We start from the raw sequence: 57,671 nt of genomic DNA on the forward strand, positions 1-57,671 counted from the left end.
GCATTAGCGTCATTTATTACAAAAATTTGTTTTTTAAATAAATCTTCTGCTTCTTCTTTTATATTATAATTTGTCAACTCAAGATTTGCTGAATATCTAATTATCCCAAGCATATGATCAACATAACCTGGAATTGCAATACCTACTTTATCAATATCATCATCATAACTAATACCAATGGTTTCTAAACCATCAATAATCTTTTCATATAAATTGGGAATAATTCTATCTTTTTCATGATCAACTGAGAATTGTGCTTGTAAATCACCATATTGATTAACTAAACCTACTTTTGATGCTGAAATTCCAACTTCAATAACTAAAATTAATTTCATTATTTTTGTGGCCTCCCCAAACTTATTTAATATAAATATATCATTTTTTTACCTGATTAAAAGCATATTTTACAAAAATGTTATTTTTTATTATTTCAACTAAATGAGAAATATGCTCCAGTTAATAAAACTAATGTATACATCATTCCAGTAAAACTAACTAAAGTTAAATTATAATTAAAACTAACTATTTTTCTATCACTATTTTCAATTATTCAGCTTAAATTTTTAGCAGATGAACTTATTAATCCAATTCACACTGAGTGTTTTTGAGGAAATAAATAACTAAAAATAACGACTCCCTTATTTATAGCCATTAAATCAATTGGTAATAAATTATCTGAAAAAACAATGCACAAAATAATAATAATTATTGTTAAACTTTGTGATAATGCAACACTTTTAATTAGACCACTTATTATTGTTCCAATCGCAATTGAAATTAAAATATTTAAACTAATTGCAAATAAAATACCTAATCACTCACTGAAACTAATTAAGCCAAAAGAAGAGGCAATACTTTCATCTACTGGCTTAACATATAAAAGTCCTAATATTTCAATAGTAAAAAAACCAACTATAAATGCTACAATTCCTGCTAAAAAATTAAAAGCTCAAATACTTAATAAAAACTCCATTTTAGATATTCCAGCACTATGTACTCGCTTCAAAAATACTGAGTTTTTTCACTCGGAAATAGAAATATTTACTAAAAATACGATTGAATATGTTGGAATCATCATAAATAAGAATAATTTTGTTGGTTTATAATTAGCATTCATACCTCCTGTAAATCATGTAAAGACACATAAAAAGAATATTGGTATGAAAAATAAATAAACATAAGTTCTGAAATTTTTTAAAATTGAGCTTGATACTAAAAGAAAATTGTTAAAAAAGTTTTTATTAAATTTTATAAATTTAATATTCATTTATTTCAAACTCTTTTTTATAATATTCAATTAACATTTTTCTTATACTTCCATATTTTTTTACAATATTTTTGGTTCTATCATCTAAATAAACTTCACCATTTTTCAAAATTATTACTCGATCGCATAGTTCTTCAACTTCTTCTGGATTATGAGAAATTAATACAATTGTTTTTCCTTCGCTTTTTAAATTTCTAAAAAAATCCATTAGCTTTAATTGCATTTTCAAATCCAAACCAGAAATCATTTCATCTAAAAAAATAAATTGTGGATTATTTATAACAGCTAAAAATGCATTAACTCTTTGTTTTTGTCCCCCACTCAAATTATTTAAATCTTTTTTTAATAGTTTTTCTATTTCAAATATTTTAATTAATTCCTTTGTTTTTTCATCTATTTCTTTAAACCAATTTTGTTTAAAGAACTTAACCAATATTTTAGAATTAACTCCCATAGGTCACATTCCCTCTTGAAATTGAATTCCAACTTTTTTATAAATATTTTTTTCTCCATCAATTAGTATTTCTCCACTACTTGGTTTTATTTGACCAACAATTAATTCCATTAATGTTGTTTTTCCTGCTCCATTGGAACCTAAAATTCCCAGGCACTCTCCATTTTTAATTTCAAGATTTATATCTTTAATAACTTTATATTTTCCAAAGCTCTTTGATAAATTTTTTATTTCTAGCATTATTACCCCTCCAATTTAAATTTAATTCATTTAACTTCTTTAGTTGCATTATTTTGTATTTTTATATAAAGCTCATTAGTATCACTTGGAATATCTCTTACAAAATAATCATTTGAGTTAGTTTCTCCAACTCTAACTAGTTTATTTTTTTCTTTAAAATAAACTTCATAATAAGAATAGATATCGTTATCTTTTAATAAATTCTCAAAATTAAGTCTAATATTTTGATAATTATTTCCTCTATCAATTAGTAATTCTGATTGAGCTTTTAATTGTGAAATATCTTCTAAATTCTGATTAATTTTTTCTGAATTAACAGCTAATTGTCCTATATTAATTTTATTTTTTTTATTTGAAGATTTAAATTGTAAGCCAATTTTGCCTATTATTCCCATTGATGGTGTTATAGTAGTTGTCACTTCTTTTCAACCTTCATCTAAATTCCTAATATTTATATTTGAACTTGACCTTATATTTGAATTATTTGATTTTATTTCTTCATATACTATGCTTTCATCTGAAAGTTCATAATTTGATTTATATACAATCGAAACTGTTAATGGTTTACTATCTGTATAATTACTTCCCATAATCATTCAATTATAACTTTTATTTGGGTCAAATGTGGCTTCTTCAATTTCTCCATTAATTTTAATTGAATTTGGTTTTTTAGAGCCAAGAGCAATTGAATTACCTTTCAAATATGGATTTAGATAATCATAATAACCAGTAATATCTGTTTCCTTATCAATTTGTTGTGTTTTGCCAATACCATTATTTTGCAAAATCATTCATTTATATGTAGGTTGAACATCAGCAATATTGGTATTACTTCATGGGTAATTTTCTTCAATAATTCTTTCTTTTTTCTCATTTAATAAAGCAAATTTTGACCCATTACCAGTTGAAAAATTTGTAAAAAATGATTTATTAAAATCGTTTAAAACTGTTCTTTCATTTACTAAATTTCCTACACCATAACTTAAATAATCATTAAAAGTTGATTCATCATAAGAAACAGAACCCTTATCTTCAATTGAAAGCTGTCTATTTTTTCCAGTATAAATCATGTCATCATAATAGTTTTGTAATGTCATTCCATAAATATCACTTTCTTGATTAGGAATTGCATTATTAATTTTATCCATCTCTTGTTGTGCTAAATCACTTGCTGTATGTGCAGCAAAAATTGCTAAAGAATTATAAGAATTAGCTTGCTGTGCACCATTTTTAATATAGGTTCATTTATTATTATTTTTATCTTCTCTTTCCTTTGAGACATCACTTGCTTTATATTCATTTCCATTTTCATCAAAATGTTTATAAACAAGATCTCTAAGATCTCTTTGCCCTATTTTATTTTTATCATAAAATATTTTTCCATTAATTCAACCACCCAAATTATACATATTAAAAATTTTGTGTGAACTCTTTTCAATTTTATTTTTTTTAATATAATCAAGAGATTTATTTGTAGTAATTCCAAAGTCACTTAAAAAATAATCTGTGTTTTTGTGCAGTGCTTCAGACTCCTGACTTGCTGTTTTACCAGTTGAATCTAATTCTAAATTTCCATTATTTTTATATGAAAATAATACTAATTTATTAATCCTCTCGTCTTTTGAAGATTTAACCTTTTCATTCCACTGTTTCATAATTTCAATAACAGTTTTATAATTTAAAATATAACCATCTTCAAAATAACCATTAGGTTCATTATTTCAAAATCAACCATCAAAAGCCAAATTAACTGCCATATTAATTAAAATATCAACTATTAGATAATTTCCCTGAGCATCCCTCTTTAAAAATTTTTCTAATGTTTCTTTCTTAAGACCATGATAACCATCTAAGAAAATATTTCCCAGTATTTTGGTTCCATTTAAATGAGCTTTTTCAACTTCATTTTTACCTGGGGGAATAATTATTCCCTCATCAGCTGAACCTGCTCAACTAACCATAATATCATTGTATTGATAATTATTAAAACTTCTTGAATAAGTTCTTTTATTTCCGATAATCGTATTTTCATTAGAAGTGCTATTAATAATTGTTGTCATATTCATTTGTTGAATTTTTTCGTCTTGAGTCTCAACTCATTTAGAAGCGACATTAGTTCTTTTTTGAAGTTCAATTCTTGATTTATTATATTTAGCATCCAAATCTGATTTGTAGTTTCATTCTAATATACTATTTACCTTATCAAAAATCTCATTTCTTTTGATTTCCATTATATCTTTTTTCCTATTACCATTTGGTAAAAACTTTGAATTTAATGGAACACCAGTTGGAACTTGCTTTAAAACTTCTAAGACTGTTTTAAAGCCTGTATTTAAGTATTTATAATTTAAATATCTATTTCTTTCTTCAATTTTTAATTTTATTCCTTCATCTGACACTGATGAAGGAATATCATGTAATAACCTTTTATTTTTATCATAGTATGGTTCTTCTTTTTTTCAGTTGTAATCTGAAATTTTTGAAAGATCCGTACCATAATTAAATTTATTGTTTCCACAAGAAACTGTATATACTAAAAAAGGTATTACTATTGTTACTGATAACAATGTAAATACTATTTTTTTCATTCATTTTATTCCCCTCAAAATAAATTTAACAAAAAAAAAAAAAAAGTAAATAACTTTTTTTAATTTTTTTCTAACTTATATCATTGCTTCTAACTGAGTTACTTTTATTCCATATTCTGTTTTAGGTACAGTTATTTCTAATTTCATACCCTTATAAGTCTTAAAGTTTATTCAACCCAACCCTGAAATATGTAAGTCTATTTTTTTCTCGTCATTATATACAAAACTGTGAATTTCAAAATCACTGTCACTTGAAAGTAATCTTGGAGATAAATTGTAACGATTCTTTTTAAAGTATTGTTGTGCATTTACTTTTTTTGTTCTATGTAATGGCATTTGTTTATTTATATAAAAGTGAAAGTTAGTTTTAGTTGGTTTATGATTTTTTTCATTAATTGCTTGACCTTCGACAAAACTAAATCAAGCAAGTCCTCCATAAAAAATTGATTGACCAGCATTTAACTGATAAGTCACTTGTTTAATTTCTTTTTTAAAAAAGAAAAAATCTCAGTAATTTGGTGCAGTTGCAATAGCTATATGATTGTGTTTTACAAGACCAGGTGTATCATACACAAAGTTGTTTTCTGTAAAATTAATTTTAATTTTATCTAAAGTTGTATTAACATATTTTGAAGTAACAATTGAAGGAATTTGATTATTATATGTTAAACAAGCATTTATTAAACTTGATTTACCAGCATTTGAAATTCCAACAATATATTGATCATACTCTACTGATTTCAATTCATTTACTAATGGAAAAATATAGTCACCTTTAAGAGATGAAGTAAAGATAATTTTTGAACCAGCAATTGGTGAATCTTCAAAGAACTTCTTAACATAATTTAAAATTTTCATTTTTTTTACTGCTTTTGGAAATAAATCAATTTTATTAACTAAAATAACCACTTCCTTTTTTGATATTAATTTTTCTAATCAAGTTAATCTACTTCCAGGTAAATCAAACATATCAACTACATAGTAATATCTAATTTTATTTTTAGTTTGATTTATTTCATCAATAATATCAATAAAATCTTTATCATTAATTTCTTGTTCTACTAATTTATTGTAGTATTTTATTTTAAAACATCTTAAACATAAATCTTGCTGTTCAATATTTAAACTGAACCCTGGTAATCTTTTATCAACAGTTTGCAACTGTTTCCCACAACCAATACATTTTTTAGGTGCCTTTGATTGATAATTTGTAGTATTACCAATACCAGGTTTAGCTTCTGTTAGACTAACTTTACTTCTTTGTTTAATTTTAATTGTTTCTGGTTCTTCACTATTAGCATTAATTTGTAAGGCTTTATCTTCCAAATCTTCTAATTGTTTTTCAATTTCATTTAATTTTTCATTATTAGAGAATTTCATAGTTACCTCCAATTTCTCCTTCATTATAGAATCCCTCATGTAAGATATTCTTTTGTGACAATTTTTTCAAAATGTGTTTTTCTAAAAACTGTATTGTTTTACTTTCTTCTTTATTTCTGCTTAAAGGTGACACTAAAATACTTTTAATATGTGCTCTATTTGCAACAAGTACATCTGTAACAAGTTGATCACCTATTATAATCATTTCTTCTTCTTTATATTTAAATAGTTTTTTAACTAATTTCATCTTACCTAAAAGTGGTTTTTTGCAATCTCAAAAGTAATTTTTAATCCCTGCTTTTTTTGCAAAATTTTCGACCCTACTTCTAATATTATTAGAAAATAAGACAAATTCCATATTGTGCGAATAGACATTTTTAATAAAATTTAATACATTTGGTGAAGGAATTCTTTCGTTTCACCCAATTAATGTATTGTCCATATCACACATTATTAGTTTTATTCCACTATTTTTTAGTGAATCTAAATTTATCTTTTCATAACTTTCAAGATAGATAGAGGGTTTAAAATAATTTAACAATAATAAATTTCTAGATTTTTTATTTGCCATTAAAAAACACCTCACATTATTAACTTAATTATACCAATTTTATTCTTTTATCAATCTTAATATTTTTTAATATAAGTATTTTTAGCATAAGGAACTTGTGTAAATTCATATACAAAAGATAAAAATTCCAAAACTTTTAAGACATCATTATAACAATGGTCAATTACTCTTTTTATGTTCTTATTCATTGCTTTAAACTCTTCATATTCCATTTTTCTATTAACTGATCTTGAAAAAAATGAATATGCACTACAGCACATAGTATAAATGTCATCTTTTTCATCTTTAAAGATATTTTGATTAATTTCTTCAAATCAATCAAAGAATTTTTTAGTTCCTGTTAAAGCAATCATTTCATCACTTTGTTTTCCTGCTGGTAGATTTTCACGTTTTCAAAATTCTTCACCCAATTTATTAGTATTTGAAAATGAAAAAGTATTCTCTAAAATATCATAAATATCAAAATAATTAGCATTTAATTCTTTACTATCTTTATTATAGAAAGCCATTTTTAATGTCTTTCTTGCAAATAATCTTTTATTATCATTAATTCATTTATTAATGATTTTTACATCATTGCTAGCTCCAGCACAAACAATTGTTCTGATTTCCTTATTTCGGCACATATTCAAAAATGAAATAATCATTTTTGAATATTGATCAAAAAAATCATATGATTTATCATTAAAATTTCTTTTAATTGTAATTGATTTAATTGCTTTTTTATTATCTCTATTTGAAATCTCTTTTAAAGATTTGGCAAAAGAGTACTGTATGACATAAACTAAATCTTTATTATTGTCATCGTATAGTTTTTTCTCATTTTCACCATTATCATGTGAATGATTAAAAAACTCAGTATCTAAAACAATTATTGGAAACTGAATGTTTTCAAGAATCTTTTTAGAACCTTCCCTGTCAAATCTAAAGTTTTGGTTTTCATTAAGTAAAAAGAAGCCCTCATCAATTATTTTTATTGAATTCCTTTTCATATTAATACCTACTTTAAAAAGATAATATCATATTTTTAGGTATATAATTTTGATAAATATAAGTTATTATATTTATAAAGGTGAAAATAAATGCAAAATTCAAATAATTTTAAAAAATATTTAGATGAAATTTCAGTAAAATGATTCAAAAATTTTATAATAGAAAAAATTGAAAGTTTTAGAAATGGTTTTATAGAAGATAACGACCCAGGTTTTGGAGACTTTACTCCTGATTTGAATGTCACATCTTATATTTTAAATAACGTAAAAGCTGATATTGAAACTATTAGTAAATACAGCGATATCAAAGAGTTTATTGAAAAATATAGCTTAAATATCAAAAATAGTGAAGATCTTAAAAGTATTGGTAATGCTGCGCAATCAGAATTATTAGAAACAATAGAAAAAAATCCTAATAATATTCAAGAAAAAATAACTGAATTGATAATGAAAATGCAAATAAACAATATAACTAAAAATCTAGATAAATCTTTAAAAATTATTGAAACTTTACTTAATAAATTAGGTGAAGATACTTCAATTAATGAAATTGAATATGAAGATTTGGAGTATATTCTTCAAAAAAATTTAGAAAAAACATTAAAAAAATTAAAACAATGAAATCTTGAAAATCCAAAACAAAGTGATTTTTATAAAGAAGAAATGGCTATAGTTGAAAATGACCCTGACTTTCAAAAAAGAAAAGAAGCAAGTGAAATTATTGAGCATTACTTTGGTAATATAATTGGTCAAGAAATTGAAGAGAACGAAATTGAAGGGCTTTCAGTTGAAAATATTAATGAAAACTCTAAAATTATTATATTTAATAAAGGAATCATGATTAGTGAAGAACTACGTGGAAAAGTTGACTTAATTAGCTGTATTTTTAATAATAGTAAAGAGTTTAAAAAAAACAATGTCTAAGGACATTGTTTTTTAAATAAATTTATACCTAAATTCATCAATAATCATAAATTCTTCTTGAGTACTACTAATTTTTTCAAAAGTTATTTTACCTGTTAAATCTAACGATAATTTTGTTTTTGCTGATCAGGTTAGTTTAGAAATAAATGCTTTCTTTTGATCTTCATTTAATGTACCATCAATTTCATAGTCTCAATTGCCTTTTTCATTCTGTTTCTCTAATACTTTTAATCTGAAATTAATTCCATCAATTATTTTATTTATAAAATTAAATGTTTCACTTTTATTTAATGGATTTGAGTTAGTTAAGGATGCTAATACTTTTCCCTGGTCTTTTCATCCTTTTTTTATAGTTAAAGCTAAATCTGATTCAACTTTTGTACTATAAGCTCCATCAACATTTTTAACAACTATTGAGTTTAAAAAAATATTTTCTACAATAATTGTCATTCCTGTAAAATCATAAGAATTTTCTATTATATTTGGATTATAAATTTCTGCTAATATCTTTAAAAATTCAGCTTCAGTTGGATTATCTAAATCTAACTCAACTTTATTATTTGCTATTTTATTTGATGATAAGCTTGATTCAAAACCATTGTGTTCTCATGAATCATTTATAAATTCTAAATAATCAAGATTATATAATTTAATAGTTTCATTATCTTTAAAAAATATATTTATGTCATTTGTAAAACCCGTAAAACTTTTCGATGCAATAGAAATTAATGGATCACATGAAACACTCATAATTGCAGAGGTTGGTATGATAAATAAACTAGATAGTATATAAATTATTTTCTTCATTTTCTTCCCCTTTTATATTAATTTCTATAGAAATTTTATCAATTTTTATATTATCTATATTAAAACTTTTCAAGTTAATTGATTCATACTCTTCTTGATTATTTTCTAATTCCTTTGCTTCTATTTCATTATTATTTAATTTAAAGTCTAAATCTTGTTGATAATAATAAAATAAGTTTTTTACAATATTTATTTTCTCCATTTTTTTTGTCTTATCAACATCTTCAAAAGATATTTTCAAAATATTATTTATCTCCTTTTCTTCTGAATCATTTTCAACGATTTCTTCAGATTCAATGTTAACTGATTCAGCTAAAAGTAAATTCTTAATAATTTCTTCATTTAAAATAAATTCTTTATCAAAAAAATTCAATTCCGTATTAATTTTTTTATCTTTCTTTTTATCAATTATTTCTAAACTATTTTGTTTAGATAAAAGAATTAAATTATCTTCTTTTCTATACTTTCCAAAAAAATATATATTTTTTGAATAATCCAAACTTAACTCTAGATTTGAATAATCATAGAAAGTATTTTTCTTTTCATTAGGTTCTATATTAAATCACTGAGCCAAATCATCCAAGGCATATTGTGTCATTATTCTATCTTTTATATTATTATCATTTCCAACATTACCATATTCGTCTGAACTAAGTTCATTACCAAAAAAAGTATTATCTCTATCACATATAAATTCATCACAATTTAATTTTAATTCATTTCCATTTAAATTAAGTAGTTGCGCTTGTTTTTCAATTTTAGTTTCTGGCTCTGGAATCTCAACTTTTTTTTCTAAATCAGGAAGCATGGAAAATTCCTTTATTTTAGTGTTTTTTTGGTTCTTAAAAACTGTTTGAAATGCTTTATTATAGTTAGTTTCATAAAATCTATTACTATTTTCAGTGTTCCCACAAGCCACAACTGCAGCTGTTGTCGAAGTTAACAAAGATACAACACTAAAAAAATTAATTATTTTTTTCAAATTTATCACCTTTTAAAATTATAACAAAATAAAAAGAAAATCATATTCAGATAATTTTAATGGTTGTATAAAAAAAGTGGAATATTATTATTAACAACTGCTGCAAATGAGATAGAATAGACAACCTTAAAGAGACTTGCACTTGATTTTAAATCAATTGTAAATGTTCTCTTTTTTTATTATAAATATAGTCTTGAAGATTATTTCTTTTTAAAATGAATTCTTTGAACTTAATTTTAAAACTCTCCAATGAGTCAAAACTATTTCTATAATCTTTGAAGAAAATATCTTTATATCATCCATTTAAAGATTCAGTAGGAGAATTGCGTTTAAATCCAACATCAGACATTTACATCTTATTCAAGTTGAAGACAAACACTTACATGGAAGTATTAAAACAGCACTATCTAATAAGGAATTTGAAACTACTAAAATACCCAAAATTGACTCTCCTTGGAAAGCTAACTAACTGATATTTTTTGATAGAAAAAGAGAAAATACAAGATCTATTTATTGGATAAATCTTGTATTTTGAGACATAAGCTCTTATTATCTACATAAAAATAATTAAGATAAAATTGTTTTATATAAGTGAAAATTTGCTGCTCCCCATAAAATACCTTTACATATTTTCTTTAATTTCTATAGGTATAATTCACAAATAAAATATTTTTAAATTATAATATATGTCAAAAAAATAAAAAGAGAATTATTATGAAACTAACAATTCTCTTATGAATTATATATTACTAGGTAATATATAATAATTTTTTTAGTAATTAAATTATATTATTTAAATTTCTCTGGAATAAAATCCTCTTGTAAACCAGAATTATTTGCAAAGTCAACTCATAATATTACACAATCCACATTTCATTTTGAAATATTTTGATTAAAATTATGAGCATTAGTAAACATATAACTCATATCAAATACTTTTGATGTATCTCATCTACTAATATCTTGATTAAAGTTTAAAGCTTCAAAAAACATATATTGCATGAAGTTTGCATTTGATGTATCTCAATTACCAATATCTTGATTAAATTTATCTGCTTTATAGAAAACATGACTCATATAAGTTACACCCGATGTATCTCATCTACCAATATCTTGATTAAAACTATAAGCATTATAAAACATAAAACCTAAAGTTCATACACTTGATGTATTTCAACTACCAATATCTTGATTAAAATTAGTAGCAAATTGAAACATTCCTGTCATTTCTCTTACATTTAATGTATCTCATCCACCAATATCTTGATTAAAACTAGAAGCATTATAAAACATATTACTCATATTTATCACACTTGATGTATTTCAGCTACCAATATCTTGATTAAAACTTTTAGCACTTCAAAACATACTACTCATATCTACTACGTTTGATGTATTTCATCTACCAATATCTTGATTAAAATCATAAGCTTCCATAAACATACTTTTCATATCGGTTACATTCAATGTATCTCAATTACCAATATCTTGATTAAACTCAGAAGCAGAATTAAACATACCCTGCATATTTGTTACATTCGATGTATCTCAATTACCAATATCTTGATTAAACTTATAAGCACTTCAAAACATAAAAGTCATATCTGCTACGCTTGATGTATTTCAACTACCAATATCTTGATTAAAATTAAATGCTAAATTAAACATTCTACTCATATTTGTTACATTTGATGTATTTCAATTACTAATATCTTGATTAAAATTATTAGCTGCATAAAACATTCAACTCATATTTGTTATATTAGATGTATCTCATTCTTCAATTCCATAAATTTTTTCATTCTTATTATATCTAAATAAATTTTCCAATGATGTAATTTCTTTTGGTAATACACTTGGCATTTCCCTTACACGACAATTTATTATTGTTGTTCCATCACTTCAAACACCCATTTTTATAATTTTTTGAACATCAACACCTAAAAAATTTTTTTCTTCTGTTTGATGCACAATACCATTACTATCAACATATATAGTTACTTGATCTACTTTTGGTAAAACATTTTCATCATTTGTTATCACAGGATAATCATATATTAATTCATCAGAGTTTTTTGAAACCTCATTAACTACTGGAGAAATATTAGTCATTCCAAATGTACTATATGCTAATAAACATAACAATTTAAACATATTTACATTACCTTTCTTTCAACTGCCCACCCTACCAACCTTTTACATCTTTTCCTTAATTTTTATTATTATAATTTCAAAATAAACTAAAATGTTTTTAAAAATAAATGCAAAAAATTTTAACTAAATATAATTAAATACTTTTTTTACAAACACTTTCTTATTTAAATTTAAATTATTATCAAATATATTTTTAATGTACTGATTTTCAAAAAGATATTTACTGGATTTTTCTATATCTAGATTAATAAATTTATTATTTTCTATACTATGGCCTGCTTTTTTATTATCATGATTTTGATAGTCATTTTAATATCATTACTTATACTTTTCATATTTTTTTCTTATTTTAAATAATTTTTAACTGGTTTGAACTATATTAAATTTGTTATTTAGTTCTAAAATTTCAACAACTTCATAATAATTAATATATTTATTGCTAATTAATTGTTGAGAATTAATATCATGCTTTCCAACTCAAAAGAAGCATTAAATAGGTATTCTAATATTATAAAAATTATTTTTTAAATCAATTTGTATATAACCCCGCATTAATTTAAAAAGAGAGTTATTCACCTTTAGTTGCTTTTTTCCTTGGAAAAAGTAATTTCTATTATAACTTATTGCTTAATATCAAAACATCTTATCAAAATGCTAATTTTAGCATAATTTTTATTAATAAGATTATTCTCAAAAAATTACTAATTTTTTTGAATAATCCTATTGATTGAATATTTTTACTTTGCTCATATTTTACTCCCTATAAATAAATACTTTGCTTTTTAAAACGCTTAACAGTATTTTTATCTTCTCAATAACCCATTAAAAATAATTTTTGTTTTTTATAAATGAGTTTAATAAAATTTCTTATAACCATATTTTTGGAATCATTTCTTTTTTTACAAATTTCTTCTAATCATCTATAAATGTTTTTTTCTACTTTCCAAATTATTTTTATATCCTAATCATATAATTCTAATTTCTTTTGAAATTTTATTAAAATTAGTGTCTTTAAATATATGTGTGTTAATACTGCAAATTGGTTTTACTCCACTTTTTGTGTATCTTTAGAATCTTTATAAAGATCTTAAAGTTTTTTATCTTTTTGTTTTAAAATATTAAACGACTTAAATAAAAGTAATCTTCATCTTTTCTTGTAATATTTATTTTTCTTTTTTTATTGCAGAAGGTTAAAAAATTACTTTTTAGTTTATTTTGAGATATGTAATATATAAATATTTAAAAAGAAAGAATTATTGATAACAAAAAAAAATACTTTTGTAAGTACTTTTCATATTTTATTTAGTAATTTTTTATCCCTACATTTTTTATAGAATAATTTTAATTGCAAAGTACTTAAAAAAATTAAAAGGAAAGATTTTTAATTTACAACAAATAAAAAATCTAATCTTAATATATATTTTTAAAATTTATATAAAATATTTTCAATTTTTTTAAATTAATTTTAATTCCTATAATATTAATTAATTAAAAGTCAACTAATAAATATAAAATAATATGATTTTATTAATCATGATAACTTTATAGATTTTTTCAGTCAATTAGTTTAATTGTATTTTATATAAAAATCTTATTTATAGCTTTTTTATATTTATAAAAGTAATTTAGTACTTCCCCTATTATTTCACAATTCCATCTTCTCAAAAATTAATTGCCAAAATATTTTTTATATATCTTATTGATATTTCTAAATCATTTATTGGAATTTTTAAATGTCCATTTGTATTTCCAGTTGCAATATGAACCAAAATTAATAGAGGAATTTCAGGTTCAGAATTAAGAAAATCAATTGGATCCATTTTTTTTATTTCTTCAAAACCAGAGTTTTCGTACATTTCTCTTTTAAAAGATATAATTCCAGTTTCCATTCAGTTTTGAATTAATCAATCTTTAATTTTATTATTTAATTCAGTTATATCATTTATATTTGAGGAAATAATTTCTAATGATCATTTAGGGAAAGTTCTTATTAATTCTTCTAAAGATTTAATAATTAAAATTTCTCTAAAAGTTTCACCACCATCACTTTTACCTTGAATCATACAAAATGATGTGCCCTCTTGAAATGTCACTTTACCTAGGCTCGATTTTTTTAAATTATAAACTTTCTTTTCCATAGTAGCCCCTTTAAAATACGATTAACAATATTATACACTAACTTTTTATTAAAATTAAATATAAAAAATTGCTAAATCAACGAGTTTAATAAAATTATTTTATTCTTTAATTATTTTTTTATCTTCATAATTATCAAGATAAGTTTTTGCAAATAAAATTCCAAATAATGAACCTATTAATAAAAGTGAATTACTTAATCCCATCAGTAAAAAAAATATTAAAGACAAAAGTATTGAAAGCTCATCACCATTTTTAAAAACTCCAAAAATAATGGCAGGCAAAATTGAAATTAATAAACCAACACCACCAGCACATAAACCAAAGATGTAACCAAATCTTTGAGGTATTGATTTTCTTGAATTAATAAAAATTAAAATAAAAATTAAAATAATAAATGATATAAAAGTTGCTAATAAAATTGTAATACCAATACCTTTTATTAAACTTAAACTTGCATTTAAATTTGTCTGTAATCATTTCCCTAAATCTAAAAAATATTTATAACTACCTTCCATAAGAGGTTTTATCGATATTAATAAAATAGAAAAAACCATTACATTTATTAATAAAGTAAGGATAAGATATATAGAAATATTTGATAAAGTTCGTGAAAGTCTTAGCATGATAACTCCTTTTAATATGAATTTAATTTTAGCATTTTAAATATCTTATTTATATTTTTTTTAAATATTAAAAATAAATACTTAAACTAAAATTTCTTTTTCTAATCATTCAATTGCTTTATCAGTTATTTTTTTTCCTTTAAAAGTTTTCTCAACTAAAAAGTTTCTAATTAAGATTGGTTCAATTAATTTTATAATTATTTGTTGCTGTAATCCCATTACTTGTTGAATAGTTTCAATACCTAATACTGAATGTTTATATAAAAGTTTTAAATAAGAAATTTCTTGATTGGTTAATCCAAATTTATAAATTTCTAATTTTAAAAAAATACTTTTAATAATTTTTATATCAATATTTTTAAGATCTAAAGTAATAATATAATCATAAATTCTTTTTAAAAGATTAATTGCAACTCTTGGAGTATTTTGACAAAACTTTGAAATATAATTAATTACTTCCTTATTTAAATCTATTTCTAACTTCTTACAATTTAATTGAATTATATCTGCAATTTCATTTTCACTATAATGTTGAAAATGAAATAATATGGGAAATCTATTTTTAAATGGTTCGGCTAATTTATTTATTTCCGTTGTTGCACCAACTAAAGTAAAGTTTGCAACTTTTATATTCACAACTTTTGAGTTATATTCTTTACCCACTATTATGTTTAATTTATTATCTTCTAGCACTGGATATAGAATTTCAAAAACTTCTTTTGAAACAGAATGAATCTCATCAATAAATAAAATTTCATTTTCTTTTAAAGATGTTAGTGGGAAAATAATATCACTAGGTTTTTGTAAACTTTGACCATTTAAAATATATATTTTTTTATTTATTATTTTAGAAACTAAATAAGCTAAACTTGTTTTACCTAAACCAGATGAACCATGAATAAGAATATGATCTAAGTTTTTATTTCTTTTTTGAGCAGACTTTACAAATATATTTAAATTATTTATTATATTTGTTTGTCCAATAAATTCCTTTAAACTATTTGGTCTAAAAACATTATTTTCCATAATTATTTAAACTTAAAATTGTTTTAGATAAAAGAATTTCTTCACTTAAATTTAAATCCATATTTTGAATAGCCTTATAAATGTCGGATATTTTATACCCTAGTTTGTTTAAAGAATTTATTACATTCATTTGTTTTAAACTATATTTCTCATTAAATAATTTTAATCTTATTTCACTGATGACTTTTTTAGAAATACTTTCAGATAAATTGCAAACTCTATTTAGAGAATTTATATCCTGCTCTTTACAAATTTTAATAAAATCTAACTCATTTAAATTTCTAAATATTTTTTTAATAGTTGTTATTCCAATATTTTTAATATTTAAAATCAAATCTGCCAAATCTCTTATTGATTTACTATTAAAAAATAATAAATCATTAGAATAATCATTTTTATAATTTATAACATACAAAATAAGCATTTTATTTAGTTGCAAATTCTCATTAAAAATTTTGTAACCTTTATAACCAATATTATTAACTTTTAATAAAAGAAAATCCTCATCTTGTTCTGTTATAGCACCTTCTAAATAATACATTAAAGTATCACCCCTATTATATAATCGCTATAAAATAAAAAAACAAAACAAGTTTTGTTTTAAATATAATCTTTTATAATAATTTAAATTTTTTCAAGATAAGTATATTATTCTTCGTATACTATTTTTATTTTTCTTTTTTTATTTTGTTTTAATTTCTCAATATTTTCTTTAAAGAATGCAATTCTTTCTTCTTTGATTTGACTAGCTCTTTTTTTATCAATTGGTTTCTTTTCCATTGCTAATTTTATTTTTAAATCTTCAACAGTGTAGTTTCTTCCATTATTTAAAATATCATCAATTCTGGCTTTATTTTCAATTGCCTTTTTAATTTCTTCAGGTAAATCAGCTAATTTAGAAGAACCCGCACTATTTGACTTTCTTAATAATTCAATTTTTGAAATTTGATTATTTACTACTGCTTCTGGTTTACCAACAGTTCTACCACTTTCAAGTTTTTCTAATGATCCAAGTGAATATAAATTGTTAATTGAATACGCTTTTTTATCCTTCTTTTTCATTTCACAATTTCTCCTTTAAAGTTTTATTATTACATATAATTATATCTTATTTGCTTCTACTAAGGTAGAAATAATAAAATAATTATTTTTTTAACTAACAAAAAAATAATATAGGTTTATGAAATATTTTAGAAATAATGATGAAATTGCAAAATTAGTTTAATTCCTATTTCAAAGAAAATAAAAAAAAATTTGTTTTAACCAAATTTTTTGTTTTGTTTTTGTTTGTAAATACGTTTTTCTTTTTTACTTAAATGATATTCACGTCTTCTTGCTTCTGATTTATTTGAAGCAGCTACTTTTTGAAAACGTTTCAGTGCTTTTTCAATTGGTTCACCTTCGCGTACAACAACACTTGCCATTTTTTCAACTCCTAGTCAAAAATAATTATAGATTGTAAATTGCTTTGTGTCTATATTTTTTGCAAAAAAAGTGAAAAAAAAGATAAAAAAGTAGATAATATTTAAAGAAATGGGCAAAAAATCATGAAAAAACAAATAAATTTAATAGTTACAGGAGGAATTGCTGCTAGTAAAGCTTTAAAACTATATCAATTATTGACAAAAACTTATGAAGTTAAGTTAATAATAACTAAAAATGCTAAAAAGTTTGCAGATTTTGGTGATATTGACTATTTAGAGGACATATTTGATAGAAATTTCTATGACTCACACCATTATGGTGAGCATATAAAAATTGCCTTTCAAAGCACTCTAAATGTGGTTTATCCTGCTTCTTACAACTATATTGGTAAAATTGCCAATGGAATAGCTGATGATTTAGCTAGTTTAATATTCTCTGTTTCAAATTACAAAACAATTTTATTCCCAAGCATGAACTCAAATATGTATTTAAACCCTATTTTAGAGAAAAATAAGCATATTTTAGAGTCTAGTGGAAATGTTAAGTGAATTGAGCCAAAATATGGTAAATTAGCAAGTGGTCATGAAGGAATTGGTAGATCATTAGAACCTGAAGAAGTAATAAAATTTATTGATTTAGAACTAAATAGTTTTAAAAACTTATCAAATAAAACAGTTCTACTAAATTTTGGCAAAACTAGAAGTTATATTGATAAAGTTAGATATATTACAAATGCAAGTAGTGGCAAAATGGGATCTGAATTAAAAAAAATTCTAAAAAACAATTGTAAAGCGTTAAAAACTGTCTTTGGTGACACATTAGTGGCAAATATTTCAGATGATGATAATATTTACGTAAAAACAAACTCCGAAATGTTGGAACAAATGTTAAAAAACTTTAATAAATCAGATATTGTCATTTGTTCAGCTGCTTTATATGACTTTGAAGTTGAAAATTATATTGATAAAAAAATAGAAAAAAGATCTCTTTCAGATAAGGAATTAAATTTAACCCTAAATCCCGCAATTGATGTTTTAAAGGAACTAGGAAAAGTTAAAAAAAATCAATTCTTGGTTGGGTTTTCCTTAGCAAATAATTTTGATTTAGAAAAAGCTTGAAAAAAAGTAAAAGAAAAAAATCTTGATATGTTAGTAGTAAATCTAGCAAGTGCTATGGAATCAAATAGTAATGAAATTAAAATATTATTAACAAAAAACAAGAAAATTATTGAGTTTAATAAGGCAAAAAAAAGTGAAATTGCCTTTAATATTATAAAAACAATTAATGATAATATTTAAAAAAGAACTATTGAAGTTCTTTTTTAAACATTTTTTTCTTATTTTTATTTGAAATAATAAAATTTAATATCTCAATCTTTTCTTTATTGTTATCAATGATTGAAAAAATTATAGTGTCCTCTTTTTTTTCAATTTTTTCAAAATGGTCGAATAAGTTCATAGTATTATTAGTGTTTTTAAATTTAATAGTTAAATCTTTTTGAGTTAACTGATAACTAAGAATATTTTTTATTCCTCCAAAATCTTCAATTAATTTATAAATTGAATCTCTCAATAACTTAGCATTTATAATATCATTATTTTCTTCTCTATTAAATTTCTTAAATCAAAAGAAAGCCACAATAAATATAAAGATACTTGCAATAACTCCAATTATTGGAATTATTCATATTTTTGTATTTACTCCATTTGCAGTTGGAATAATACCACTTAATATAAAATCAAAAATACCAGTTGAAAATGATGTTCCTAGTTTTACTTTAAACAATGAGGTTAACATTGCTAAAATACCATTTAAAGGACAATAAATAGCAAAATAAAATAAAGGCATTGAATAACAAAATAGATATTCTACAGGCTCTGTTACTCCTACAAGCATAGCTGTTAAAGCAGCTGTAATGTAAATACCCATTTTTGATCTTTTCTCCCCTCTTGGTGTCATTAATAACAAAGTTAATGATAAAGTTGGCAGAATAAAAATTGAATTTATATAACCTCCTGAAATAAATCTACTTACTCTTAAACCAGCATTTCAACAATCATCAATGGTAATATATTTATTAGTTGAGACAATATTTCAAATAATTTGATCTCCACTTGGATTTGATTGAAAAATACTTTCAGTTTCTTTAAATCAAATATTTATTGGAGTCTCAATTAAATTAAAATCACTCTCTCCTAAATAGTTTTTAAAAATTGTAGTAATTTCTTCTTGTCCGAATCCCTTTTCCTTAATATTTAAAAGTTCCGTTACAATAGCTAGATTTTCACCATGTGATTCTCTTAAAAGATATTGAATCAATAAGTCTTGTTGATATGAATTTAAATCTCCACCTACTTGGGTGTATCACATTGGAGATTGTCAAAGTAAATTTGAGCCAAAAGGTATTAACATTCTTTGTATTGTTCTAAATATAAAAGCATCTAATCCAATTGGTGATTTGGCAACCACAGCTCCCATCATCGACAAAACATAGCCAAATATTGGTCATACTATTATAAAAAGAGAAGCAAAAACCATTGAAAAAATAATAGTTAAAATTATTACAAATCTTTCTTTAGCAAAAAATTCTAAACCCTTTGGTAAATTTATATCTTTAAACTTCTTATAAATAAATGTAACATAGGTTCCAACAAGAATGCCACCAATAACTCCAGAATTAAATGTTTCTAAGCCACCAAAAAATAATTTTGAAAGATAGAGGTTTTTTTGTAAGTCCTTTCAAAATCAAATATCAAATAAGTTTTTATTCACTGAATTATCTTTAATTGAAGCTCAAATAAAAACATTAAAGACTAAATAAGATAAAATTCCACAATAAACAGCAACTCCCTTATTTGAAGTAAAACCTATTATAATTGCTAGTGCAAATCAAATACCAATATTTGAAAATAAAATACTGCCGATATTAATTAGGAGATTTACTTTTGTAGCATTTCCAATTGATAAAATAATTCCAAAAATAGGCATTAAAATAATTACAAAACCAAAACTAGTTCCTAATTTTTTCAAGAAACTTTTTGCTTTATTTTTTGTATATCATGCTATATCAAATCCTCTAAATTGAGTTTGGTAATTTTCCATGACTTTTCCGCCTTTTATATGGTTATTTTAGCATAAAAAAAAGATATGTTAATCAACCTATCTTTTAACTAATTTATACTTACTTAAAACTATTTTAGATGAAGTATGATGATTTTTTTTCTTTTTAAGCTCTAATTCTTTTGCTTCTTCTTTTGTTATTATATTTAAATTTTTTCTGCTTTCTAAATATAAAATTCTTTTTTCATCACCCTCATATTGATTTTGATTTCTTAATTCAGTTGAAAAATTATTTTTATTCGCAAAAGATATTTTTTGATCAATAATTATTTCTTTGGAATTCTTTCTTTTTGAATTGACTCTCTTACTTTGATTTTTGTTTGTATTGGTTGTTGTTGTAACTGTAATCTCTTTTGTATTAGTTACCAAATTATTTGTGTTATTTTCAGCAATAATTTCTGAGTTATTATTAACAATTTGATTCTGACTTTGTATTTTATTTTCTGTTAAATTATTTACTCTACTATTATTTTCAATATTTATTTCTGAGTTATCATTAATAAATTGATTTTGACTTATCATTTTATTTTCTGTTAAATTATTCACTTCACTATTGTTTTCAACAATGTTCTGTGAATTATAATTAACAACATGAGTTTTATTACTTGTTTTTTTCTTATTTGTTCTATTGTTTTCAACAATGTTTTGTGAACTATTATTAGTCAATTGATTTTGACTAATTGATTTTTTAATATTTTCCTTTAAATTATTTTCTTTACTATTTTTTTCAATAATGTTTTGTGAATTATAATTAACAACTTTATTTTTATTAATTGAGTTTTTCTTATTTACTGTATTATTTTCTTTTGTATTATTTAGTTGCTCAATATTTTTATTTTCTATGATTACTTGTAAATTATTGTCTGGTTCTTGTAAAAGTTTTGATTTTTCTTTAATAGAATTTACTACTCTAAAAGCTTTTTGTTTTGAGTTTAAAGACCTGTTAATTGTTTCTGCTCTTCATTTTTTCTCAAGAATTTGATAAGTAGTTTCAATTTTTCTTCTTTCTTTTTTAATAGTATCTTCAAAATTTTCATTAAGCTTTCTCTTTTTGTTTTCAAGTTCTCTTAATTCATTAATTTTTCTTTCTTCTCTTAATTTAGTAAGTTCCTTATGAAGGAACTCATTTTCTCTAATTAACTTTTCAATTTGTCTATCTTTAGCTCTTGCTTTCTTTTTAATTTTTTTAATAATTTTTTCAGAATTAGTTTCAAATAATAAGATATTATTTTCTTCTCCATCCTCAGAAACATCAAGATTTTTTTGGAAGTTATTACCTGTAATAAGTTCTCTCGTATTCTTATTTTCAAATAAGTAGTTATTAATTTCTTTAATAATTACTTTTGGTTCTGTAAGATTATTACTTTCCTTAGAGTTTTTATTAAATTTACTTTCAGTATTTTTGTTTTCATTAACTATAAACTCTTGTGAGTCCTTATTATTTTTAATTTCTGTTTTAACTGTTGAGTTATTTTGTTCAAAATTGTTATAAATTACTTTATTATCAATATTTCTTTCAACTTTATTCTCAACTTGATTAGTTTTTTTATTATCTTTCAAACTAGTTTCTAAATCTTGTGCTTTTTTAAGTTCTTTTCTCTCTGATTTATTTCTTAATTCTTGTGTATATCTAGATCTACTCATATTAATCATTTCCTCTTGATAGTCATCAAATCCAGGAACATCAAAAAATGTCTCAAGATTAATTTCTATTGTTTTTAGGATTTCAGAGTTAAATTCACTTTCATCTAAATTACAAAGTTCATGAGTCATTTCTTTATAATCAAATTCACTTTCATCATTATAAAAATTTTCCTCTATAATTTCATCAGGAATTTTATCAATAGTTTTATAAGTAGTTATAGCATTCGATATTTTTTTTAATCTATTATTTGCAAATTTAGCTATATTTAATTTTAACTCTTGTGTTATTTCATCATCTTCAAACTTAGCTATTTCATATTGTTTTTGAGCTACTTTTATTTTTTCTTGTTCTTTTTGGATAGCTAACTCAATTTTTAATTTTTTGCTAGCAATATCTTGCATTTTATTTATATCTTTAATTTCACTGTTGTTCTTTTTCAAAGAACCATTAAAACTATGCAAATTTTCAGAAATATTATTAATTGGTTGATATCTCTTTATTTTTGATTGTCCATTAGTTTCTTTTTTTTGAAAAATTTGTTGAATTATTAATAGATTAGAATGACGTTTTTTTGAATTTAACTCTTGTTTTAAGTTCGTTCCACCACTTTTTTTACTATTTTGATAAATAATAAAATCTTCTATTTCTAAAAGTTTTGTTATGTATCTTCCAATATTTTCCTTTGTTTCTTCACTTGAAGAAGAAAATTCAGTTGTAATAAGGTTTATAGTTGAAGGATTTATATTTAATTCAACTAAATCATCAATTCTCTTTCTGATTGAACTTGGTAAATTATAATCATCCATTTCAAATCCGTACTTTTTCATTGATAACCCCCCTAAAAATACAAATATTACCTATATTATATCAAAAAAAATACCTTTTTATTAAAACCTTTGTTTATGCCTTTATATAAATTATGAATTTAAGTTAATTGATAGCTTAAATTGGCATTTTTGGCTAAATTAGACTAAATTAACCAAAAATTAGTCTTTTCTAGCTATTTATTTTAAGTTTTTATCTATTTTTACTATTATCTTAATAATTCTCTATTTAAGTTAATATGAGGTAAAATATCAGTTTTTTACCATTTATTTAGTTTATTAAGGCAGTTTTCTTTTAAATAACTAAATATGCTTATTTTTTAAATGTTTTTAATGAAAGATACAAAAAATAACTTAAAGTCCCTATTCAACCCAATATTACAAATCCAGCAATTAGTAATTTTGTTGTAGATAATTCTATTGATCCAACAACATGACTGTAAAACATATATAAACATCCAAAAGGAGTTAATACTTCTATATAATAGAAACTTTGATTTTCCGCCATTAAACTTTGAAATGGAATAATTAAACCTGATAAAAGCAAAAATAAATAAAATAATAGCATTGAAAAAGGAATTATAGAGTTAATTGAAGTAACTAAAGAACCCAAAATTATAGCTATCATAAAAGCTAATGAATAAGAAATAATTGGAAATATTAATAGCATTAAAATAGCTTTATAATCAATATTTACTTTGAAGGCCAATATTGTAATTAAAAAAATTATGAAAGAAACAAATGTAAATATAATTAAATTAACTAAGTATAAAGCAAGCGTATATCTTTTTATTGCTCCCTGAATGATTAAATAGTGTTTAATTCTCTTTTCAATTTTATCTGAACAAAAATAAATGCTTATTGGAATAATTGTTCCAGCTAAAGATATTAACAATATTATTCCCATTAGTCCATAGTGCAAATATTCTCTTCCAAGTAACAGCCCAAAAATTATTATTAATACTATGGGAAAAACTACAGAGAAAAGTCAATTGATTGGAGTTTTTATGACTCTTAAAAATTCAGCTTTAAACATCTTCTGCAACCATCTCTTCTAATATCCTTACTCTATGCTGGTAGTTTCCTTCTAATTTAAAATCTTTAATAATTTTTCCTTTTTCTAAAAAAAATAACTCTATTACAAATCTTTGCTACCTCCTCAGGATTATGTGACACTAATAGTAAATTAATCTCATTATTTTGATAGACATAATTATAAATAATATTAATTATTTTAATTTTTCATTTGTAATCAAGTGAAGTTGAAATTTCGTCCAAGACTAAAAAATTGGGTTTATTTAATAAAGCAATTAGAAATTTAAATTTTTGTTGTTGACCTGCTGAAATTTTTATAAACTTATTATTCATAATTTCTTTTAATTCAAAATTATTAAAATATATATTATGATCCAAACTTATTTTATATAATTTGCAATATAAATAAAAAATATCTTTCAGACTAATGTCTGCATTAAAATTTGAATCTTGAAAAACAGCATTATAAATATATTTTTTATCACAATAAAAATTTCCTTTATATGAATTTTTTAGATTTAAAATTAATTCTATAAGAGTTGTTTTACCTGCACCATTTAATCCCATAAATGCTATTCTATCACCATCATTAATAATAAAACTTTCAATATCAAGAACTTTATTTTTTTTATAAAAATATTTAAGTTTAGTTAACTTAATCATCTTCTCTCTCCTTTTATAATAATTTGATTGTTATTGAAAATGTTTTGAGCAATTAATAATAGTTGCAGTAATACATAATTCTAAAACATAAAAAAATTACAAGAAATTAAATAATTAAAACTTTATTAAAATAAAAAATAAAACTTTATGTAAAAAGTTTTATTTTAATTATTAATTTTAATACCCATTCTTGTGTTCTTCACCTTTAACAATTGCAACTCCACCACTTGTTCCTAAACGTGACGCACCATTTTCAATCATTTGCATAGCATCATCATAGGTTCTAACTCCACCAGCTGCTTTAACTTTTGCATTATCTTTTACAATTGATTTCATTAATGCAACATCTTTAAAAGTAGCACCCCCTGATGAAAATCCTGTTGAAGTTTTTACAAATTCTAAATTTGCTTTTAATGCTAATTCACAACATTTAATAATTTCCTCTTGTGTCAATAAACAATTTTCTAAAATTACTTTTACGCAATTATTTAGTGCTGCTTTTTTTACAGCAACCATATCATTTAAAACCAAATCTCAATTAGCATCTTTTACTGCTCCTACATTTATTACCATATCGATTTCACTTGCACCATTTTCAATTGCTTGTTTTGCTTCAAACGCCTTTACTTCACTTGTTGTTGCTCCTAATGGAAATCCCACAACAGTTGTTATGCCAACATTACTTCCTTTTAATAAAGATTTTGCATAAATTACATGACTTGGATTAATGCAAACTGTTGCAAAGTCATATTCTTTAGCTTCAATACATAATTTTTCTATTTCAACTTTTTTAGCATCCGCTTTTAATAAAGTATGATCAATATACTTGTTTAATTTCATCTTAAATTTCTCCTGGCTTTTCTTGATTTTTTTCAACAAGATTTAAAACTCTTACTGTTTCACAACTAATGTCTAATAAATAATCTCTTAAATTAAAATCATTTTCAGCTATCATTTTTAAGAAAACTGATATTTCGTATTCAAATAAATCTTTATCACTTTCCGTTTTATGAATTACTTCAGCTTCATTTGAATTAGTTTTATAAACATTGATTTCTTCTAATTCTATAACATTTTTAAACGTCATAGTTGCAATATCTGATAGTAACTCATTTTCAATTATTCCTCTACTTGCTTTACTACAAACTATATTTGTTAAAACATCACTATCATGTTTTAAAATAACACAATCATTCATTCCACTTCCGTTGCCAAGCCTTTGACCCATTGATTTAACTTCAATAACTGGCCCAAAAAGAGCAATGCTTAATTCAACTGGATAAATTAACATATCATAAGTTGAACCCTTACCTAGTTTTGAATCAAAAACTGAATCATATTGTCCCATTTTAACTTGAGCCATTCTTGAAGAATAGCGATTCAAATTTAAATTAGCAATAAATGGTTGGTAGCTTTTAACAAACTTAAATAAATGAGAAATTTGCGGACAGTGAAATGTTTTATAAGCTTCCATTAAAAAAACATTGTTTCTTTTTGCAATCTCTGATATCTCAAGTGCTTGTTCAAAAGACAGTGTTAATGGTTTTTCAAGTAAAACATGTTTTTGTTGTGTTAAAAAATATTTAGCTTGTTCATAATGTAAACCATTTGGTGAGGCAATATAAACTGCATCAACTTCATCTAACATTTGATCAAAATTATCAACAGCTTTAGCATATAACTTATGATCACGAATAAAATCTTTTGCTCTAGTTTTATCTCTTGAATAGCAACATACAACTTTACAATTTGGATTTTTTACAGCAGCATTTATAAACTGTTGTGTAATTTTTGAAGTACCAATTGTTCCAAACTTAATCATGTTCTTCCTCCTGCATAAATGGATTAAAATCCTCATCTTTTTTTTCTATTACTTTTGACTTTTCTTTACTAACTTTCATTTTAATTTCATCCTCTTGTTCAAATCATAATTTATTTGCAATTACTTGTTCTGATAATCTTGAAAAGCTTTCTAGTATCGAAATAACTACTCCCAAAATTAATTGGACTATAATAAATATTATAACCATTACATAAATATTTTTTGAAACAAAGAATATAATTAAAATATCAATAATTGAAAGAATAAAAATAGTTAAAATAAATATTGAGCATAAAAGTATTTGAATTTTTTCTCTTCTAATATAATTATAGTTTAATTTTTTATTAACATTTCTTCTAAGAAAAAAGAAAATCAATAAACTTGCAATAGCTGATATTAATAATAAAATTTGAATTGCAATATAGGTTTTGTTATCTATTAATAAATTTTGTCCATCACTTTTAAAAACATTAATAAATGATATTAATGAAATTGAATAATTAAAAATTAATCCTAAAGTCAATAAGAATTTTATCATAGTAAAACTTCTTGGATTAACTTTACTTTTCATAAACCTTTTCACCTTCTACAAATGTTTTTAAAACTTCTAAATTTTTATTCAGAACAACTAAATCAGCAAATTTGTTTTTTTCAATACTTCCTCGCTTATTAAAAATTTTTAATTGCTTTGCAATATTGATTGAAGTCATTTTAATTAATTCTGTCATTTTAATTTCAGGATTAGCTTCAAGCATTACTCTAACATTAAAATCATAAGTCGCACCTGCTCCTGCTAAAACACCACTATCTTTTAATGAAACTCTCATTCCCTTTTTAATTACTTCTAAATTTCCTAATTTATATTCACCATCATCTAATCCCTTTGCATTCATAGCATCTGTTATAATGCAAATACCATTTGCTCCTTTAATCTTATAAATTAATTTTAAAGTATCTTTTTCAATATGAATTCCATCAGTAATTACTTCACATAAAATATCATCTTTATATAAACTAAAAGTTGCAAGTCCAGGTTCATACTGACTAACTCCACTCATTCCATTAAATAAATGAGTTACATGTCTAAAACCAATTTCATAATCTTTTTCACATTGAGAAAAACTCATGTTTGTGTGACCAACACTTGGTAAAATATTATTTTCCAAGAGATACTTGGTAAAACTACCATCTTGTAAGTCAGCTGCATAAGTCATAATTCTTATATTATCATTTGATGCTTTAACTAACTCTTTTAAATATTCAATATTTGGATTTGTTAATAAAGAAACTTCATGCGCTCCTTTTTTTTCTTTTGATATGAAAGGACCTTCCATATGTAAGCCTAAACATTTTGATCCTAACTTTTGATTTTCCATAAATTTACTAAATTCTTTTAAATACTTAATATTATTTTCCTTAGAATTGGTAACACTAGCTTGAACATAACTTGTAATACCCTCTTTTGATACATTTTTTGAGAAATTTTCAAAAGCACTTATTGTTCCATTTTCAAAGTCGTAACCATAACCACCATGAACGTGACAGTCAATAAATCCAGGTAAAAGTCAATTGCCTTCAATATCAATACCTTCAAAATTAGTTTTACCCCTATTAATTGATTTAATAATTTTATTTTCTATTTCTAATCAACCATTTTCAATTACTTCATTTTCAATTACAATGTTAGCATTCTTTATAATCATATTTTAGCTCCTAACAACTATATTTTAAGTCAAAAAGTGAAAACTTTATTAAAGAAATTAAATAATTCAAGATTTTATTGCTCTTTTAATAACATAATTGCTTCTTTTAAAGTAGTTAATCTTGCTTTTGGGTTCCTATTACAAGCTTTTATAAAAAGTAACTGATCTGAAATTATAAACAAATTTTGTTTTGCTCTTGTAATAGCAGTATACAACATTTTCTTATTAAGTATAAAATTAGAGTTTCTATTATTTCCATCTAAAATAATAATTGTATTTTTATATTCACTTCCTTGAGTTTTATGAATTGAACAAGCATAACTCAATTTGATTTTTTGAAATGAACTTAATCCCATTTCTATTTCTCTTTCATTAAAAACTATTTTTGCAGTTTTTAATTTATCACCAATGAAATTTAATTCTTTAATATAACCTACATCTCCATTTGAAAGTTCATAGATTGGGTCATTTTCAATATACATAACTTTATCATTTACTCTAAACTCTAAATCATATCTTTTATAAACTTTTGATTTAGAAGGATTAACTAAATTTTGAATAATGTTATTTAAATTATCAATACCTAAATTTTCTTTATACATCGGAGCAATAATTTGCAAATCATTTAATTGATCTTCAATACTTGTTGGATTTAAATTACTATATGTATCTTTTAAAATATTGACAATATGTTCATAGTCCTTTGAAAAAGTGAATTTAACATTTGAAGTATTTTCAAAATTGAAATTATTAATAGTTTCATTTTTAATTGCATCTGAAAGTTCAATAATAGAATTAATCTCTCCTTCACTATTTAATTGTCGATTATTTTTAATAAGTCTTGTTGTTTTAAAATAATTACTAACAATTAAATCTTCATAAAGATTACCATAACTAACACTTGGTAGTTGTTCCACATCTCCTACTAATAGCATTTTTTTAATACCTTTTACTCCTCTTAAAAGAGAAGCAAATAAATGATTATCTATCATTGAACACTCATCAATAACAACTAAATTTTTAAATATTGGTTTATTTTCATTTGCTTCAAAAATATCATTACCAGAATATTGTAATAGCCTATGAATTGTTGAAGTTTTGTATCCTGAATCATCTTTTATTTTTCCAGCTGCTCTACCAGTTGGTGCAGTTAGTGCAAAATTATTATCGTTATAGACTAGTTCATACATTTTTACAATTCCAGTAATAACTGTTGTCTTACCAGTACCAGGTCCTCCTGTTATTATTGAAATATCATTTTCCATAAAGTTTTTAATTGCTTCCACTTGTTCGTTATTATATTTAAAATTTTTAATTCCACTTCTAGAAGAAATAAAATTTTCAACTTCTTCCAATTTTTCTTCAAAGTTAAATTCTCTTTTTAAATAGTTAGTTCTATTTAGCAAGTTAAATAATTCTTTTGCAATAAATTGTTCATCTTCATAACTCTCTTTAGTATAAATTTTTTGATTTTTAAAATAAATAATTTTTTGATTTTTTGCATAAAGAAGTTTATTTCTAATTTCCTCATCACTTAAATTAAAATGTGTTTTCATTTTTTTAAGCAGTTGATTTATATCAGTAAAAGTATTTCCCTCTTTAAAAAGAATTTCTTTTACAAACTCATTTGCAAATCAAGAAACTCTTCTTTCATCATTTTCTTCCATGCCAAAAGTAGTACAGACTCTGTCAACTTCATAAAATGGTTGCATTCCTTTTTCATTTGCATAACTATAAAAGTCTTCTCTTAAAATTTGTTCAATAAAATTAATATCCTCCTCTTCCTTCTGTAATAAATTTAAAAATTCTATTTTTAAATTATTTTCCACAAATATGTCTAAAATTTTTGTATCACCAAATTTTGAAATAACTACATCATAAATTATTTCTGCTTTTGCTTGTGTCATATCTTTTATATTAAATAACTCAGTCTTATTATTCATTATTTTTGCAAAAACATCATCTTTAAAATATTCAACAATATTTTTTGCTAAATTTTTTCCAACAGTTGGAAAGATTGGCGAACTTAAATACTTAATCAAACCATCCTGATCAAAAGTTTTGACCTGACTAAAACTTTTTATTGATAAACTTTTTTGATTTCTTTTTGTATCATCAACTTCTTCACCACTAACTTCATAAATAATACCAATTTTCATCATTCCAATTGGTCCTGTTATTACAATTGATTTTTTTTCATCGCTAAACAAAACAAAAATTGCTATCGCATAGCCATTATCTGATTTAAAAATAAATTTTGACACTTTACCTTTGTACTGTTTCATGTTTCTTACTTTCTAAAATTATATTAATTTAATCATAATTAAAATAAAAAAACACATAATGTGTTTCTAAATTAAGTCTTCTAAATCTAATTTAAGTTCACTAGTTTCTTCATCACTAATACTTACTTTTTTACTTTCATTAGATTCTCTTGATTCCTTGATCATTTCTTCTTGAAACTCTTCAGATATTATTTCATCTTCAACTTCATCAAGAATTATTTCTTCTTCAACTTCATCAAGAACTATTTCTTCTTTAATTTCACTATTTATATTTTCAGATTTTTCAATTTTATCAACCGCTATTTTTTTAGCGGCTAACTGCTTTTTTACATTCACAACTTTCTTTGGCTCTTCATCATCTCCACCTTTTGGAGTTGGTGGTACATCATTATTATTAACAATGAATGATTTTTCTAAAGTTGTTGTAATTATTTCAGCCATATCTAAATCTTCTGGTACATCTTCTAAGTCAGCAAATTTAAAGTTTTTAACATTTAATTGTATTAAATTATCTTCTTCATCAAGAATATTTAAAATATCATTTGTTTGAATATTATATAAGAATGTTGCAAACTCATCACGTTTTTTATTTCAAGGATATAATCTAACTCCTCTTTTTGGTCTTGCCATAATTGGAACATGATCTTGTTTAATTTTTTTAACATTTCCTTTATTTGTAATGATTAAAACATCACCATTACCAAATGCTTTACCAGCAACAATATCTTCATCTTTAACTACAGTTGACTTAACTCCTTTTGCATTAGGACCTGCTGAAGGTATTTCAGCAATATCATATCTAACAGCAAAACCTGTTCTTGTTAACATTGTTGCAGATTTTGTTTTTGAAGTTACAAGTGAAGCTGATACAAGTTCATCTTCATTTTGTAATTTAATAATTCTAAAAGGTTTTGAAAACATTTTAGTTTCTAAATCTTCAACTGGTGTACGTTTTATCATTCCCTTTTTAGTTGCTAAAAGTATTTCTTGTTTTGCATTTTTAAATTGTTTAACAACAAATGCAGCAAGAATTCTTTCATTTCCAGAAATTGTTGCAACTTTATTTATATGCATTCCAATTTCTTTTCATTTACTTGGAATAATTTTATAAACAGGAATTGAATAATATGTTCCTGCACTTGATACAAGTAAAATAAAATCTAAACTTGAAGCTGGAACTTGTGAAATTCAAATATCATTTGGTTTACGTTTGAAATCCTCCATTGAGTTTTTTCCCAATTGAGAGTCTTCAATTGCTTTTAAATAACCATCTTGAGAAATTCAAATTGTGTAATCTTTTTGTACAATAGTTTTTTTTATTTCAACTTCAATATTTTCAATTTCACTAACAACTTGACTTCTTCTTGGAACACCAAATTCTTTTTTTGTTGCTATCAACTGTTCAATTACTTTTTGATCAAGAACTTTAACATCACCTAAAATCGCTTTATAGCCTTCAATTAAAGACGATAATTCTTTTTTCTCTTCTTCTAATTTAACAATATCAGTTGAAGTTAATCTATATAGTCTTAAATCAACAATAGCTATTGCTTGAGTCTCACTAAATTGATATTTTTCAATTAAGTTTGCAATGGCATCGCTTCTATTTGAAGAATGTCTAATTATTTTAATAACTTCATCAAGAATTGAAATAGCTTTAATTAGCCCTTCAATGATTTCTAATCTTTTTTCAGCTTTTTCTAAATCAAATTTAGTTTTTCTTGAAAAAATTTCTTTGTAATGCTTAATATAAGCAGTAATAATATCAATTATTCCCAATTGTTTTGGTTGTTTTTCAACAATCACAACATTATTATAGTTATATGAAATTTGTAAAGGTGTATTTTTTAATAAAAATTTTCTTGTAATTTCATAGTCAGCTTTAGGAGAAAGTTCAATTACAATTCTTAAACCAGTTCTATCAGTTTCATCACGAACTTCTTTTACTTCTAAATGAGGATTTGCATCAACAACATCTCCCATTTTTTTAACAAGATCTTGTTTAATAATTTCATAAGGAATTTCATCAATAACAAGATTGTCACCTTCTCTATGAATTTTTGATTGAACAATTACTCTTCCTTTACCAGTTGCAAATGCAGAGTCAATTCCTTCTTGACCCATAACAATTCCTCCAGTTGGAAAGTCTGGTCCTTTAACGATTTTTGAAATATCACTTAATTTTATTTTCGGATTTTTAATAGTTGCAATAACTGCATCTATTATTTCAATACTATTATGAGGAGGCATATTTGTTGCATAACCAGCAGCAATTCCTGTAGCACCATTTACCAAGATATTTGGAAAATATCCTGGTAAAACTGTCGGTTCTCTTTCAGAATCATCATAGTTTGGTGCAAAAAGAACAGTATTTTTTTGCAAGTCAGCCAAAATAATACTTGATATTTTAGCAAGTCTTGTTTCAGTATAACGCATAGCAGCAGCACTATCACCATCAATAGAACCATTGTTACCATGCATGTCAACTAAAGGAATATTTAATTTTCATGGTTGACTCATACGAACTAATGCATCATAAACAGAAGTATCACCATGGGGGTGATATTTACCAATAACATCTCCAACCACACGAGCAGACTTTTTATAAGCTCTATCATGAGTTAAATTTATTTCGTTCATTGTAAATAAAATACGTCTTTGTACTGGTTTTAATCCATCTCTTACATCAGGTAAAGCTCTTTCTTGAATAATATACTTGGCATATCTTCCAAATCGATCACCCATTAAGTCTTCAAGCGCGAAATTAATTATTCCTTTTTCTTCTTTATTATTATTTGACATTTTTATATCCTCCTAGTTTATATCAAAGTCCATCTCACTAATATCAGTGTTAATGAAGTCGATAATATTTAAATTTTTGATTGTTTTTCTACCCTCATATGATAATTCTCAAAGTCCAGTAATTGAGTTTTGAACATATAATTTTGGATTATTTTTTGATACTAAACTTCTTCCAAGATTTGCCATTATTTTACTTACTTCTTCATCTTTTCTGATTTGAATATAAACTTTTTCCAATTCTTCAATTTCATTAATATTAGCTTCTAAGCTAACTTCATTAACTTTATTTTTATCTTCAGCTGCTAAACCAAAATCTATTGTGGCATAACCATTATAATACATTATTTTATCAACTATTTCAATTGATGAAATATATCTTGGAATACCTTCTATTTTCATAATTTTTTTTGCAAGTAAATTAATTGATTTTAATGAATCATCTATTTTTATAATTACTTCTTCAAGATTAAGTCCAAAAATCTCAACTGCTCGATCCTCTTCAACTGCAACTGAACGCAAGTTAATAAAGATATTGAAAATATCTATTCTTGTGGAACTTATTTCTTTTAAAACTTCTTTTGATTTTAAAAGAATTGGTCCTGTTGTTGGGTTTAAATAATATGAATCAGTGAATTCATCATAGACAAGAATACCCACATGGGGTTTAGATATTTCTCTTGCTTTTTGCATAACACTTTTGGATTTTTCCAGAAATTTATTTATTGTTTTTATTAATCAGTTTACTTCTTTGTCGTTTTCTACATTTATTTCAATTCATTGCTCAGTTGCTAAGGATGTGGCTGAGAAATCATTTTCATCATAGTCTGTACTTTTCAATTCAAAAAAAAGGATTGGTTCTTTGAGTTCATAATAAAAAGAAAATGTATTAAAAATATCTCCATATCTTTTAATTTCTTTATTTATTTTATTATATTCTTCAATTTTTTGAACAATAATCTTTGCCTTTTGTGCAAAAGAAAGTTTATTTTCCACTTTTACCACATCCATCCTAGCAACTGTTTAACTAAATAAATTCCGTATTTTCTTCAAGTGTAAATTTAACATTTTCTTCAATTCATTCTTTTCTTTTTTCAGAATTATCACCCATTAGAGTTCTAAAAGAATTTTCAGCAGCTAGTGCATCATTAATCGTTACTTGTATTAATTTTCTATGTTCTGGATCCATTGTTGTTTCTCAAAGTTGGTCAGCGTTCATTTCCCCTAACCCTTTATACCTTTGAATTTCAATTTTAGCTTTTGTTTTTTTCATATGACTTGCTAATTCTTCTTCTGTTCATAAATACATAAAGTCCTTTTTATTTGAACCTGTTGTAATTTTAAACAATGGAGGCATTGCAATGTAAATGTTTTTATTGACAATCAATTCTTTCATATAGCGATAAAAGAAAGTTAGCAATAAAGTTTGAATATGAGCACCATCGGTGTCAGCATCTGTCATTAAAATTATTTTTCCATAATTGATATCACTAATATCAAAATCACTTCCAATACCAGCACCAATTGCATTAATTATTGTTGTAATTTCTTCATTTTTAAGTAAATCAATTAATTTTGTTTTTTCAGCATTTATTACCTTACCTCTCAATGGTAAGATGGCTTGGAATTTTCTATCTCTTCCAGATTTAGCACTTCCACCCGCTGAATCCCCTTCAACTAAATAAATTTCATTTTCTTGTTTATTTTTTCCTTGTGCTGGAGTTAATTTTCCAAGCATTGTTCTTGATTTTGATTTTGATTTTTGATCTCTAACTGCTTGTCTTGCTTTTCTTGCTTCTTCTTTTGCCCTTCGAGCCAACAGTGCTTTTTCAATAATTGAAATAGCAATTGTTTTATTCTCTTGTAATCAAAAGCTAAAGTGTTCTTCTGTTACTTTTTCACAAGCATATTTAGCTTCACTTGTTCCTAATTTTCCCTTTGTTTGACCTTCATATTGAATTAAACTTTCTGGGATTTTTACAGTTACAATTGCTATTAAACCTTCTTTAATATCTGATGAATCTAGTTTTTTATCTTTTTCTTTTAAAATACTTTGAGTTTTACCATATTCATTTAAAGCTTTAACCATTCCTGTTCTAAAACCAGTTACATGAGTTCCTCCATCACTGGTTTTAACATTGTTAGCAAATCCTAATACTGTTTCTGAAAAATCAGTTGTATAAGTTAAAGCAATTTCAACATCAATATTTTGTTCGCTACCTTTTAACATAATTGGTGAGCATAAAGCTTTTTGATCACCTCTTAGTTCATTAACAAATTCTGTTAATCCATTTTCATATAGATACTCAACATACTTATCACTTCTATTATCTTTTAAAGTTAATTTAAGTCCAGAATTTAATAATGCTGATTCTTTTAATCTTTCACTAATTGTTGAAAATGAAAACTTTGTTGTTGAAAACATTGTTTCATCAGGCAAAAAGTTAACAGTTGTTCCTGTTTGTTTTGACGTTCCAATTTGTTTTAACTGATCAACTAATTTTCCCCCATGAGCAAACTTAATTTGTGATATAAGCCCATCTCTGTGAATGATTACTTTAAATTTAGATGATAGTGCATTAACAACTGATGAACCAACTCCGTGTAATCCTCCAGAAGTTTTATAGCCATCACCACCAAATTTTCCCCCAGCATGCAATACTGAGAAAATAATTTCTGGTGTTGATTGACTTGTTCCTTTATAACTTCCTATTGGAACTCCTCTTCCATTATCTTTTACTGTCACTGAACCATCTTTTTCAATTGAAACGTTAATTTCACTACACACTCCAGCAAGAGCCTCATCAATTGAGTTATCAACTATTTCTCAAACTAAATGATGTAAACCCCTTGAATCAGTTGAACCAATATACATACCAGGTCTTTTTCTAACTGCTTCTAGACCTTCTAATATTTGAATACTATCTTCTGTATACGATAAATTCTTATTGTTTTCAGCCATATTTTACCTCATTATTTCATAATAGAATTAATATATCACATTTCATTAAAAAATGTCAATTTAATCAAAAACCCTTTAAAATAGGGACTTGTCTTCAAAATAGTTACTTTTTAGGATAAAAAACATTTAATGTGAGAAAAGTTTTAACAAAAAAAAGAGTTTTGTAACTCCTTTCTTTCAATTATTAATGATTTTATTTTTTCAATAAACTGCTAATTTTTGCAGCTACTAAATCGATTGCAATATTATTACCCTCATAATAGGGAATTATTAAATCAGCATGTTCAATTGAAGGTTCTACAAAAAATTTATACATAGGTCTTACAGTATTTAAATATTGATTTGTAATGTCATCTAGCTTTCTACCACGTTCATTGACATCTCGCATAAGTCTTCTAATAAAGCGAATATCATCATCTGTTCTAATAAAAATTTTGATATCGCCTCTTTTGCGAATTTCTTCAATATGTAATGCTAATATACCATCTAAAATAACTACATTTGAAGGATTTACTTTAATAAACTCTCCACTTTGTGAGTGAGTTTTAAAATCATACACTGGTGCTTCAATTGCTTTAAACTGTTTTAAATCATCTAAATGTTTACAAAGTAATTCAATGTCTAATGAACTTGGATGATCAAAATTTAATAACTGCTTTTCTTCAAAGGTTAAATCACTAAAATCTTTATAGTAACTGTCCATTGTTAAATGCGTTACAGGTTTGTTCATAAAGATTTCATTGGCAATAGTTTGTGCTACAGTACTCTTTCCACTTGCACTTCCCCCTGCTACAATAATTATTGTGACTTTTTTCATATGTACCTCTATATAACCACTTAATATTTTATATTTAATTATTAAAAAAATGAAGTAATTTTAACAAATTTAACTATAAAATTAACTTGATAAAGGAGAGAAATATGGCAAAAAAAATATTAGTAATTACAGGTACAGTTAGTCCTGTTGAAAAATCATTTTCATTAGCTTTAACAAATCGTTTTGTTAAAGAATATCAAACATTAAACTCGAAAGATGAAATTATTCATTTAGATTTAAACAATGAGCAAATGGCTCATAAGACTCTATCAAGAGAAAACTTTGGAACTTATTTTAATGAGCAAGATGCTTTAAAATATATTAATCAATTAAAAGAAGTTGATAAAGTAATTATTTCAAGTCCAATGAATAACTTTAATGTTTCAGCTTTAATTAAAAATTACTTAGATCACATATTATTAGCAGATCAAACATTTTCATATAAATATGTTAAACAAGGAGATGCTAGAGGTCTATTAGAACATTTAACAGTACAAATCTTAACAACTCAAGGAGCACCATTTGGTTGATATCCTTGAGGAAATCACACTGAATTTTTAAAAGGAACTTGAGAATTTGTTGGGGCAAAAGTTAATCAACCAATTCTATTTGCAGGAACTAAAATAGCACCTGTATCAACAACAAATCCAGATGATGCAATCAATGCCATTGCTGACAAAATTATTGAAGCTGCTAAAAAGTTTTAAAAATAACCTTAAAAGGTTATTTTTTTTGTTTTAACTAATTTTCTTTTTTGAAGTTTTATTGCTATAATTTCAAAGGAATAAGGAGAAATGTAGATGTACGCTTTTGACTATGAAGATATTCAACTAATACCAAGTATGTGTGTTGTTAAATCAAGAAGTGAATGTAATACTGAAGTTAAACTTGGTAAACATACTTTTAAAATGCCTGTAATGCCTGCAAATATGGCATCAGTAATTAATGAGCAATTATGTGAACTGTTAGCAAAAAAAGGTTACTTTTATGTTATGCATCGTTTTAATGTTGACATATATGCTTTTGTTAAAAAAATGCTTAAAGCTAATTTAATTGCATCAATTAGTGTGGGAGTTAAACAAGAAGATTATGACTTAATTGAAAAACTTGCTAAAGACAATGTTATCCCTGACTATATTACAATTGATATTGCTCACGGCCATTCAATTAGTGTTAAAAATATGATTGAACATATTAGAAAACATATGAAAAAATCAACTTTCATTATTGCTGGAAATGTTGGAACACCCTATGCTGTTAGAGATTTAGAATTTTGAGGAGCTGATGCAACTAAAGTTGGAGTTGGTCCTGGAAAAGTTTGTATTACTAAATTAAAAACAGGATTTGGAACTGGTGGATGACAGTTGGGTGCTATTAAGTGATGTAGCAAAGCTGCTCACAAACCAATTATTGCTGATGGTGGTTTGCGTGTCAATGGTGATATTGCTAAATCAATTCGTTTTGGAGCTACAATGTGTATGATTGGAAGTTTATTTGCAGCTCATGAAGAATCACCTGGAGCTAATGTTACTGTTGAAGGTGAATTATTTAAAGAATATTATGGTAGTGCCAGTGAATATAATAAAGGTGAAAAAAGATATGTTGAAGGAAAAAAAGAGTTAATTAAAGTAAGAGGAAAATTAATGGAAACTTACAAAGAAATGCAAGAAGATCTGCAATCATCAATATCATATTCTGGTGGAACTAAGCTTAATGATATTAAAAAAGTAGATTATGTGATTTTAAAAACAAGTAACTTCTAATTTGAATATATTAAAGAAATGCACTAAAAAGTGCATTTTTATTGACTTTTATTACATCTCAAAGTCCCCTATCGGCTCATTTCAACTCCCCTACTCACTCTTTTATAAGACATTTAGTCTTTAAATTCTAAAACTGCTCAATTAACTTTCTATTTTATAAATATCTAGTAAAATTATCTTGAGGAGTGATTTAAATGAAAGAAAAATGTCAAATTGCAAATTGCGATCAGGATTTGAACTTTATGGATAAAAAAAGAATTTATCAATATGATGAAAATTTAGAAGATGAAACTGCAATTTATGTTTGTGATGATTGTTATAAAAAAAATAAAGCTGAAGAAAATAATATTGATTGAGAACATTCTTCATAATAAAAAATACTAACTTGGTTAGTATTTTTTTATAATTAATTTTAAACTTAAACTTCTTAAAAGAAATTATTGCCCTTATTAAACCCAGCAAAGAATTTCATTTTTAAATATTCTTGACCCATATTTGGATGTTGGAATCTAAATTTATTTAAAGCTGAATACAATAATTTTTCTTGTTCATCTAATTTATCAAATCATTGTTTTTGAAATAAAATATTATCAGCCAATATCAGCGAACAATTTGAAATAAAAGCCGCTTCATTTTTTGATTTTAAATGAATAATTTTTAAGTACTGTTCAAAGAAACTATTTAAATTTTCTTTGCTTTTGTCATAAACCATTGTCACAAAAGAATTTGCTTTATCTGAAAACATGACAATCGTTGCAAAATTTTCAGAGATAAAAAAGTTATTAATTGAGTTTACAACTTTAAAATCATCTGGTGTTATTTGTGGTTGAAAGACATCTTTAATTGTAAAATTATTTGTTTTGGGTAAACTAAATTTCACAATCCCAAAGTTGTTGTATTGCCCTTTTAAAGTTTTTACAAAGAAACTATAAGTATCTAATAAAGAACTTACATGATTTGAAACTTTCTTTAAATTATAAATAAACATAGTTTTAACTCCATCTTCTTCAATTGAATTAAAGTAGTTTCTAAATTCTTCTTTTAAAGCTTCAAGTTGAACTCTAGAGATGAATAATTTATTTACAATTGTAGGAAAATTAAATAATAAGATTTCTTCATCACTACTATTTTTTGTAATTTTAATGTCTGCAATTTGATTCATATGCTCTTGACAAAAGCCAAAATACTTAAATTGATTTGGTTCAACTTCTTTGAAAAAAGATTCTCCCATTTTGTAGTTATTATCAAACACATTTCTTTTATTAGATGTTAAATAGTTTTTATGATCTAATTCATTAAAATCATACAAACTATTCTCAACAGCTTTTTGTTCACAATTAACAAAATTACACTTTTCAGTTTCACTCATTTTTTTGTATTTATTTTCAAATAATTGTGAAGAAAATTTTAAGTAATCTTCATACTTATCATTGGCAATAATTGCCTTAATAAAGGGCGTATAACTTGAATTTTTTGTTTCTATTAAGTGTTTTTTGCAACATGCTAAAAATTTCTCTCCATTAAGGCAAAAACATAGTTCTTGGTCCTTAAAAGTAAAAAAATTATAGCCATTTTTAACTAAAAAATTAATATTGTCATTATCTAGAAAATAGTTACTAAAAATTGATTCAATAAATCTTTGTGTGTCCTCATTTGATAACTTTATATTTTTAGCTGCTTTATATAAATCTTGTTTACTGACAAGATTTTTTAATAATTCATTTTGTATTATTTTTTCACCCATAGCAAACCCCCAATAAAAATAGTTTTATTACATTTATATTATACATCTCAATAAGTTTATTATTTTTATCTTCTTTTTTTATTTCAAGCAAACTTTGGTTCAACGTACTTTGGTTCAACAGCATCCTTTTCAAAGATTTTATTATATTTAAGCTCATTTGTAAAAACCAAAGTTGGATCAGCTTTAGCATTAAATTTGCTAACTCCTGAATAATAATTAAAGTTCTTCTTATTTAAAACTAATTTAGTATTAAAAAATTCTATTAATTCTCTTGAATAAACTGCCTTTTCACAATGATTTTCATAGGCAATTTTTCTTATTTCAACAATATCATTTGCTGTTTTTACAGAATAAATTCATTTCAAATCTACTAAGTAGAAATCAAATAATAAATTAGCAAAATCTTCACGATATTTTTTATTTTCTCTTAATAATGGAATTGTATTTAAAAAATTATCAAAGTGACTATTTCTTAAGAAAAATTCAATTTCATCAGCATAATTGATAATATCACCATCGTCAATGCTATAAATTGCTTGACCCAATTTTTTAATAAACTCTTCATCATATCTGAAAGTTGTTTTTAATACTTCTAGATATCTTTTATAATCTTCTTTTTCTTCTTCTTTAACTTTCACATCTTTATATTCGAAATACTTTTCTCTTAACTGACCTACAGCATTAATTCCCATAGTAGTTAAAATATCTCTTTTACTTAAATTAGCTTTAAAGAACTTTTCATAGTGACTTCCAATACCAATTACTTTATCTGTTTTAAATTCTGCTGGCACTAAAGTTACAATTGGAAAAATATAAGGATAAATACACTTAATTGAATAATAAAATATTCTAGATTTTCATGCTTTGATAACCCCAAGAGATTTTAAAATTTTATTTAATTGTACTAATTCCTCTTCTTCAATAAAAAATAATGCATCAATTTGCAGATTCATTTCTTTATTTGCTAGTTTTTTTGCAAATTTTGGATAATACTTTTCAAAACTCATATTTGATTCTAATCAAGAACCATTAAATATCTTATTTAGCTCTAAGATATCATTTGCATCACTATATATACCTTGTTTTAAAATGTGATCTTCACTTAATGTAAAAGTTTGTTTTCCTGGATGAATAAAATTCTTAGCTATAATCTTTTGTAATTTCATGTTTCTTTCTCCCATTAAGTTAATTTATTCTATTATATCAAATTTTAATAGGTTTTTAAAGGGGTTATTAATACATAGTAGAATATGTGACAAATAAAGTAATAAGTTACAAAATTAATGTATAAAATTCAATTTTTTAAAAGATATAAGATCATATTATTAATATTAAAGTTAATGGTATTGCTTTAGATTAAGTAATAATAAATAATTGTACTTATTTTAATATTATAAATAAGAATAAAAAGGTAACATAAGTTTACCAGTAGTTTTAACGTTATTTTTTTAAAAAAAGGAAAAACTAATTTAATCAAAGAATAAAATTAAAATTCAAGAAAATAAAGATAAAAAAGTTGGATTAAGGTCATACACCAAAAAAGCTAATAAAAGAGTATGATTTAACTTTTGAAATACAATTAGTTTATTTATGAAACACAAAATTATCCAAGTCTAAACTATAATAATACAAACTTTTGTAATGAGTTTTATATAATAACAAATAAATTTAAAAAAGAGAATGTGATTTGAGTTGATGGAAGCCATATGAAAAATAAAAAATATTTTTAAAAACTTCTCAATATAAATTTTTTTAATACTAGCAGATAAGGTACAACATTTGCCAATGAAATTATATTTAGTTTTATTAATAAGAATAGTAATTTTTTAGCTTATTTTATACCCAGACATACTTTAAACACAATACTTCAACCTAATCAATTAATGATTCAGTAAAATATAAATTTTATAGACAACATAATAATGAATTCACTTCAATAAAAAATTTTCTTAATAGTTTTGCAAGCTTTTTAGAAATGTGAAATTTAAATCATAACTTCAAATATAATATAAATAAAACAGTTTGTAAATATTAAAAACTGTTAGGCCTATGTTATCGTATTCTAACTTTTCTCACCTAAAAACATTATATAATTTGTAGGTTTACTAGTTATATATACTTTTGTTAATTTGCATATTTAGAAAAGTCTAGCAAGACAAACTAAATTAGTAGCACATATTAAAACTAATTTAATTGAAGACTAATTTATTAAGTCAATTTAAAATTTCAATCATTGTATTTAAATCCTTTAAATTTTTTTCCTTAGTTTCAGCAATATATCTCTCTCTATTCTTTCATTCTATATTATTTAGATAAAATGAAAAAAACTCTTTTATTTTCCTTGCATCAATTACTGTTTTATAATCCTCCATTACAAAATTTATAAATTTTGTTTTATGAAAACTCGTAGAAGGGATTTTTCAATTAATTGATTCCTTTAATACATCATATAAGTCTATATATTTAATATTACTTTTTTCAACTCCAATAAACTTATTAAATATCTGTAATTCCAGCTTTGAATCTAAAAAAATAAATTGCTTTTCTTTATTACATTCAAATCAACACCCTAATTCTTTCTCTCAAAAACTTTTCAAGTTTTTATTTGAATCCAGTGTAAAAATACTCTTATACTCTTCCATAAAAAAAGTTAATTCTTCCTTATTAAAGTCCAATTTAGAATAGCCAAATATTAATGGAAAGTCCTTAGTTTCAAAGTTTAAATCAAAGGCTTCAAAATCTATAACTATATTTTTTTCATTTTTAATAATCTCCAAAATTTTTTTTATCTTCTCTAAATTAACTTCAAAACTAAATTCTTTTCATTTTTTATCCATATAATTATTATAAATTTTTTTTTTAATTTTTTGAATATTTATATAAATAATTTATATAATAAAGAGAACAGATAATCCTAAAGACACTACCACTTGATATTAAATTAATTTTAATAGTTTTTTTAAAATGACTTTCTTAACTCTAGTTTTAAAATTTTCCAATGAATCAAAATTGTTTTCATATTTTTTGAAGAAAATATCTTTGTATCATTCATATAAAGTTCAGTAGGCAAATTATTTTTAAGTCCAACATCTGAAATTGAAAATGTAAAATTATTTAAATTAGCAAATAATCCATTAAATAATAAAAAAAGTATTTTAGTTCCTCTATATGATTGAATGATTGATTATTCAACTAAATTATCATTAACGATTTTTTGAACTTCTGGCAAAACATTAGTAAACAACTATCCTATTTTTTGCATTCTGAAAGTCAAAAGATATCATTTAATTGCATTTCAAGCAAAGGCAATCTCACGCAGAATTTTTTTATTTTAATACCAATATTTAAATGTCTTCAAGAATTATCTAAACATTTTTTTGATATTTATATTTGCTCAGATAATTTTGATTAATAAGATTAGTAGCAACATTAACTCTAGTTCCAACTCCAACCTTATTTTTTGGTCTATTCAAATACTATTAATTAATAATTTTGAGTTTTTAATTCATTTAAAATTTTGTAACTTACAATTCCACTTCCATTGCTACCATTTTTCTTAATGAATCCATTAATACTGGCTATTCTTTGCTTATTATATTTAGTCTTTTCATCAATTAATAAAGTTGCAATATTCATATTTTTTCATATATAATATTAAACTTTACATTTTTCTTTTATTTATAAAGTAGTATTTTAATAATAAAAATAAATAAGACTAAATGCTCCATTTTTTTAAACCTTCATGAATAAACATAATCACATTCCGATTTTTTATTATGTTCACGTAAGCATACATACACTTTTGTAATAGATTATATTTTTTTCTTTATAACTGTTGATTTTAATTTCTCATTTTTCTTTGCAATTTTTTTAAGTTCTGTTTTTAAAAACTTTCCCTAATTTTTTGCTCATAAATAAGTCAGTCACATGTTTTCTTATTAATGAGTATTTCATTATTTATACTGCATCTTTATATCCGAAAACATACAATTTGATCGCTAGATCTTAATTTTATATAAATTTATATTTTATTATAACTTTCTTCCTTTTGATATTTATATAATGCTATTCTTTTTATTTTTCATCTATTATTTTTATTATTAAAAAATGCAACCTTTATATTGATACATCTGTTCTATTTAAGGTTGTTTATTTTAAAACTAGCATATATCTTGTAAACTATTAATACTATACTTTAATTTTACTTTTTTCTTGTAGATTTTCTTTTATTTGAACTCTTTCAACTAACTTTTCATTTTCTTTTTCAAAATTTGCTAAGGAATTTATACCTATTTCATACAAGAATATTGTATAACCAACTTCAATTTCCTCATTATTATCAAATAAATCTGAGCATGTTAATTTTACTGTTATTTTATTATCTCCGTTAATTAAATGTAAAGGCTTAAGCATTTTATCAGGATTATTTATTATGCTCTCTATTTCAGCAAATAGTTCATCTTCCAACACTTTATTTGGATTATATTTTTTCATTTTACTTATTAAACTATGTTGAGTTTTAAAGTTATCATCCGCACAATCCAAATCTTTTTTATTTCCGCTTTTATTTAATAAGTTATTTTTATTGTTTTCACAATTAGCATGTAATTTTAATTCTACTTCAGTTGATGAATACTCATCGCCAACATTAAAATCAGTATTACTTAAATAGGAAATACTTGTTAAAGGTAAAAATGCTCTATAATATCTTTTTTTCTCTGCTTCTCTAAAAGGTAAAAAAATTTTAAATTGTGTTTCATAGCCTGGTTTTACACGTGTTTTACCAATTATTATTTTTTTATTAATACTTGATTTGGTAGAAACACTAATTTGCTTAATTTGCTTCAATATTTTTTCATTTTCGCCATTACATGCATTAATATATGATTTTATTTCATCAATACTAAAATTATATTGATCCATTAAATAAGCACATTTTCTAGCTAATAAAGGCGCAGCATATGAAGTTCCCTCACTTAATTTATCTAAAAAACCTTCTTTATTATCAATAACTCAGAGAGTATCTTCTACATTTGAATTTTGACTTAAATCATTACCAAATTCATATGCATTTGGTTTATCAAAAAGATTAAATATTTTTTTCTTACCACTATAGCTACTTATTTTAATTTTTTTATATTTATCCATAAATAAAGAGCCTACTGTTAAAGATAAGATAGAGTCTCCTCCAATTGAAATATAGCCCTCATTTCCTGATGCTATTATTATTAATATTTTATATTTTTTTTGTAATAAATCTAATTGTCTACCTAATTCAGAAATTCTTGGAGATGGAAATTCAAATAAAATTTGAGTAGACAAGTTTCAAATTTTTATATTTGAATTTTTTTTAATTATTTTACTAATTTTATTTAAAAATATTGATTGAGAGATTATTTGATTAGCAATAATTCCAAAATGTTTTACTTTAAAAATGCCTAGTCCATCTTTATATCCCTTATTATTTATAAGATCATTTAATACTATTAATGATGAAACTGCCGTACCATGAGAATAATCAATTTCACTAATACCTAAACTGGAATCATTATGTACATCAATTAAATCACTAAGTGATTCTTGAAATTCACCATGCGAATCTATAACTCCTATATATGTATTAGAAATTTTATCATGATTTAGTTTAATAAATTCTCTTATCTCATCATTTGTAAATTGCTCTTTTTGATATTTATGAGATTCTCAACTATCAATAATATGCCTATCGTTAGTTGCCAAATTAATTAAAAATGGAAATTCATCAGAAATTTTTTTTACAATATCAATATCCAAATTATAAATATTTCCATCCTGTATAACTTTTTGTTCATTATAAAGTTTGATATTTTTTTTAGATAAAATGTCAATCAGTTCATCACTGTTTTTTATAGTATTAAATCTAACATACGCTTGATCACTTATTTTTGAAAAATCATGTTTATAAATTCAAAAGTTAACTAAATAAAATGTATCTTCAAAAACTCCTTTAATTCTAGTTTTATTACTTAATCCTGATTTTACAGGAAATAGAGTATCTTCTATTTCCTTATCTTTTACAGTAACTGATTTATTATTATCTTCTAATATTAATTTACACCTTTTGACTGCATTTGAGTTATCTCTAAGAAAATTAATAACTAAATTTAAATTTCTAATAGTTCCATTAATATCATCCATGTTTAATAAATAAGTAATTTCTAATTGATCTAATAATATTTCTTTATCAAATTGATATTTAGAGTCTATTTGAATTAATTTACTTTTTGATTTAAATAAATATTTAAATCTGTCTCCCTTATTAAGTAACCTATTAAATTTTATAGAAATTGGCAAATTTTCAAAAAAATCACTATATTTTTGAAAATCTATTTTTAGCTTTTCTAACTTTTCAATTAATTCATAATAATACCTTTTACTTAGTTTTATATTTCTAAATTTTGGAGTTCCTCCTGGTCTAAAATTATTTTTAATAAATTGTTTATTATTATCTGAAAATTTAAAAAACTCTATATTATTTTTCATATATTTCATTACTTTCTATTTTATTTTTAACTGTTCTTCTATCTAGATCTAATATTTTAGAAATATCTGTTGTATTGAATCCAATTGATTCTAATTTCTTTGTATCACTTTTTAAATTATCATAATTAAATTTAAAATCAAAAGTATTTGCAAATAATGAGGAATATATATTATTATCAAAAAATAAATTATCTTCAACAATGCTATCTATCACTGAATAGTTTAAATTATGTACATTTTTTGCTTCAATTAATTTAATAATTTTAGATATAGTTATTTTATCAAACATTATATTATTTTGTTTTAATTTATTTATTAACGCTTTTTCAAATTCTTCTTTTGTAACATAGTCAAGTTCTAATTTAACATTAAATCTTCTTGTAATTGCAGAATCTATAAGCTTAACATTATTAGTAATAGATATTACAATAGCATTTTTTTTAATTGAATCCAACATTATATTAAATGCACCAATTATTTTTCTATATTCATCATTTGTTGCAGTATTTCTATCACCTAGGATTGAATCTATTTCATCAATTAATACAATTCCCTTACCATCCACTTTTTCAATATCTTTTTTTAATTTCTCAAAATTTTTTTGAGTATCACCTAAAAAAGAAGAAATTACATTTGCAGATTTAACATAATATAATGGAAGTCCAGTTTTCTTTGAAATATATTTAATTAATGTTGTTTTTCCTGTACCAGGTTTACCATATATAAGCATTTTTAAACTTACTTCTTTGTACAAGCCATTATTTAGTTTAGATATCATATAATTAATTTTCTCTATGAAAGGTGGTAAATAATTTATTATTTCCATGTCATTCTCGATATTTTCCAAAATATCTAAATCAGAAATTACAAAATGTTTTGTGATTTTTTTAGCATTAGTGATTTCAACTCTATTTATGCCTATAGCATTTATAAGATTTCTTTTTAAACTATCTGCATTAGGTATGCTTTTATCTATAATAGCCAGTATTTTTTTAACTTCCATAATAGTTATTATTTTATTTTTTTCATCAGAATTATTATAAATATTTTTTATAGCATCGATAAATAGTTCATTTATTTTATTTTTCATAAAACACCTCTTAGTAATTATTGTACATAATTTAAATAAAAATGTACATAATTTAAATAAAAATGTACATAATTTAAATAAAAATGTACATAATTTAAATAAAAATGTATATAATTTAAATAAAAATGTACATAATTTAAATAAAAAAAGATAATTCTCTAATTATACATAATATTAAAAAAACATAAAATAAATACAGAGGAATTTTTTATACGTCAAATATTACAGGTAATAAATCAAGACTGTTAAGTAACAAACTAAAAAAGTTAGTTGATAGACAATATAATGAAATATAACTTTTAGATAACTATCAATTAAATACGGTATATCTTATTCAACAACAATAAATCTTTGTATAAATTATAAAATATAAGTAACTGAAGCTTTAATTTCAAAAATAGAAAATAAAACAACCATTTCAGTTTTAGACCAAATTGTTTAGAATTAAAAGATAAAGAGTAAGCAAATCTTAATAAAAATATTAAATTATTAGAAATGGAAATGAAGTTATAAAAAAGTAAATTTTATAAAAAGAAAAGTAAATTTATTAATGCTATAAATATTTAAAAAAATAAAAAAGACATTTACAAATTATGACATATCTTTTATTAACTAATTTTATTATACAATATTTTTCAATTTTTAATATCTATATTAAATTTTTTGCATTCTTTTTGAAAGTCATTATAATCAATAAATTTAAAATTATAGTTATTTTTTTTTATTTTTTTTCTTATATTTGAAAGAATTATTCTAAAATAATTTATAGATGTTGGTATACATTTATTTTTAAATTTATAAACCAAAATACTTTGAAAATTACTAATATTAATATTATTTATTTTCAAAAAAATAATAGTTCCCCTAATCTTATTTACCATATTTTCAATAAAACATTCATACTTAGGTATACTAGCCGAAAAACCTTTATAAAAATCATTATTAGAACTACTATCTATAACAGATGAATGTAAATGTTTAAATTCAAACAAAAAGAAATCTTTATTTTTATTTATAGAAATACCATCAACAATTTTTTTATTATATTTTTTTAAAACTGCAAATTTATCTATATTAACTGCTTTTGACTTACATTCTACAACACTGTGATACTCGTCATCTGTATCATGAGTTTCTAAAATATGACAAGTTGTCTTTTTACATATAGTTTCACTATTAGAAATTTTTGTAAAGATATCAATAAAACTATTCATATCTTTTGTACATTTCTGACAAATAATTAGTAATTTCAAAAGAGTCACTAAAATTATTAATTTTAGAGCAAAATTCAGATTCAGATTTTAAATAATTAAAAGATGTTTTTATACCAAATTTTTCTGATTCAAATTCAATAGAATCTACAATAAAAGGGCTATGTGTTGTTAAAATGATTTTACATTTTGTTTCTTTACAAATCAAAAGCAAAATTTTAATAAATTCATTTTGCATATTTGGATGTAAAAAGTTCTCCGCTTCATCTAATATTACAAAAGAGTTTTCTTTAAATATACCAGCTCTTAAAATTTTTATTAATGATTGAAAAGTTAAAATACCCTTAGATACATTTTTTTCATTGATAAATTTACCCTTTTTCTTATAAGATCTGCTTTTTTTATCATATTCATTTTCAAAACCTATTTTATTAAAGATATTCATAATAATTTTCTCAATTTTTTCTTTTTCAGATGCTTCCAAATTATTAATATTCTCTTCTAATTCTTCATCGTTATATCTATAGCGATTAACTAAAGACTCCTTAACTTTTTGATAAAAATCTAATGAATAATTAGTTGAATAATCATTAACAGATACTTCTCTAAATTCCAATGGTCTTAAGAACATATTATTTATAAAATTATTTGCTATCCCTTCACAATAAGTAACATCGTTTATAATTCTATTTTTAATTTCTATTTCTTCTACTTTAATACTATTTTTATTAATTAAAATATCTATTTTATTATTAAATAAATTCATAGAAATTTTTGAAATTTTACTATCATTAAATTTTGACATTATTTCATAATTACTTCCAAAAAGCGATTCTATATAACTTTTAATTCTTTCATTTAAAAATGAAATTTTTATATTTTTCATTTTTAAATTATTTTTTTTAATTATTTTTAAATTTCATTTTAATTCTCTCAGAATTAAATTAATTCTATCAATTATTCTAAATGATAATCTTTCTTCAAAAGATTTATTAATTATTTCATCTAAACAGTCATCAATGATTTCTACATATAAATTAATAGTTTCATAAATTTCACTTAAACTTGAATCATCATTACTTTTAATAAAATTGGATTCCAAAATTAATTTCGTTATATTTGAAATTAAATTATCTTCCTCAATATTCTCCTTAAATTTAAAGTAATCTATTTTGTCCAAAAATTTTTTATCAGTGATTTCTTTCTCAAATTTCTCAAAAATTTTATTAAACTTTTGAGAAATATTATTACTTTCAATTAAATCCAAATAATAATTAGTAAGTTTTTTAACTGCTCTAGCAATTATACTTTGAAGACTATACTCTCTATATTCTTTTTGAATTTTTATCATCATATAAATAGTTTTATTTAAAGTGCTTTTACCTGAATCATTCATTCCACAAATCAATGTAAGATCTGAAATCTCTAGTTTATTTTTATTTTGAAATAAACATATATTTTCTATATTTAAATTCATTATTCTATCCTCTATTCTTATTTCTATCTTTTAACTTTTCCAATTAAATTTGTTTATCTAAAATAGTTTGTTGTTTACTTAAAAGTTCTAATTGTTTATCAAAATTACCATTTCAATTTTGCAGATTTTGTTTAACTACTAATTCAAGATGACAATTATATTTAGAGATTAAATTATGAACTCTATATTCAGTCTGCTTATCAATTAATAATGGATCATAAGATTGTCTTTTTAAAAATTTTAAATAATCAAAATTTTTTCAGATTTTTGAACATTTGATTTATATTCTTTTTTAGTTCTTGAACTCCTCAATTATTTTTTAAAACTTTATGAATAAATTAAAGATTAAAATTTCAGATTTTGAAAGTATTATCTCCTCTTTGAAAATCATTAATATCTTCTTCACTACATACTCAATTTTGAATAATTATTAAAATCTTCTATTCTTTTTCTTCATTTTGTCTATTTTTAATTTTTGCTCATTAATTTGATGAATAGACACCATTATTATTTTCTTTTATTTTAAAAACTATGTTTAATAATTTACTTGCATATTTATTAATACTTTTTTGCCATTCTAATTCTCTATATTCTTTTGATTTTTATAGCTAAGTTTGCTTTATACTTTGCAGCTTATTCAGGTGTATATTTTCCAACTAATATTTATTTAATAAACTCATAACTTCTTTCCTTTCATATTTATCATTATTATAACTCTTACATTAAAAAATAGTGAATTAATCACTATTTTTATCTGCATTTCTTTTCTTGTAATGTTCCTTTTTCTCTGACACCTATATTTTATACCTTTAATATTTTTATTTACCAAACCATAAAATTTTTTATTACTACAATTTAAATCTAAATATTCCATTAATCTTCTAGATTCATAGATTTTAACTTCATTTTTATAAACATCATTAATTATCAAAATCAAATCTGAATTAATAGTCTTAATTTTTGGCTTACCTTTTGAAATTCAATTATAATAAGTGTTTTTTGTTAAAGCAATTAGTATAGAAAGTCTTATAATTGCAATTATTTGGGTATTTTAATTGTAAAGTTATAAACTACTTTTACTTTAAATGTATTTAACTCTCACTTATTTACTTCTTTCTTTCAATCATTTACCTTAATTCTTTAAATATTTCATCTCTTAATTTAAAATCTGGACTTTTTATTTTATTTTTTGACATTAATTTATCAACTCCTATTACTTTTGAATACTATGTTAATAAAAAATTGATTTATAAAAAATACTAATTTATTTTTTTGTTTTATTGAGTACTTAATCAAAATAAAGTATTTATTTTTTACAAATAATTTATATCAATATATAAGATATTTTAAAAATCTATGTAAAAAAGTTAATCCTTAGTAGCTTAATATTTGTATTTTTTATTTAATAGTTTCTTCTACTGTTTCTACAAAAATATAAAAAGATTTTTTTTATATTTTTCATCTAATTTTAAATTCTGTTGCTTTTTTTCTTTATATTTTTCTCTAACTTCAATCCATTTTTCTCCAATTATTTGCTTAACTTTTTTCATATGTTTTGAATAATCCCTAAATTCTTCTCATGAATATTCATTTTTCTTTATTCTTCTAATAATATTCAATTTATTAGTTTTATTATTTAAATTACATATTACTATATCATATGAAAATTCAACAGCTCCATCGTTATCTGCTTTTTTATTGTAATTGCAGATGTAGAATTATTACAATCTATTTCTTTGAGCTAAACTCTTGTTAAAATAACGTAAAAAAATGGTATTGGGGATGCTAAGTAACATTATTTCCTAAAATTTTGGATCATTTCGTTTCGTGTGCATCCACTTTTTAAGATTATATTTATACTATTAAAAATTTTAACAAATTTATAAATACAACTTCTAAAATATTAATCCTTATAAAATTTATTACCAAATATTAAATAAAAATACTTTTTAACTCATCTATGTGTTTGTTCTACAAATTTATTTCCTTTAAAACCTGAAGCTGAATTTGATCTAATTATATTATGTTGCTTACAAAATTTTTTTGCTTCTTTACTTATAAATGCAGAACCTAAATCATTATGCATAATAATTTTCTTTATTGAACCTAAAATCATTTTGCTTACTAAACCTTCTAACATTTCAAGAGTTACTAGTATATTTTCAGAGTTGCCGACTGAATATGAACTAATTTCATTAGAGTAAAAGTCATATGCAGGTAAAAATAAGCGTTTTGTTTTAACTCCTCTAATATAAATATTTTTAAATCATGTACCATCAATTCCAATCTTTTCTAAATATTTATTAGAGATATAATCTCCTTTTATAAGATCTAAAGAGGTATGTTTCTTATGATTACTTATTCCCATTCTTGTTTTTGATTTAGAAGAAGCTATTTATTTTTTTTAATTTCAATAAAACTTCCGTTCTAAGCTCAATAATTGTCTCTCTAGAAAGATTTATATTGAAGTCTTTTAATATCTTTAATCTAGCTTTTTCGGCTTTTCCTTCTTAAGTTCTATTAAATCAGCACTTCGCTTAATTTGTGCTTCTAATTCAAAAAGCTTCTTTTTCAATTCTTTATTCTCTTCGCTATATTTGCTAACTTTATTTTAAAGTCTAACTTCATTGGTTTTACTACGTTTTTCCTATCAAATACTTTAATTTCAGATGACTCATGATATTTTTGATATCAATCTAAAATACTTGAATTAGCTTTTATATTATATTTAATTGCAATATCTTTTAATTTAATTCCATTAATATAATTATTAACAGCTTGAGTTTTTAACTCATTTGAATATTTCATTTAGATGTAACCTTTCTTGCTAATACAATTATAATCTTGTTCGGAATTATAAAACAAAAAAATGGGAGACCTATGTACTTAGACCCCCCTACCGTTTATTAGTAATAATACTTAAATAAGTATACTCAGTAAATTGAAAATATTTTTTTATTATTAACTAGTAATAGCAAATTTAAATAACGCATAACCTAAATATTCATTATTATTTATGGAAACAATACTGAAAGAATCTTTTTCTTCTGCTTCATTTGAATATCAATTAACAAATTTTGTATTTTGAACAGTTATATCGTTATTTTTACTTAAAGCAACGGCTGCTTTCAGAGCTTCTTGTTTATCTTCATTGTCAACAAGTAAAACTTTTTCTAATTTAAACTGCTCACTAAAAGATTTTAAGTTTCGCCCCTCTAATCATCATTTTTTAACTTCTTTCATGTTATTAATCATTTCTTTAACTCCTACTACTGATTCTGGAAATACTGATATATCAGTAGATATTAATCCATCCACAGTTTCAGAAAAATAATAATTTTCATCAAGTTCTGTTGAAAAATCAATATAGTCTCCTATTAACATTGAAGTCTCCTCTAAAACTTTTTCATTGTTATAGGTTCAAACTTTAATTTCAGCATCTACACCCTCTTCATTTTTAATTTTGAAAGCTGATGCTACTATAATTGCCTCATTTTCTAGAAATTTATTTTTAATTCTAAAATTTATAATCTCAACTTCACTAACTTCTTGCTCTTCCATTTCTTCAATTTTTAATTGACTAACTGCCTGTTCTTTAGATAAATCTAATATAATTTTTTTAGCCTCATCTACATTAGTAGGAAATTTTGGAATTTTAAAATCACTATTTTGTTTTGTATTACATGATACAACTGCTACACTTGTTGAAGCAACTAAACTAGTTGTTGCTAAAATTGATAATATTTTTTTCATTTCAGTACCTCTTTCGTCTTAATTGACATAAAAATTATATACTATTTTAATTATATTTTTCTATTTGTAACTATTTTATTAATATTTTTATATAAGTAATAAGCAATTTTGCCCCTACCTTTTAATAATAACCTTGTCCTCCTTTATGATCAACAAATGGTTGTTATATGAAAAAACTACTATTAAATACCATGAAAGAAGAACAACTAAGATTAATTAAGAAATTATCTTTAAAAAAGACTCTATTAAAAATACAATCTTTAAATTAGATTATAGTGTTAGACACACAAGAAGAAAACTTAAAGAGTATCAAGAGATTGGTGCAAAAGCTTTTATTCATAAAAATACAAATAAAATACCTATAAATAAAATTCAACAATTATTTAAAGATGAAATAATTGAATTATTTCAAACTAAATATTATGACTTTAGTATTAAACAATATTGAGAGCTAAATTGAAAAAGAAAAATAAGTTAGTCTGCAATTAGACACATATTAATAAAAGAAAATATTTTAATTGAAACTCTTAACAGAAAAACAAAAAAAGATATTCGTAAAAATTTAAAGGAAAACTAACCAAGAAAATTTAACAATCGAGTATCTTTAAATTCAATTATAACAAGCAAACCCCATCCTACGCAAAAGAAAATTGTAAAGTTTGGAGAAATCTACGAAACTGATGCTTCAAATCATCAATGGATTAAGAACTTAAAATGTCATTTGCATATTGTAATTAATGAAACTAGTAAAAGAATTTTAGCAGGTTATTTCAACAAACAAGAAACTACTCAAAGTTATTATAGTATCTATAAAAAAGCCTTTAAACATTATGGTTTACCAAAATTAAATGTTAGTGATAATCGAAATGTTTTTAGTAGTAAAAATAATCGTGATCACTTTTGTGATAGCGTTTCAAATACCAAATTGTAATTTATTTTTCACTCTTTAGAAGTAAATACAAAAACAACGTCAAGCCCTCAAGAAAAAGCATTAGTTCAAAGAAATTTTGGAACATTACAAAGAAGATTACCTCAAATAATTAGACTCTTAGATTTAAAAAAATATTGAGCAATTAAATAATTATTTACCCCATCTTATTCAGGAATACAATCAAGATTTTTCAATACCTTTTGACCAATTAGAATCAGAACTAGAAAATTTGATCATGATGAAAATATTGTTTTCTCTTATCGAAGTAAAAGAATTATTGATAATGGTAATACTATTAGTTTTAAAAAAGCTAAGTGATTTATATGTAAGGGTTTTACTCCAATTTACTTTAAGTCAAAGTTAAAAGTAATGGTTATAGCAACGATAAATAAAAAGTATTATACACTAATTGGAAATGCCCTTTACAATCTTATTCAAGTTGAAGATGAAAGTTTACATGGAAGAGTGAAAACACTATAGAATTATGAATTTGAAACTACTAAAGTATCAAAGATTGACTCTTCTTGGAAATCAATTAACTGATATTTTTTTGATAGAGAAAGAAAAAAATACAAGATCTATTTATTAGATGAATCTTGTATTTTGGGACATAATAGATTATTATTTATATATTTTTTTCTAATATTTCTAAATACTTAGAAAAGCTTTCCTCCTTTTTTCTTATTTCCTTTAATTCAATTTCTAAATACATTTTAATTTTTTCAGTATTTTGTGTAAATTCCCATCCATCAACTTTACCTTCTTTATCTGATTTTTCCTTAATAGCATTTTTGGATATTATATATCCTTTTTTAAAGTTCTCTTGTCTTAATTCTTTTCTTAGTTTTTGAATAACTTCATAAACAAGAGTTCTTGTTATTACAGTACCATAATCTTTATAAATTTCATTATCTAATTGTTCAATCTTATTTTTAATATCCTTAGTTTTTTGTCTTTTATCTTTATTTGAAAATAGAGTACTTTTTATAATATTAAAAATTTCTTTTTTTTCAAATTCTTTTATTTTTTCATTTCTTTTTCATTCAAGTTTTTTATTTATTATTTTTTTTAAATTTTGAATTGAATCTTCATCATTATTTAATATATTTTCTATTAACTTTTTTTTACTTGTTTTTTTAAATTTTTTACTTATTAGTAAACTAAAAATTTCATCCTTAATTTTAGAAATTTCTGTATCTGTTGATTCATTTGTAATATTTGTATTTATTTGCTGCAAACAATCACTAATATCTTTATCAAACTCATTCATATATTTTCTCCTTTAATTATTTCCTCAATTAAATAATACCAAAAAAACACCTTTAAGGGTACTAAATTCGTTTTAATAAAAGCTGTTATAACTAGAATATTTAATTAATTAAAAACAACTTTTGTTTTAAATTTGTTTGTCTTTTTTTCTAACTCTTTATATAAGATACCATCTTAATTCTTTAAATATTTCTTATAACTGTTTTTCATAAAGTGCTTCCCAAAACTGCTTTAATAATTTTATAAATTTTCTTAGCACCATAATGGATAAGTTGATAGAAATCCTATCTTGCATACTTATTTTGTTTCCTTGAACACATTGGATTTTTAATTTATTAAAAATTTTATTTAATTTCTGAATTTCTAACTTTTTATCTAATTACGAAATATATGAAAGCTTATATAAACTAAATTATAAGATTTATAGATATAAGATATTTATATCTATTGTTTATTTATTATAAATATGATATTCTTAATGTGAATAAATATTCAAATGACTAGAAAACTTCTTATAAAAAGAAGTTTTTTTTTTTTTTTTAGCAAACTACTTGACTAAGTGCTAAAAAAGTGTTATTTTAAAAGTGAGGATTATCTCGATAAATTTAAAAATTACTGATAGAAAATAATTTAGTCATTTGAATTTTATTAGTATTAATTTTAA

General features: G+C 23.3%; 48 protein-coding genes (1 of these 48 cut by a window edge). 6 read left to right on the forward strand and 42 right to left on the reverse strand.

The window, feature by feature from the left end; genetic code table 4:
• From AAHM84_RS01930 to AAHM84_RS01960, 7 genes are all read right to left on the reverse strand, one after another.
• Positions 1-335 carry the start of an ROK family protein gene (locus AAHM84_RS01930; RefSeq protein WP_339030995.1) on the reverse strand. Its footprint begins 628 nt before the window's first position, so 335 of the gene's 963 nt are visible here — the first part of the coding sequence; it begins with the start codon at positions 333-335; the stop codon falls past the left edge of the window.
• Between the two features lie 80 nt (positions 336-415).
• On the reverse strand, positions 416-1,117 hold the full coding sequence (locus AAHM84_RS01935; protein ID WP_342259228.1) for a hypothetical protein: 702 nt from the start codon (positions 1,115-1,117) through the stop codon (positions 416-418).
• A gap of 139 nt (positions 1,118-1,256) precedes the next feature.
• Positions 1,257-1,961, reverse strand: coding sequence for an ABC transporter ATP-binding protein (locus tag AAHM84_RS01940; RefSeq protein ID WP_342259229.1), 705 nt, complete (start codon positions 1,959-1,961; stop codon positions 1,257-1,259).
• A gap of 2 nt (positions 1,962-1,963) precedes the next feature.
• Complete coding sequence (locus AAHM84_RS01945) at positions 1,964-4,549, reverse strand: endo-beta-N-acetylglucosaminidase (RefSeq protein WP_342259230.1); 2,586 nt, start codon at positions 4,547-4,549, stop codon at positions 1,964-1,966.
• A 75-nt stretch (positions 4,550-4,624) separates the two neighbouring features.
• A complete protein-coding gene (gene yqeH / locus AAHM84_RS01950; RefSeq protein WP_342259231.1) occupies positions 4,625-5,929 on the reverse strand; it encodes a ribosome biogenesis GTPase YqeH in 1,305 nt (434 codons plus the stop codon).
• On the reverse strand, positions 5,916-6,500 hold the full coding sequence (locus AAHM84_RS01955; protein WP_342259232.1) for a YqeG family HAD IIIA-type phosphatase: 585 nt from the start codon (positions 6,498-6,500) through the stop codon (positions 5,916-5,918). Before AAHM84_RS01955 ends, yqeH begins: the two co-directional genes overlap by 14 nt.
• A 56-nt stretch (positions 6,501-6,556) precedes the next feature.
• A complete protein-coding gene (locus AAHM84_RS01960) occupies positions 6,557-7,492 on the reverse strand; it encodes a hypothetical protein (protein WP_342259233.1) in 936 nt (311 codons plus the stop codon).
• 90 nt (positions 7,493-7,582) lie between these two features.
• On the opposite strand from AAHM84_RS01960, the gene AAHM84_RS01965 reads away from it, so the two are divergent.
• Positions 7,583-8,416, forward strand: coding sequence for a hypothetical protein (locus AAHM84_RS01965; RefSeq protein WP_342259234.1), 834 nt, complete (start codon positions 7,583-7,585; stop codon positions 8,414-8,416).
• A gap of 12 nt (positions 8,417-8,428) precedes the next feature.
• Here AAHM84_RS01965 and AAHM84_RS01970 read toward each other — a convergent pair whose 3' ends face one another.
• The 10 genes from AAHM84_RS01970 to rpsU all read right to left on the reverse strand — a co-directional run bounded on the left by AAHM84_RS01970 (position 8,429) and on the right by rpsU (position 17,571).
• Positions 8,429-9,223, reverse strand: coding sequence for a hypothetical protein (locus AAHM84_RS01970; protein WP_342259235.1), 795 nt, complete (start codon positions 9,221-9,223; stop codon positions 8,429-8,431).
• Positions 9,195-10,205 (reverse strand): lipoprotein, encoded by a 1,011-nt coding sequence (locus AAHM84_RS01975; protein ID WP_342259236.1) that lies wholly within the window; start codon positions 10,203-10,205, stop codon positions 9,195-9,197. The genes AAHM84_RS01970 and AAHM84_RS01975 overlap by 29 nt, the downstream gene beginning before the upstream one ends.
• Positions 10,206-10,353: 148 nt before the next feature.
• Positions 10,354-10,554: a hypothetical protein gene (locus tag AAHM84_RS01980; RefSeq protein WP_342259237.1), complete on the reverse strand. Its 201-nt coding sequence runs from the start codon at positions 10,552-10,554 to the stop codon at positions 10,354-10,356.
• 440 nt (positions 10,555-10,994) lie between these two features.
• Positions 10,995-12,359 (reverse strand): BspA family leucine-rich repeat surface protein, encoded by a 1,365-nt coding sequence (locus AAHM84_RS01985; protein WP_342259238.1) that lies wholly within the window; start codon positions 12,357-12,359, stop codon positions 10,995-10,997.
• 1,640 nt (positions 12,360-13,999) lie between these two features.
• The gene (locus AAHM84_RS01990) at positions 14,000-14,497 is read right to left on the reverse strand and encodes a hypothetical protein (protein WP_342259239.1); all 498 of its coding nucleotides are present in this window, start codon (positions 14,495-14,497) and stop codon (positions 14,000-14,002) included.
• 99 nt (positions 14,498-14,596) lie between these two features.
• A complete protein-coding gene (locus AAHM84_RS01995) occupies positions 14,597-15,121 on the reverse strand; it encodes a hypothetical protein (RefSeq protein WP_342259240.1) in 525 nt (174 codons plus the stop codon).
• Between the two features lie 81 nt (positions 15,122-15,202).
• Positions 15,203-16,147, reverse strand: a complete 945-nt coding sequence (gene ruvB / locus AAHM84_RS02000) for a Holliday junction branch migration DNA helicase RuvB (protein ID WP_342259241.1) — start codon at positions 16,145-16,147, stop codon at positions 15,203-15,205.
• Positions 16,137-16,688 (reverse strand): hypothetical protein, encoded by a 552-nt coding sequence (locus AAHM84_RS02005; protein ID WP_342259242.1) that lies wholly within the window; start codon positions 16,686-16,688, stop codon positions 16,137-16,139. The genes ruvB and AAHM84_RS02005 overlap by 11 nt, the downstream gene beginning before the upstream one ends.
• A gap of 107 nt (positions 16,689-16,795) precedes the next feature.
• On the reverse strand, positions 16,796-17,209 hold the full coding sequence (locus AAHM84_RS02010) for a hypothetical protein (RefSeq protein ID WP_342259243.1): 414 nt from the start codon (positions 17,207-17,209) through the stop codon (positions 16,796-16,798).
• 197 nt (positions 17,210-17,406) lie between these two features.
• Positions 17,407-17,571, reverse strand: a complete 165-nt coding sequence (gene rpsU, locus AAHM84_RS02015; RefSeq protein WP_162684848.1) for a 30S ribosomal protein S21 — start codon at positions 17,569-17,571, stop codon at positions 17,407-17,409.
• Positions 17,572-17,694: 123 nt separating this feature from the next.
• Here rpsU and coaBC point away from each other — a divergent pair, with 123 nt between their 5' ends.
• The gene (coaBC, locus tag AAHM84_RS02020) at positions 17,695-18,870 is read left to right on the forward strand and encodes a bifunctional phosphopantothenoylcysteine decarboxylase/phosphopantothenate--cysteine ligase CoaBC (protein ID WP_342259244.1); all 1,176 of its coding nucleotides are present in this window, start codon (positions 17,695-17,697) and stop codon (positions 18,868-18,870) included.
• Between the two features lie 7 nt (positions 18,871-18,877).
• Here the strand turns inward: coaBC and AAHM84_RS02025 are convergent, their stop codons facing one another.
• From AAHM84_RS02025 to udk, 13 genes are all read right to left on the reverse strand, one after another.
• Positions 18,878-20,674 carry a PTS transporter subunit EIIC gene (locus AAHM84_RS02025; RefSeq protein WP_342259245.1) on the reverse strand — a complete coding sequence of 599 codons (1,797 nt, stop codon included), beginning with the start codon at positions 20,672-20,674 and terminating at the stop codon, positions 18,878-18,880.
• A gap of 57 nt (positions 20,675-20,731) precedes the next feature.
• Positions 20,732-23,164, reverse strand: a complete 2,433-nt coding sequence (locus AAHM84_RS02030) for a hypothetical protein (protein ID WP_342259246.1) — start codon at positions 23,162-23,164, stop codon at positions 20,732-20,734.
• A 310-nt stretch (positions 23,165-23,474) separates the two neighbouring features.
• Complete coding sequence (locus AAHM84_RS02035; protein WP_342259247.1) at positions 23,475-24,197, reverse strand: ABC transporter permease; 723 nt, start codon at positions 24,195-24,197, stop codon at positions 23,475-23,477.
• Between the two features lie 65 nt (positions 24,198-24,262).
• A complete protein-coding gene (locus AAHM84_RS02040; RefSeq protein ID WP_342259248.1) occupies positions 24,263-24,859 on the reverse strand; it encodes an ATP-binding cassette domain-containing protein in 597 nt (198 codons plus the stop codon).
• A gap of 177 nt (positions 24,860-25,036) precedes the next feature.
• Positions 25,037-25,699 (reverse strand): deoxyribose-phosphate aldolase, encoded by a 663-nt coding sequence (gene deoC, locus AAHM84_RS02045; RefSeq protein ID WP_342259249.1) that lies wholly within the window; start codon positions 25,697-25,699, stop codon positions 25,037-25,039.
• 1 nt (position 25,700) lies between these two features.
• Positions 25,701-26,681, reverse strand: coding sequence for a Gfo/Idh/MocA family oxidoreductase (locus AAHM84_RS02050; protein WP_342259250.1), 981 nt, complete (start codon positions 26,679-26,681; stop codon positions 25,701-25,703).
• Positions 26,674-27,252: a hypothetical protein gene (locus tag AAHM84_RS02055; RefSeq protein WP_342259251.1), complete on the reverse strand. Its 579-nt coding sequence runs from the start codon at positions 27,250-27,252 to the stop codon at positions 26,674-26,676. Before AAHM84_RS02055 ends, AAHM84_RS02050 begins: the two co-directional genes overlap by 8 nt.
• Entirely contained in the window at positions 27,242-28,384 is a 1,143-nt protein-coding gene (gene nagA, locus AAHM84_RS02060; protein ID WP_342259252.1) for an N-acetylglucosamine-6-phosphate deacetylase, read from the reverse strand. Before nagA ends, AAHM84_RS02055 begins: the two co-directional genes overlap by 11 nt.
• Before the next feature lie 74 nt (positions 28,385-28,458).
• Complete coding sequence (gene recD2, locus AAHM84_RS02065; protein WP_342259253.1) at positions 28,459-30,669, reverse strand: SF1B family DNA helicase RecD2; 2,211 nt, start codon at positions 30,667-30,669, stop codon at positions 28,459-28,461.
• 66 nt (positions 30,670-30,735) lie between these two features.
• The gene (gene parC, locus AAHM84_RS02070; protein WP_342259254.1) at positions 30,736-33,471 is read right to left on the reverse strand and encodes a DNA topoisomerase IV subunit A; all 2,736 of its coding nucleotides are present in this window, start codon (positions 33,469-33,471) and stop codon (positions 30,736-30,738) included.
• Positions 33,472-33,483: 12 nt separating this feature from the next.
• The gene (locus tag AAHM84_RS02075) at positions 33,484-34,464 is read right to left on the reverse strand and encodes a hypothetical protein (RefSeq protein ID WP_342259255.1); all 981 of its coding nucleotides are present in this window, start codon (positions 34,462-34,464) and stop codon (positions 33,484-33,486) included.
• A 31-nt stretch (positions 34,465-34,495) separates the two neighbouring features.
• On the reverse strand, positions 34,496-36,430 hold the full coding sequence (gene parE, locus AAHM84_RS02080) for a DNA topoisomerase IV subunit B (protein WP_342259256.1): 1,935 nt from the start codon (positions 36,428-36,430) through the stop codon (positions 34,496-34,498).
• A 193-nt stretch (positions 36,431-36,623) separates the two neighbouring features.
• The gene (udk, locus tag AAHM84_RS02085; RefSeq protein ID WP_342259257.1) at positions 36,624-37,247 is read right to left on the reverse strand and encodes a uridine kinase; all 624 of its coding nucleotides are present in this window, start codon (positions 37,245-37,247) and stop codon (positions 36,624-36,626) included.
• A 104-nt stretch (positions 37,248-37,351) separates the two neighbouring features.
• Between udk and AAHM84_RS02090 the strand changes: the two genes are divergently transcribed.
• The 3 genes from AAHM84_RS02090 to AAHM84_RS02100 all read left to right on the forward strand — a co-directional run bounded on the left by AAHM84_RS02090 (position 37,352) and on the right by AAHM84_RS02100 (position 39,381).
• Positions 37,352-37,954 (forward strand): FMN-dependent NADH-azoreductase, encoded by a 603-nt coding sequence (locus AAHM84_RS02090; protein WP_342259258.1) that lies wholly within the window; start codon positions 37,352-37,354, stop codon positions 37,952-37,954.
• Between the two features lie 93 nt (positions 37,955-38,047).
• Complete coding sequence (locus tag AAHM84_RS02095; protein ID WP_342259259.1) at positions 38,048-39,010, forward strand: GMP reductase; 963 nt, start codon at positions 38,048-38,050, stop codon at positions 39,008-39,010.
• Positions 39,011-39,204: 194 nt separating this feature from the next.
• On the forward strand, positions 39,205-39,381 hold the full coding sequence (locus AAHM84_RS02100) for a hypothetical protein (protein ID WP_342259260.1): 177 nt from the start codon (positions 39,205-39,207) through the stop codon (positions 39,379-39,381).
• A 56-nt stretch (positions 39,382-39,437) separates the two neighbouring features.
• Here the strand turns inward: AAHM84_RS02100 and AAHM84_RS02105 are convergent, their stop codons facing one another.
• The 11 genes from AAHM84_RS02105 to AAHM84_RS02155 all read right to left on the reverse strand — a co-directional run bounded on the left by AAHM84_RS02105 (position 39,438) and on the right by AAHM84_RS02155 (position 54,807).
• A complete protein-coding gene (locus AAHM84_RS02105) occupies positions 39,438-40,754 on the reverse strand; it encodes a hypothetical protein (protein ID WP_342259261.1) in 1,317 nt (438 codons plus the stop codon).
• A gap of 65 nt (positions 40,755-40,819) precedes the next feature.
• The gene (locus AAHM84_RS02110; RefSeq protein ID WP_342259262.1) at positions 40,820-41,920 is read right to left on the reverse strand and encodes a hypothetical protein; all 1,101 of its coding nucleotides are present in this window, start codon (positions 41,918-41,920) and stop codon (positions 40,820-40,822) included.
• 1,023 nt (positions 41,921-42,943) lie between these two features.
• Complete coding sequence (locus AAHM84_RS02115; protein ID WP_342259263.1) at positions 42,944-43,591, reverse strand: hypothetical protein; 648 nt, start codon at positions 43,589-43,591, stop codon at positions 42,944-42,946.
• A gap of 646 nt (positions 43,592-44,237) precedes the next feature.
• On the reverse strand, positions 44,238-44,390 hold the full coding sequence (locus tag AAHM84_RS02120) for a hypothetical protein (protein WP_342259264.1): 153 nt from the start codon (positions 44,388-44,390) through the stop codon (positions 44,238-44,240).
• 552 nt (positions 44,391-44,942) lie between these two features.
• Positions 44,943-47,276, reverse strand: a complete 2,334-nt coding sequence (locus AAHM84_RS02125) for a S8 family serine peptidase (RefSeq protein ID WP_342259265.1) — start codon at positions 47,274-47,276, stop codon at positions 44,943-44,945.
• The gene (locus AAHM84_RS02130) at positions 47,266-48,366 is read right to left on the reverse strand and encodes an AAA family ATPase (RefSeq protein ID WP_342259266.1); all 1,101 of its coding nucleotides are present in this window, start codon (positions 48,364-48,366) and stop codon (positions 47,266-47,268) included. Before AAHM84_RS02130 ends, AAHM84_RS02125 begins: the two co-directional genes overlap by 11 nt.
• A gap of 608 nt (positions 48,367-48,974) precedes the next feature.
• Complete coding sequence (locus AAHM84_RS02135; protein ID WP_342259267.1) at positions 48,975-49,619, reverse strand: hypothetical protein; 645 nt, start codon at positions 49,617-49,619, stop codon at positions 48,975-48,977.
• Positions 49,573-51,054, reverse strand: a complete 1,482-nt coding sequence (locus AAHM84_RS02140; RefSeq protein WP_342259268.1) for an AAA family ATPase — start codon at positions 51,052-51,054, stop codon at positions 49,573-49,575. Before AAHM84_RS02140 ends, AAHM84_RS02135 begins: the two co-directional genes overlap by 47 nt.
• Positions 51,055-52,957: 1,903 nt before the next feature.
• Positions 52,958-53,422 (reverse strand): hypothetical protein, encoded by a 465-nt coding sequence (locus AAHM84_RS02145; protein ID WP_342259269.1) that lies wholly within the window; start codon positions 53,420-53,422, stop codon positions 52,958-52,960.
• Positions 53,423-53,604: 182 nt separating this feature from the next.
• Positions 53,605-53,862: a transposase gene (locus AAHM84_RS02150; protein WP_342259270.1), complete on the reverse strand. Its 258-nt coding sequence runs from the start codon at positions 53,860-53,862 to the stop codon at positions 53,605-53,607.
• Between the two features lie 153 nt (positions 53,863-54,015).
• Entirely contained in the window at positions 54,016-54,807 is a 792-nt protein-coding gene (locus AAHM84_RS02155) for a lipoprotein (protein ID WP_342259271.1), read from the reverse strand.
• Between the two features lie 721 nt (positions 54,808-55,528).
• On the opposite strand from AAHM84_RS02155, the gene AAHM84_RS02160 reads away from it, so the two are divergent.
• Complete coding sequence (locus AAHM84_RS02160; protein ID WP_342259272.1) at positions 55,529-55,738, forward strand: hypothetical protein; 210 nt, start codon at positions 55,529-55,531, stop codon at positions 55,736-55,738.
• Positions 55,739-56,363: 625 nt separating this feature from the next.
• On the opposite strand, the gene AAHM84_RS02165 is transcribed toward AAHM84_RS02160, so the two are convergent.
• Entirely contained in the window at positions 56,364-57,008 is a 645-nt protein-coding gene (locus AAHM84_RS02165; RefSeq protein ID WP_342259273.1) for a hypothetical protein, read from the reverse strand.
• Positions 57,009-57,671: the final 663 nt, after the last annotated feature.

Source organism: Spiroplasma endosymbiont of Dioctria linearis (genome assembly GCF_964030865.1).
Lineage (GTDB): Bacteria > Bacillota_I > Bacilli_A > Mycoplasmatales > Mycoplasmataceae > Spiroplasma_A.